The sequence below is a fragment of the Micromonospora sp. CNZ297 genome (assembly GCF_007827625.1).
The window spans coordinates 1-56,911 of sequence record NZ_VISU01000024.1; the positions used below are offsets into that span (position 1 = coordinate 1).

48 protein-coding genes, 5 tRNA genes and 1 pseudogene are annotated in these 56,911 nt (G+C 73.1%); 22 read left to right on the top strand and 32 right to left on the bottom strand.

From position 1 onward, the window contains the following. Positions 1 to 85 (top strand): annotated as a pseudogene (locus FB454_RS29245) (IS5/IS1182 family transposase); the annotation flags it as partial. Between the two features lie 110 nt (positions 86 to 195). On the opposite strand, the gene FB454_RS29250 reads toward FB454_RS29245, so the two are convergent. Next, the gene (locus tag FB454_RS29250; RefSeq protein ID WP_114919781.1) at positions 196 to 762 is read right to left on the bottom strand and encodes a hypothetical protein; all 567 of its coding nucleotides are present in this window, start codon (positions 760 to 762) and stop codon (positions 196 to 198) included. A 145-nt stretch (positions 763 to 907) separates the two neighbouring features. Next, complete coding sequence (locus tag FB454_RS29255; protein WP_145823895.1) at positions 908 to 2,308, bottom strand: cellulase family glycosylhydrolase; 1,401 nt, start codon at positions 2,306 to 2,308, stop codon at positions 908 to 910. Between the two features lie 307 nt (positions 2,309 to 2,615). On the opposite strand from FB454_RS29255, the gene FB454_RS29260 reads away from it, so the two are divergent. Together FB454_RS29260 and FB454_RS29265 are read left to right on the top strand one after the other, a co-directional pair. Then, positions 2,616 to 3,578 (top strand): TIGR03557 family F420-dependent LLM class oxidoreductase, encoded by a 963-nt coding sequence (locus FB454_RS29260; RefSeq protein ID WP_013284900.1) that lies wholly within the window; start codon positions 2,616 to 2,618, stop codon positions 3,576 to 3,578. Between the two features lie 200 nt (positions 3,579 to 3,778). Beyond that, entirely contained in the window at positions 3,779 to 4,432 is a 654-nt protein-coding gene (locus FB454_RS29265) for a GAP family protein (RefSeq protein ID WP_013284898.1), read from the top strand. Here the strand turns inward: FB454_RS29265 and FB454_RS29270 are convergent. From FB454_RS29270 to FB454_RS29295, 6 genes are all read right to left on the bottom strand, one after another. Next, on the bottom strand, positions 4,419 to 5,216 hold the full coding sequence (locus tag FB454_RS29270; protein WP_145823896.1) for an endonuclease/exonuclease/phosphatase family protein: 798 nt from the start codon (positions 5,214 to 5,216) through the stop codon (positions 4,419 to 4,421). The two genes, FB454_RS29265 and FB454_RS29270, sit on opposite strands and share 14 nt — an antisense overlap. Before the next feature lie 4 nt (positions 5,217 to 5,220). Continuing rightward, entirely contained in the window at positions 5,221 to 6,711 is a 1,491-nt protein-coding gene (locus FB454_RS29275) for a phosphatase PAP2 family protein (protein WP_013284896.1), read from the bottom strand. Positions 6,712 to 6,788: 77 nt separating this feature from the next. After that, the gene (locus tag FB454_RS29280; RefSeq protein WP_013284895.1) at positions 6,789 to 7,790 is read right to left on the bottom strand and encodes a YihY/virulence factor BrkB family protein; all 1,002 of its coding nucleotides are present in this window, start codon (positions 7,788 to 7,790) and stop codon (positions 6,789 to 6,791) included. Next, a complete protein-coding gene (locus FB454_RS29285; RefSeq protein WP_145823897.1) occupies positions 7,783 to 8,790 on the bottom strand; it encodes a diacylglycerol kinase family protein in 1,008 nt (335 codons plus the stop codon). The genes FB454_RS29280 and FB454_RS29285 overlap by 8 nt, the downstream gene beginning before the upstream one ends. A gap of 91 nt (positions 8,791 to 8,881) precedes the next feature. Continuing rightward, the gene (locus FB454_RS29290; protein WP_013474570.1) at positions 8,882 to 9,457 is read right to left on the bottom strand and encodes a Clp protease N-terminal domain-containing protein; all 576 of its coding nucleotides are present in this window, start codon (positions 9,455 to 9,457) and stop codon (positions 8,882 to 8,884) included. Then, positions 9,457 to 9,693 (bottom strand): HTH domain-containing protein, encoded by a 237-nt coding sequence (locus FB454_RS29295; protein WP_030275209.1) that lies wholly within the window; start codon positions 9,691 to 9,693, stop codon positions 9,457 to 9,459. Before FB454_RS29295 ends, FB454_RS29290 begins: the two co-directional genes overlap by 1 nt. A gap of 98 nt (positions 9,694 to 9,791) precedes the next feature. Between FB454_RS29295 and FB454_RS29300 the strand changes: the two genes are divergently transcribed. The 4 genes from FB454_RS29300 (at position 9,792) to FB454_RS29315 (ending at position 14,899) form a co-directional block, all read left to right on the top strand. Further along, on the top strand, positions 9,792 to 10,592 hold the full coding sequence (locus FB454_RS29300; protein WP_013284891.1) for a PP2C family protein-serine/threonine phosphatase: 801 nt from the start codon (positions 9,792 to 9,794) through the stop codon (positions 10,590 to 10,592). A gap of 83 nt (positions 10,593 to 10,675) precedes the next feature. Beyond that, entirely contained in the window at positions 10,676 to 11,506 is an 831-nt protein-coding gene (locus FB454_RS29305; RefSeq protein WP_145823898.1) for a universal stress protein, read from the top strand. Positions 11,507 to 11,633: 127 nt separating this feature from the next. Then, positions 11,634 to 14,036 carry a phosphoketolase family protein gene (locus FB454_RS29310; protein ID WP_071096150.1) on the top strand — a complete coding sequence of 801 codons (2,403 nt, stop codon included), beginning with the start codon at positions 11,634 to 11,636 and terminating at the stop codon, positions 14,034 to 14,036. Beyond that, a complete protein-coding gene (locus FB454_RS29315) occupies positions 14,033 to 14,899 on the top strand; it encodes a universal stress protein (RefSeq protein ID WP_036311903.1) in 867 nt (288 codons plus the stop codon). Before FB454_RS29310 ends, FB454_RS29315 begins: the two co-directional genes overlap by 4 nt. A 1-nt stretch (position 14,900) precedes the next feature. Here FB454_RS29315 and FB454_RS29320 read toward each other — a convergent pair whose 3' ends face one another. Beyond that, positions 14,901 to 17,249 carry a heavy metal translocating P-type ATPase gene (locus FB454_RS29320; protein ID WP_013284887.1) on the bottom strand — a complete coding sequence of 783 codons (2,349 nt, stop codon included), beginning with the start codon at positions 17,247 to 17,249 and terminating at the stop codon, positions 14,901 to 14,903. Positions 17,250 to 17,415: 166 nt separating this feature from the next. Here FB454_RS29320 and FB454_RS29325 point away from each other — a divergent pair, with 166 nt between their 5' ends. Next, complete coding sequence (locus FB454_RS29325) at positions 17,416 to 18,426, top strand: Acg family FMN-binding oxidoreductase (protein WP_013284886.1); 1,011 nt, start codon at positions 17,416 to 17,418, stop codon at positions 18,424 to 18,426. A 93-nt stretch (positions 18,427 to 18,519) separates the two neighbouring features. Continuing rightward, positions 18,520 to 20,187: a sensor histidine kinase gene (locus FB454_RS29330; RefSeq protein WP_176921766.1), complete on the top strand. Its 1,668-nt coding sequence runs from the start codon at positions 18,520 to 18,522 to the stop codon at positions 20,185 to 20,187. 6 nt (positions 20,188 to 20,193) lie between these two features. Here the strand turns inward: FB454_RS29330 and FB454_RS29335 are convergent, their stop codons facing one another. Further along, the gene (locus FB454_RS29335; protein ID WP_013284884.1) at positions 20,194 to 20,832 is read right to left on the bottom strand and encodes a response regulator; all 639 of its coding nucleotides are present in this window, start codon (positions 20,830 to 20,832) and stop codon (positions 20,194 to 20,196) included. 187 nt (positions 20,833 to 21,019) lie between these two features. On the opposite strand from FB454_RS29335, the gene FB454_RS29340 reads away from it, so the two are divergent. Next, on the top strand, positions 21,020 to 21,994 hold the full coding sequence (locus FB454_RS29340; RefSeq protein WP_145823899.1) for an Acg family FMN-binding oxidoreductase: 975 nt from the start codon (positions 21,020 to 21,022) through the stop codon (positions 21,992 to 21,994). 49 nt (positions 21,995 to 22,043) lie between these two features. On the opposite strand, the gene FB454_RS29345 is transcribed toward FB454_RS29340, so the two are convergent. Beyond that, a complete protein-coding gene (locus FB454_RS29345) occupies positions 22,044 to 23,045 on the bottom strand; it encodes an NAD-dependent epimerase/dehydratase family protein (RefSeq protein ID WP_071096157.1) in 1,002 nt (333 codons plus the stop codon). A gap of 1,030 nt (positions 23,046 to 24,075) precedes the next feature. Here FB454_RS29345 and FB454_RS29350 point away from each other — a divergent pair. After that, positions 24,076 to 24,651 carry a hypothetical protein gene (locus FB454_RS29350; protein WP_013284248.1) on the top strand — a complete coding sequence of 192 codons (576 nt, stop codon included), beginning with the start codon at positions 24,076 to 24,078 and terminating at the stop codon, positions 24,649 to 24,651. A gap of 76 nt (positions 24,652 to 24,727) precedes the next feature. Here FB454_RS29350 and FB454_RS29355 read toward each other — a convergent pair whose 3' ends face one another. The 3 genes from FB454_RS29355 to FB454_RS29365 form a co-directional block, all read right to left on the bottom strand. Further along, positions 24,728 to 26,374 carry a PKD domain-containing protein gene (locus tag FB454_RS29355; protein ID WP_186461676.1) on the bottom strand — a complete coding sequence of 549 codons (1,647 nt, stop codon included), beginning with the start codon at positions 26,372 to 26,374 and terminating at the stop codon, positions 24,728 to 24,730. Between the two features lie 167 nt (positions 26,375 to 26,541). Then, a tRNA-Val gene (locus FB454_RS29360) sits at positions 26,542 to 26,613 on the bottom strand. An 11-nt stretch (positions 26,614 to 26,624) separates the two neighbouring features. Further along, positions 26,625 to 26,697: transfer RNA gene (locus tag FB454_RS29365), tRNA-Gly, on the bottom strand. 159 nt (positions 26,698 to 26,856) lie between these two features. Between FB454_RS29365 and FB454_RS29370 the strand changes: the two genes are divergently transcribed. Further along, entirely contained in the window at positions 26,857 to 27,102 is a 246-nt protein-coding gene (locus FB454_RS29370) for a DUF6458 family protein (protein ID WP_013284878.1), read from the top strand. A 122-nt stretch (positions 27,103 to 27,224) separates the two neighbouring features. Here FB454_RS29370 and FB454_RS29375 read toward each other — a convergent pair whose 3' ends face one another. From FB454_RS29375 to FB454_RS29390, 4 genes are all read right to left on the bottom strand, one after another. Then, the gene (locus FB454_RS29375) at positions 27,225 to 28,043 is read right to left on the bottom strand and encodes an isocitrate lyase/PEP mutase family protein (RefSeq protein WP_013284877.1); all 819 of its coding nucleotides are present in this window, start codon (positions 28,041 to 28,043) and stop codon (positions 27,225 to 27,227) included. Positions 28,044 to 28,155: 112 nt separating this feature from the next. Continuing rightward, positions 28,156 to 28,230: transfer RNA gene (locus tag FB454_RS29380), tRNA-Val, on the bottom strand. Between the two features lie 12 nt (positions 28,231 to 28,242). After that, a tRNA-Cys gene (locus tag FB454_RS29385) sits at positions 28,243 to 28,313 on the bottom strand. Between the two features lie 34 nt (positions 28,314 to 28,347). Beyond that, a tRNA-Gly gene (locus tag FB454_RS29390) sits at positions 28,348 to 28,420 on the bottom strand. Between the two features lie 274 nt (positions 28,421 to 28,694). Between FB454_RS29390 and FB454_RS29395 the strand changes: the two genes are divergently transcribed. After that, the gene (locus tag FB454_RS29395) at positions 28,695 to 29,297 is read left to right on the top strand and encodes a TetR/AcrR family transcriptional regulator (protein ID WP_030275337.1); all 603 of its coding nucleotides are present in this window, start codon (positions 28,695 to 28,697) and stop codon (positions 29,295 to 29,297) included. Between the two features lie 17 nt (positions 29,298 to 29,314). Here the strand turns inward: FB454_RS29395 and FB454_RS29400 are convergent, their stop codons facing one another. Next, positions 29,315 to 30,148: a hypothetical protein gene (locus FB454_RS29400; RefSeq protein WP_071096165.1), complete on the bottom strand. Its 834-nt coding sequence runs from the start codon at positions 30,146 to 30,148 to the stop codon at positions 29,315 to 29,317. Positions 30,149 to 30,337: 189 nt separating this feature from the next. Between FB454_RS29400 and FB454_RS29405 the strand changes: the two genes are divergently transcribed. Together FB454_RS29405 and FB454_RS29410 are read left to right on the top strand one after the other, a co-directional pair. Then, on the top strand, positions 30,338 to 31,006 hold the full coding sequence (locus FB454_RS29405; RefSeq protein WP_013284874.1) for a class I SAM-dependent methyltransferase: 669 nt from the start codon (positions 30,338 to 30,340) through the stop codon (positions 31,004 to 31,006). A 9-nt stretch (positions 31,007 to 31,015) separates the two neighbouring features. Further along, a complete protein-coding gene (locus FB454_RS29410) occupies positions 31,016 to 32,179 on the top strand; it encodes a cytochrome P450 (RefSeq protein ID WP_145823901.1) in 1,164 nt (387 codons plus the stop codon). 61 nt (positions 32,180 to 32,240) lie between these two features. Here FB454_RS29410 and bioD read toward each other — a convergent pair whose 3' ends face one another. Continuing rightward, entirely contained in the window at positions 32,241 to 32,969 is a 729-nt protein-coding gene (gene bioD, locus FB454_RS29415) for a dethiobiotin synthase (RefSeq protein ID WP_091329470.1), read from the bottom strand. After that, complete coding sequence (locus FB454_RS29420) at positions 32,966 to 34,102, bottom strand: 8-amino-7-oxononanoate synthase (RefSeq protein WP_145823902.1); 1,137 nt, start codon at positions 34,100 to 34,102, stop codon at positions 32,966 to 32,968. The genes bioD and FB454_RS29420 overlap by 4 nt, the downstream gene beginning before the upstream one ends. 161 nt (positions 34,103 to 34,263) lie before the next feature. Between FB454_RS29420 and bioB the strand changes: the two genes are divergently transcribed. Genes bioB through FB454_RS29435 form a run of 3 tightly spaced genes read left to right on the top strand, consistent with a single transcriptional unit; the run spans position 34,264 to position 35,992 of the window. Further along, positions 34,264 to 35,259, top strand: a complete 996-nt coding sequence (gene bioB / locus FB454_RS29425; RefSeq protein ID WP_013284870.1) for a biotin synthase BioB — start codon at positions 34,264 to 34,266, stop codon at positions 35,257 to 35,259. Positions 35,260 to 35,266: 7 nt separating this feature from the next. Then, positions 35,267 to 35,482, top strand: a complete 216-nt coding sequence (gene bsaP / locus FB454_RS29430; protein WP_013284869.1) for a biotin synthase auxiliary protein BsaP — start codon at positions 35,267 to 35,269, stop codon at positions 35,480 to 35,482. A gap of 3 nt (positions 35,483 to 35,485) precedes the next feature. Beyond that, positions 35,486 to 35,992 (top strand): GNAT family N-acetyltransferase, encoded by a 507-nt coding sequence (locus FB454_RS29435; RefSeq protein WP_013284868.1) that lies wholly within the window; start codon positions 35,486 to 35,488, stop codon positions 35,990 to 35,992. A 1-nt stretch (position 35,993) separates the two neighbouring features. On the opposite strand, the gene FB454_RS29440 is transcribed toward FB454_RS29435, so the two are convergent. From FB454_RS29440 to FB454_RS29450, 3 genes are all read right to left on the bottom strand, one after another. Then, positions 35,994 to 36,617, bottom strand: a complete 624-nt coding sequence (locus tag FB454_RS29440; protein ID WP_222433945.1) for a DUF488 domain-containing protein — start codon at positions 36,615 to 36,617, stop codon at positions 35,994 to 35,996. Positions 36,618 to 36,640: 23 nt separating this feature from the next. Beyond that, positions 36,641 to 39,079, bottom strand: coding sequence for a non-reducing end alpha-L-arabinofuranosidase family hydrolase (locus FB454_RS29445; RefSeq protein ID WP_145823903.1), 2,439 nt, complete (start codon positions 39,077 to 39,079; stop codon positions 36,641 to 36,643). Between the two features lie 214 nt (positions 39,080 to 39,293). Next, a complete protein-coding gene (locus tag FB454_RS29450) occupies positions 39,294 to 42,167 on the bottom strand; it encodes a glycoside hydrolase family 9 protein (RefSeq protein ID WP_145823904.1) in 2,874 nt (957 codons plus the stop codon). Between the two features lie 429 nt (positions 42,168 to 42,596). Here FB454_RS29450 and FB454_RS29455 point away from each other — a divergent pair, with 429 nt between their 5' ends. Then, the gene (locus FB454_RS29455) at positions 42,597 to 44,162 is read left to right on the top strand and encodes an aldehyde dehydrogenase family protein (protein ID WP_030274673.1); all 1,566 of its coding nucleotides are present in this window, start codon (positions 42,597 to 42,599) and stop codon (positions 44,160 to 44,162) included. A gap of 175 nt (positions 44,163 to 44,337) precedes the next feature. Here FB454_RS29455 and FB454_RS29460 read toward each other — a convergent pair whose 3' ends face one another. Continuing rightward, positions 44,338 to 45,426: a GNAT family N-acetyltransferase gene (locus tag FB454_RS29460; RefSeq protein WP_013284863.1), complete on the bottom strand. Its 1,089-nt coding sequence runs from the start codon at positions 45,424 to 45,426 to the stop codon at positions 44,338 to 44,340. Between the two features lie 80 nt (positions 45,427 to 45,506). After that, positions 45,507 to 46,211, bottom strand: a complete 705-nt coding sequence (locus tag FB454_RS29465) for an ACT domain-containing protein (protein ID WP_145823905.1) — start codon at positions 46,209 to 46,211, stop codon at positions 45,507 to 45,509. 150 nt (positions 46,212 to 46,361) lie between these two features. On the opposite strand from FB454_RS29465, the gene FB454_RS29470 reads away from it, so the two are divergent. Next, positions 46,362 to 47,435: a phosphotransferase family protein gene (locus FB454_RS29470; protein ID WP_013284861.1), complete on the top strand. Its 1,074-nt coding sequence runs from the start codon at positions 46,362 to 46,364 to the stop codon at positions 47,433 to 47,435. Further along, complete coding sequence (locus FB454_RS29475) at positions 47,436 to 48,647, top strand: acyl-CoA dehydrogenase family protein (RefSeq protein WP_145823906.1); 1,212 nt, start codon at positions 47,436 to 47,438, stop codon at positions 48,645 to 48,647. A gap of 25 nt (positions 48,648 to 48,672) precedes the next feature. Here FB454_RS29475 and FB454_RS29480 read toward each other — a convergent pair whose 3' ends face one another. The 6 genes from FB454_RS29480 to FB454_RS29505 all read right to left on the bottom strand — a co-directional run bounded on the left by FB454_RS29480 (position 48,673) and on the right by FB454_RS29505 (position 55,468). Further along, positions 48,673 to 49,719, bottom strand: a complete 1,047-nt coding sequence (locus FB454_RS29480) for a LacI family DNA-binding transcriptional regulator (RefSeq protein ID WP_013284859.1) — start codon at positions 49,717 to 49,719, stop codon at positions 48,673 to 48,675. Between the two features lie 82 nt (positions 49,720 to 49,801). Then, entirely contained in the window at positions 49,802 to 51,235 is a 1,434-nt protein-coding gene (locus tag FB454_RS29485; protein WP_145823907.1) for a GH1 family beta-glucosidase, read from the bottom strand. Then, positions 51,232 to 52,032 (bottom strand): carbohydrate ABC transporter permease, encoded by an 801-nt coding sequence (locus tag FB454_RS29490; protein WP_030274682.1) that lies wholly within the window; start codon positions 52,030 to 52,032, stop codon positions 51,232 to 51,234. The genes FB454_RS29485 and FB454_RS29490 overlap by 4 nt, the downstream gene beginning before the upstream one ends. Positions 52,033 to 52,137: 105 nt before the next feature. After that, entirely contained in the window at positions 52,138 to 53,118 is a 981-nt protein-coding gene (locus tag FB454_RS29495) for a carbohydrate ABC transporter permease (RefSeq protein WP_013284856.1), read from the bottom strand. 119 nt (positions 53,119 to 53,237) lie between these two features. Then, on the bottom strand, positions 53,238 to 54,557 hold the full coding sequence (locus FB454_RS29500) for an ABC transporter substrate-binding protein (RefSeq protein WP_013284855.1): 1,320 nt from the start codon (positions 54,555 to 54,557) through the stop codon (positions 53,238 to 53,240). A 365-nt stretch (positions 54,558 to 54,922) separates the two neighbouring features. Then, positions 54,923 to 55,468 (bottom strand): plasmid pRiA4b ORF-3 family protein, encoded by a 546-nt coding sequence (locus FB454_RS29505; RefSeq protein ID WP_041784165.1) that lies wholly within the window; start codon positions 55,466 to 55,468, stop codon positions 54,923 to 54,925. A gap of 150 nt (positions 55,469 to 55,618) precedes the next feature. Here FB454_RS29505 and FB454_RS29510 point away from each other — a divergent pair, with 150 nt between their 5' ends. Beyond that, the gene (locus FB454_RS29510) at positions 55,619 to 56,605 is read left to right on the top strand and encodes a pyrimidine reductase family protein (RefSeq protein WP_145823908.1); all 987 of its coding nucleotides are present in this window, start codon (positions 55,619 to 55,621) and stop codon (positions 56,603 to 56,605) included. Positions 56,606 to 56,911 lie beyond the last annotated feature (306 nt).

Sequence of the window (56,911 nt, forward strand, 5' to 3'; positions counted from 1 at the left end):
GCGCTGCTGCCCACGGCGGGCGACCACGATCGTGCAGGCCATCCTCGTTCTGCACCACGTCGAAGCCAACCGCTACGCAGGATGAAAAAGGCTCAAGGAGTACGACCCCCCTCACGCTAAGCGGAGAGCGCAACACCCTGAGTCACCAATTACCGGCCGCGTTCCTCTCGACGGCGATCAGCGGTCCGGCCGTCCTCAGGCGGCGGCGCGACGGACGGTGTCCCGCAGGGCCAGGGCCACTGCGGCGAACAGGGCTGCGCCGCACCCCACACCGGAGATCAGGCCGACGGTGCCGGCGCCCGCGCCGAGCGCGTGGGCGAGGAACCCGGCCAGGCCGAGCGCTGTCATCACGGCGCCCAGCCAGTGGTAGAGCGGCATCCGCCAGACGTGGGCGAGGCCGAAGAAGTGCACGCCGACGACCACCGCCACCCAGGCGACGGCCACGGCGGGGCGGTCCAGCACGTTGTTGATCACGGACAGGCCACCGAGGAGCGCGACCGCCTCCAGAGCCACCACCAGCCAGTAGCGGCGGTCCATGAACCCGGCGGCCTCCCGCTGCGGGGCGGGCGTCTCCCGGCCGGCCACCCGGAACAGCGTGACCAGGAGCAGCGCGGCCACCAGCAGGCCGGCGACGCGCACCACGAGCGGCCAGGGCGCGGGCAGGCCACCGCTGTTGACCAGCACGAACACGGTGCCGAACGAGATGGCCACGAGCGAGCCGATCACCAGCCCCGACGGTCGTCCCCTGGTCCCCGTGCTCATGGCGTCCCCTCCGGTCCCTCGCGCTCGCGCCTCGACCCGCGATCAAGGGCGTGGCGTCTGTACCCGCGCCCGGACGCGGCACAAACCCCTTGATCACTATGTCGGAGAGCGGTGGCCGGGCCCGCGCGGGCCCGGCCACCGGTGATCAGCTCGCGGTGCAGGTTAGGGCGGGGGTGGAGTTCGTGCCCTGCCAGCTGCCGATGAAGCCGAAGCTGGTGCTCGCGCCGGCGCCGAGGCGACCGTTGTAGTCGACGTTGCGGGCGGTGTACGCCGACCCGCTGTTGCTGACGCTGGCGTTCCACGCCTGGGTGACGGACTGGCCGTTGGCGAACGTCCAGCGGACCGTCCAGCCGGTGATCGCGGCGGCTCCGGCGGTCACCTTGACCTCGCCCTGGAAGCCGCCCTGCCACGAGTTCGCGATGGTGTAGGTGGCGGTGCAGCCACCGGACGGCGGGGGCGTGGTGGTGGGCGGCGGGGTCGGGCTGGGGCTGCTCGTCGGCGTCGGGCTGCTGGTCGGGCTGCCGGTGGGGCTGGCGGTGGGGCTGGCGGTCGGGGTGCTGCCGGCGTACACCGACGCCTCGCGGGACGTGGCGGCGATGCCGTTGGCGCCGTTGAAGATCCGCTGACCCCAGCTGGTGAGCTGGGCCGGGTTGAACGCGGTGGTCATGTCCAGGTACTCCACGCCGCCGCCGTTGCCGCTCCACGACCAGCCGAGGTAGCCGATGCCGTTGGCCTGGGCGTACGCCATGATGGCGTCCTCGTCCGGGTTGCCGTCGGAGTGGTTGAAGCCGAACTCGCCGACCACGATGGGCAGCCCGGCGGTCCGGAACCGGCCCAGGTAGTCGCTGATCTCGGCGGCGGTGTCGAACACGCCGTACATGTGGATGGAGAAGACGGTGTTGCGCTGCGGGTCGGCGGCGAACACGGTGCCGGCGTTGTCGCGCATGGTGAACGTCCAGTCCTGGCCCCAGTTCGGCGCGTCCACCATGATCGTGTGGGTCAGGCCGGCGGCGCGCAGCCGCTTGATCGCGTTCGACGTGTCGGTGGTCCAGGCGCTGTAGCCCTGGTTGCCGAACGGCTCGTTGCCGATGTTGACGATGACGTACTTCTCCTGGCCCTTGAGTACGTCGGCGATGCTCAGCCAGTAGTCGGTGGCCTTCGCCAGCGTGGTGGCGGCGCCGTCCTCGCCGTACCCGGTGGTGTCGTGCACCTCCAGCACGCAGATCATCCGGTTGGCCTTGCACAGCGAGATCACGTTCGCCACGTCGGCGGCGCTGTTCTTCGTCCAGCGGTCGCCGCTGGACAGGACGACCCGGACGGTGTTCGCGCCGAGCGCCTTGATGTTGGCGAAGGAGCTGGTCTGCTGCGGGTACCAGGTGTGCGCGTGGTTGACCCCGCGCATCACGAACTCGACGCCGTTGGCGTCGTAGAGCCGCCCGTTGGAGACGGAGAACCCGGTGGCGGCGTGGGCCGGCTGCCCGAGGGCGAAGACGGCGGCGAGGGCCGTCAGCAGGGCGGCGCCCGCGACGGAGAGCAGTTTCTTCATGGCTGTCCTCAGGGGAAGGTCTCCCCCGTGCCCGAGCGGGGGTGCGGTGACGGTGACGAGGTGGTGGCGACTGAGCCCGGTAGCCGCCGCCCGGTTCCCGAACGGACGCAGGCATCAGCGTAGGGCGATGGAAGGCATTAGGCAACCGGTTAAGCGGGGCAAGCCGGGAGGCGGCGAGGTGCGACCGCGGCAATTCGACTGAACCGGTTAAGAAGCCGGGGCACGTCAACCGGGGAAGCGGACAGCAGGGTTGACCCGCGCCGGGCGGGGTATCCGGGGACGATCCGCCCCGGGAAGGAGACGTGCCATGGTCAACGTCGGTTACACCCTCATGTGCGAGCAGGCCGGCCCGAAACAACTGGTCGACCACGCCGTACGCGCCGAGGCCGCCGGCTTCGACCATCTGGTCATGTCCGACCACTACTACCCCTGGCTGGAGTCCCAGGGCCACTCCCCGTACGCCTGGTCGGTGCTCGGCGCGGTCGCCCACGCCACCAGCCGGGCCGAGCTGATGTCGTTCGTGACCTGCCCGATCCGGCGGTACCACCCGGCGGTGGTGGCGCAGAAGGCCAGCACCATCGGGGTGCTCTCGGACGGACGGTTCACGCTCGGTCTCGGCGCCGGGGAGAACCTCAACGAGCACGTGGTGGGCGGGTGGCCGCACGTGCAGCAGCGGCACGAGATGTTCGAGGAGGCGCTGCAGATCATCCGGCCGCTGCTCAACGGCGAGACGCTGACGTTCTCCGGCAACCACTTCGACGTGCCCGACGCGTACGTCTGGGACCGGCCGGAGCGGCCGGTGCCGATGGCGGTGGCCGCGTCCGGGCGGCAGTCGGCCACGCTGGCCGCCGAGTACGCCGACGCCATGATCGCCACCGACCCGCTGTCCCACCTGATCGACATGTACGAGGAGGCGGGCGGCGCGGGCCGCCCCCGCTACGGGCAGGTCGCCATCTGCTACGGCCCGGACGAGGACGAGTGCCGCAAGATCGTGCACGACCAGTTCCGCTGGTTCGGTCTGGGCTGGAAGGTCAACGCCGACCTGCCCGGCCCGGAGTCGTTCGAGGCGGCCACCCGGTTCGTCCGGGAGGAGGACGTGGCCGAGGGCATCTCCTGCGGCCCGGACACCGACCGGCACGTCGAGGCGTTCAAGAAGTTCGTCGATGCCGGCTTCACCCACGTCGCGCTGGTCCAGGTGGGCGGCGACACCCAGCCGATGTTCCTCGACTGGGCCCAGGAGGAACTGCTGCCCCGGCTGCGCGAGCTGTGACCGCCGCACCGCTACCTCCCCCGCTGAGGAGTTGACGCCATGCGTATCGGGAACACCGAGATCCGGCCCGCCGGGGGCGGGCTCGGCTGCCTGCTGATGATCCTCTTCTCGATCGTCGCCTCGGTGGTGCTCACAGTGCTGCTCAACCTGGTCCTGTAGAACCCGGCCCGGCGCGCGCGACGGCGACACCAGAATGGGGCATGCCCCTGCTGACCGCGCTGCCGCTGGCGCTGGAGATGGTCGCCGGGTCGAAGCTCGTCAGCGCCGTCGTCCTCGCCTCCGGCCGCCACCCGCGGCGCAGCTCGGCGGCCTTCCTGGGCGGTGTGGCGGTCGGCGTCCTCGGGCCGCTGACGCTCTGGTACGCGGCGTTCCGGGTGGTGCGGCACACCGCCGTGCACGGCATCGGGGCAGGCGGCAGCCGGCGGCTCATCGACTGGATCGTGCTGGGCCTGCTGGCGGTCCTCATGGTGGTCACGTTCCGCAGGCGGCGGCGCGACCGGCCGTCCGGGTGGCTGCGCCGGTTGCAGGACCCCCGGCCCGCGTACGCCTTCGGTCTGGGGCTGGTGCTCGCCGTCGCCGTACCGAGCGACGAGCTGGTCATGGCGTCGGTCGCGGGAAGCATGGCCGGGCACGGCCGCCCGTGGTGGCATCTGCTGCCGTTCGTCGCGCTCACCGTGCTGCTGCTGGCCCTGCCGCTGCTCACGCTGCTGCTGTCCGGCGAGCGCGCGGAGCGTCTGCTGCCCGCCTTCCGCTCCTGGACCGACAGGCACTCCTGGCTGGTCAGCGAGACGGTCATCCTCATCTTCGCGGCCTTCGTGGTGGCCGACCTGGCGGGGTCGTTCAGCCGGCCGTGAGGTCCACCTCGGCCAGCACCGGATAGTGGTCCGAGGCCGAGTCGGCGTCACCGTCGCGGACCACCCGCACCGCTCGTACCCGGTCGGCCAGCGCCGGGGTGGCGAGCAGGTAGTCCAGCCGCATCCCGGCGAACTCGGCGCCGCCGTGCCGGGTCGGCACGGTCAGGCCGCCGGGTTCGTCGCCGCCGGACCGCGGCCACAGATCGACCAGCCCGGCGTCGAGCAGCCGGGCCACCGCGCGGGTGTCCACGGTACGGCCGTCGCGGCGCAGGTGCCGCCGCCGGTACGGCGTGGCCAGCCCGGCCAGCCGGGCGGTGTGGTCGGCTGTGGGCTCCAGCGTGTTCAGGTCCCCGGCGAGCAGGGCCAGCTCTCCCCCGGTGCGCCGGAGCGCGGCGGCCAGCCAGTCCGCCTCCATCCGTCGCCGCCCGCCCGAGTAGGGGTTCAGGTGCGTGCTGAACACGGTGAGCGGTCCCGCGCCGGTGGCGACCTGCACCCGGGCGGCGGCGTGGTGGAACGGGCGGCGGACCCGGCCGGCGCGCAGCACCCGCAGCGGCGGGCGGACCAGCACCGCCACCGGCTGGCCGAAACAGGACCGGGCCAGGTACGGCGTCATCCCGAGCCGCCCGGCCAGGCCGCCCAGCGTGGCGTCCATGCCGCGCAGTTCCTGCAGGGCCAGCACGTCGGGGCGCTGGGCGGTGACGACCGAGACGATCCGGTCCCGGCGGTCGGTGCCGTCGCCGTCCCGCCCGCCGGTCCGGATGTTCCAGGTCATCACCCGCAGCATCGGCTCAGTCCGGCCGCGCGGCCTTGGCCAGCTCGTCGTCCAGCTCGTCGACCTGTTCGGACTCGATCGCCGGCCGGTTGCCCTCGTACACGTCGGCGTTGGGGCGGATCACCCAGTACAGCAACGACAGCCAGAGCGCGCCGAGCAGGATCGCGCCCATGAAGTCGGTCGGGTGGTGCATACCCCGGTACATCCGGGAGGTGGCCACGCCGACCGGCATCAGCACCGCCAGGCCCACGAACAGCCACCGCCACCACCTGTCGGTACGCGGGAACACGATGACCGCCATGGCCACCCAGAGGCAGATGGTCGCCGCGATGTGCCCGGAGGGGAACGACGAGGTGGGCATCTGCCCGTCCAGGTTCTCCACCGGCGGACGGGGGCGGTCCACCACCCGGGCGCTGGCCAGGAACAGGCTCAGCTCGCCGAACATCGCCAGCACCACGTACAGCACCGGCCGCCACCGCCGCCACACGGCCAGCACGATCGGGCAGAACACCAGCGACACCAGCAGGATCGCGTGGGTGTCGCCGAACTTGCTCCACCACCAGCTCAGCTCCGTGAGCGCGTCGGTGTGCCGCTCGGCGAACCAGCGCGGCACCTCGGTGTCGAGCGTGTCGAAGAACGTGCCCTTGGCGTGGTAGCTGACGAACATGCCGAACGCGTAGAGCACCCCGAAGACGAGCACCCAGCCGACCAGCAGCTCGGCGATCGCCGAGCGCGGGTGCTCCAGCACCTTCTCCTCGTCCGGCGCGAGCGCCAGGTCCTCGCCCGCCTCCGGCTCCAGGCCCTCGCGCAGCGGCGGCACCGGCCGGCCGCGCTCGCGCCGCCACAGCCGGAAGGCATACGCGGTGACGCCCAGCCAGGCCGCGCCGAGCAGCCAGCCGCCGATCACGTCCGACACGAAGTGCACGCCCAGCGCGATCCGGGTCAGTCCGACCAGGAAGATCAGCAGGGCGGCGATGCCGATGGCGGGCTTGCGCCAGCGCGGCGACATGGCCGGCAGGAACACCAGCAGCAGCGCCCCGTACGCGACGAACGAGCCGAGCGCGTGACCACTGGGGAAGCTGTTGCCCGGTGCGCTGGCGATCGGCACGTCCACCACCGGGCGCAGCCGCCCGACCAGCGCCTTGAGCGACGGGTCGAGGATCAGCCCGCCGGCGCCGGTGACGATCAGGTAGACCGCCAGCCGGGACTGGCGGCGGATCAGCAGGCCCACCACCGCGATGGTGACCAGCCAGATCAGCACCGGCCGCCCGCCCAGGTCGGTGATCGCCTGGAGCACTGTGACCAGCGGGCCGTGCGGGGCCACGAGGTTGTTGAACCACTCGGCCGTCTCGTGGTCGGCGTGGTAGAGCGGGCTCCACCGGAACCGGACCAGCATGAGCAGCACGCCGAACCCGACTCCCGCGCCGGCCACGGCGAGCAGGCCCGCGAGGCTCCGCTCCGCGAAATGGCTGAGCGGCCGGCTCCCGGCTTCCTTGACCGCGGTCACACCGCACCTCCCTCGTTCTTCTGCGAGGCGCGCTGTACCCGATCGGCGTGTTCCGTACACGCCGGACCGGCGTGGCGTCAGAGCGAGGTCATCTCACCGGTGTCGAACAGCTCCGCCCGCTGCGCCTCCGGCTCCCACAGGTCCGGCTGGGCGGGCTCCTCCACCCCGATGCGCATCGCTTCGAGCTGCGCGGCGAACGCCAGCCCGCCGAACAGCGCGATCCCGGTGAGGTTGGCCCAGAGCAACAGGGCCATCATGCCGGTCAGCGCGCCGTAGGTCTGGCCGAATCCGCCGCTGTACTTCACGTACGCGGCGAGCAGCAGGCTGGCCAGCCACCAGATCGCGATGGCGATGGACGCGCCGAAGAAGAGCCAGGACAGGCCGGGCTGGCGGCGTCGCGGGGCGTGCCGGAACAGCACCGCGACGGCCAGCACGGTGAGGCCGAGGCTCAGCGGCCAGCGGATCACGTCCCACCCGGCCATGGCGACGTCGCCCCACTCGTAGTGCCGCCGTACCGACTCGCCCATCGCCCGGCCGCCGACCAGGATCAGGAAGCCCGCAAGCGCGGGTACGCCGGCGACCACCGCGAGGACCGCGGCGCGCAGGTACTTCGCCAGCGCCGGGCGGTCCCGCTCGACGCCGTAGATCCGGTTGGCGCCCCGCTCGATTTGCGCCATCGTGGTGGTCAGCGCGACCAGCCCGGTGAGCAGACCGAGGGTCAGCGCCAGCTCACCGGCGTCCTCGGTGCGCTCGCTGTCGGTGAGCAGGTCCTGCACCATCGCTTCGCTCTGGCCGGGCGTGATCGCCAGCACCGTGTCGGCGACGACCTTGCCGCCCTCGTCCACGCCGAGGTCGGTGATCAGACCGGTGAGCGCGATCAGGAACGGCACCACGGCCAGGCAGAGCTGCAACGCCAGCGCCCGGGAGTGGCTGAACCCGTCGCCGTAGCGGAACCGGATGAACGCGTCCCGCAGCAGGCACCAGCCGCCGTGCCGGCGCAGCGTGTGCCAGGCGTCGTCGGCGGACAGTTGGTCCTCGGTCATCAGCCGGGTCTCGGGGACCAGCTTCGTGCTACTCACGGCGGGCCTCCTCGACCAGGTGCTCACCGCGCTCGCCGACCGCGTCGGCGTCCACCGCCAGGTCGGGATGCTCCTGCGGGCGCGGTACGCAGAGCCAGAGCGACTCGGGGCGGATGGTGGCCTTCAGCGACCGGCCCGGCTCGATCAGGTCGCCGTCCAGCTGCCGGGGCTGCGCCCGGGTGCTGGTGATCTCGACCGAGCGGGCCCGGAACACCTCCATCCCCGGCACCCGGTCGCGACGGCGCAGCACCGCCCAGCCCATGGCGAGCCAGTGGCGCAGCGTACGCGGCGTCAGCACCGCCACGTCGAGCCAGCCGTCGTCCGGTTCGGCCTCGGTGAGCAGGCGTACCCCGCCCTGGAGACGCCCGACGTTGGCGACCAGGACCGAGCGGGCCCGGCGGCGCAGCGGCGGCTTGCCGTCGATGCGCACCGAGACCCGCATCGGCCGGTCGCGCAGGTGGCGGGCGGCGCCCACCACGTACGCGGGCCAGCCGATCCGCTTCTTCGTGGTCTCCGAGGTGGAGTCGAGCATCTGGGCGTCGAAGCCCATTCCGGCCATCACCGCGAAGCACTTGTCGCCGACCACGCCGACGTCGAGGCGGCGCATCCCGCGCTCGACGGCGACCTCCAGCCCGGCGGCCAGGTCGCCGGAGAGGCCCAGGTTGGCGGCCAGCAGGTTGCCGGTGCCCTGGGGCAGCACCGCGAGCGCCACGTCGGTGCCGGCCAGCGCGGTCACGCAGGCCATCACCGTGCCGTCGCCGCCGCAGGCGAAGACGACCTCCGCGCCCGCCTTCACGGCCTGTTCCGCCTGCCCGCGGCCCGGGTCCTCGACCGTCGTCTCGTACCAGGTCGGGGCCGGCCACCCGGCGGCGGCGAGCGCGCCGTCCACGGTGCGGCGGAACTCGTCCAGGTCGGCCACCTTCACCGGGTTGACCACCACTGCCGAGCGCGGGGTGCGGTTCTCCGCGTTCACCGGGCACTTGTCGTCTGCACCGTCCACGGCGTCAGTGTGCAGGACACGGGGCGTGACGGCGACCCGGCGGAGCGGGACGTTGCGAGAACCGCAAACAGGTTTGAAAACCGGATGCGGGTCAGGCCGCCTCGCGCAGCGCCGCGTCGACGCGCCGCCGCAGGTCGTCGATGTCCACCCCGGCCTCGGTGAGCACCACGGCGGCCGGGCCGCCGCCCTCGCGCAGCAGGCCGAGCAGGATGTGTTCGGTGCCGATGTGCCGGTGGCGCAGCCGCAGCGCCTCGCGCAGCGACAGCTCCAGCACCTTCTTGGCGCGGGGCGAGAACGTGCCGTGGTGCGACCCGCGACGCCACCATCGGCGCGGGCGCGGGGTCGCCTCGCGCAGCGCGTCGGGGCCGAAGGACTCCTCGATCCGGGCCACTATCGCGGCGAGGTCGATGCCGATCTCGCGCAGCGCCGCGGCGTCCGCGGCGCCGAGACCGTCCACGCCCTGGGCGGTGTGGCGGGCCACCGCGGCGCGCAGAACCTCGGCGTCGACGCCGCCGGCCGCGAGCAGCCGTACCGCCAGGCTGTCGCGGTCGGCGAGCACGCCCAGCAGCAGGTGCTCGGTGCCGACCGGCCGCCGCCCCTCGGCGCGGGCCTCGTCGAGCGCGTGGTGCACCACGGCACGGGCCCGGTCGGTGAATCGTTCGAACATCACGCCTCCCAGCTCTCGCGCACCGCCGGCCGCCCGGCGTGCTTCTTGTGGACCGCCTGCCGGCTGACCTCGAGGGCGTCGGCGATCTCCTGCCACGACCAGCCCTGTCGCCGGGCGTTGTCGACCTGGATCACCTCGAGCCGTTCGAGCAGCCGGCGCAGGGCGAGCACCGCGCGCAGGCCGACCTTGGGGTCGGTGCTGCCGGCCGCCGCCGCGAGTTCCGTCGCTTGACTCATGCTGTCAATGTAGGTTGACAACACCCCTCGCGTCAACCCTGGTTGACAGGCGACCCGGCCTGCCGCTGTCCGGCCCGTCCCGGTGTTACGGTCCGCTGGTGTTCCGCCGCCGCCCGCTGGACCGGCCGGTCGAGTCCGCGCGCCGGCTCACCGCCGGCCGCCTCACCCTGGAGATCGCCGGCGGCAGCGTGGTCGGGCACCGCTACCCGGAGAACTACGACGTGCTGCACGTCGACCCCGAGCTGCCGCTCGCGGTGATCTGCGACGGGATGGGCGACGGCGAGGGCAGCCGGGTGGCGGGCACGACAGCGGCCCGGACGTTCACCGCGCGGGTCCGCGCCGGCTGGCCCGCCGTCGGCGCCGCCGCGCTGCGGGCCGCCGTGGCCGAGACCCAACGGCGGGTACGCCAGGCCGGCGCCGCGCAGTCCGGCCTGACCGGGTGCACGCTCACCGCGCTCGTGGTCGAGCCGGACGGCGAGCAGGGCTGGCTGGTGCAGCTCGGCGACTCGCGGGCGTACCGGCTGCGCGACGGTCTGCTGGAGCTGGTCACCGTCGACCACACCATGGCCTGGCTCGGCCTGCTGCACGGCTGGTGGCCGGCCGACTCGCCGGAGGCGGCGCGGGCGCGCTACCAGCTGCTGCGCTACGTCGGCCACCCGGACCGGCCCGAGCCGGACCTGCTCGCCGTGCCGCTGCGCCGGGGCGACACCTGGCTGCTGTGCACCGACGGGATCAGCGACCAGCTCGGCTACCACCGGCTGCGCGACCTGCTCTCCGCGCGGCGCGACCCGGCGCGCACCGCCGAGGCCCTGCTCGCCGCGAGTTTGGACGAGGGCGGCGAGGACAACGCCACAGCCGTCGTGCTGCGCGTCCACCCGGCACTGCCCGCCCCGCGCTGACCGCCAGTTCCGCCGACCCGCTCCGGCGCACCCGGTCCCACGACTACGGTGGGTGAAAAGCAGGGGTCGGGAGGTGAGCCGGGGTGGCCGCACCCAGCCACGGCGCGGTGGTGGTCGGAGTCAGCCGGTCCGAGGCCGATCTGACGGTGGTCCGCACGGCCGCCGCCGAGGCCGCCGCCCACGACCGGCCGCTGCACCTGCTGCACGCGTTCAACTGGGCCGCGACGCCCGGCCCGGCCCCGGCCGGCGGCACCCGCACGGACGCGGAGAACGTGCTGGAGCACGCCGGACAGGTCGTCGCCGAGTGCGCGCCGGAGGTGCCCGTCAGCGGCCGGATCGTCGAGGGCTCCCCGGTCGAGGCGCTGCTGCGGGTCGCCGACACCGCCTTCATGATCGCGCTCGGTGACGGGGGCATGTCCGCCCACCCGGACCGCGTGCCGGCCGACACGCCGGCAGTGGACGTGGCCGCCCGGGCGGGTTGCCCGGTGCTGGTCGGGCGCACCCAGCCGGCGCCGCCCGGGCCGCTGCTCGTCGGCTTCGACGGATCGCCCAGCTCGCAGGCCGCCCTCGCGTACGCCTTCGACTGCGCGCAGCACCGCGGCGCCCGTCTGCTCGCCGTCCGGGTGATCGAGCCGGAGTCCGGCGACCGCGACGACGGGCGGCTGGAGGAGGCGGTCACCCGGCAGGCCCGGCGGTATCCCCGGGTCACCGCCGACTGCGAGACCGTCCACGGTGAGCCGAGGTCCGTCCTGCTCGACCGGTCCCGCGCCGCGCAGCTCGCGGTGGTGGCCGCCTGGGGAGACGGGCCGGTAGGGTCCACTCTGGGCGCGGTCAGCCAGTCCCTGCTCTACCACTCGCCGGCCCCGCTGATCGTCGTACGGGGCATCCCCGCGGACGCCGGGGACGGGTCATGACGCCCGCGCGAGGCGGGACCTACGGCCCTGACCGGCGACCCCCGATGGGACGAGGCTGGACGCGCCGGGGAAGAAAATGTGGTCCCCGAGTGGCAGCCGACCCCGAGCCACGAGAGGCTAAGGCAGCATGGACACCGCGGTGAACCTGCACAGCCCCCTGACCGAAGACGAGTTGCGCCGGCTGGACGCCTACTGGCGCGCGGCGAACTACCTGACCGTCGGCCAGATCTATCTGCTCGACAATCCGCTGCTGCGCGAACCGCTCAAGCCCGAGCACGTCAAGCCGCGCCTGCTGGGCCACTGGGGCACCAGCCCCGGGCTCAACCTGCTCTACACGCACCTCAACCGGGTCATCGTGAACCGGGACCTGTCCGCCATCTTCGTCACCGGCCCCGGCCACGGCGGCCCGGCGCTGGTGGCGAACACCTGGCTGGAGGGCACCTACAGCGAGCTGTACCACCACATCCCCCGGGACGAGACCGGCATGCAGCGGCTGTTCCGGCAGTTCTCCTTCCCGGGCGGCATCCCGAGCCACGTGGCGCCGGAGGTGCCGGGTTCGATCCACGAGGGCGGCGAGCTGGGGTACGCGCTGAGCCACGCGTACGGCGCCGCGTTCGACAACCCGGACCTGCTCGTGGCCTGCGTGATCGGCGACGGCGAGGCGGAGACCGGCCCGCTGGCCGGAAGCTGGCTGTCGAACGTGTTCCTCAACCCGGCCCGCGACGGCGCGGTGCTGCCGATCCTGCACCTCAACGGCTACAAGATCGCCAACCCGACGGTGCTGGACCGGATCCCCCGCGAGGACCTGCGGGACATGATGCGCGGCTTCGGCTACGAGCCGTACGTGGTCGAGGGCGACGACCCGGCGACGGTGCACCAGCTGCTGGCCGCCACGCTCGACCGGGCGGTCGACGAGATCACCGCGATCCAGCGCCGGGCCCGCTCCGGCGAGCACGTCGAGCGTCCCCGCTGGCCGATGATCGTCCTGCGGACGCCGAAGGGCTGGACCGGGCCGTCCCGGGTCGACGGCAAGCAGGTCGAGGGCACGTTCCGCGCCCACCAGGTGCCGATCTCCGAGGTGCGGGACAACCCGGAGCACCTGGCCGAGCTGGAGCGCTGGCTGCGCAGCTACCGGCCGGAGGAGCTGTTCGACGCCACCGGCGGCCCGGTCGCCGAGGTGGCCGACCTGCCGCCCACAGGTGACCACCGGATGAGCGCCAACCCGGTCGCCAACGGCGGCAGGCTGCTGCGCAACCTGGAGCTGCCGGACTTCCGCGACTACGCGGTCGACGTACCGACGCCGGGTGAGCCGATGGCCGGCGCGACGGGTGTGCTCGGGCCCTGGGTCCGCGACGTGATCGCCCGCAACCCGGAGACGTTCCGCCTGTTCGGCCCGGACGAGGTCGCCTCGAACCGGCTCGGCGCGGCGTTCGAGGTGACCGACCGCGCGTTCGTGGGCGCCGAGGTGCCCGGCGACGACCACCTCTCCCCCGACGGCCGGGTGATGGAGGTGCTCTCCGAGCACCTGTGCCAGGGCTGGCTGGAGGGCTACCTGCTGACCGGCCGGCACGGCATCTTCACCAGCTACGAGGCGTTCATCCACATCGTCGACTCGATGGTCAACCAGCACGCCAAGTGGTTGAAGGTGACCCGGAACATCCCGTGGCGGGAGCCGGTGGCGTCGCTGAACTACCTGCTGTCCAGCCACGTGTGGCGCCAGGACCACAACGGCTTCTCGCACCAGGATCCGGGCTTCATCGACCACGTGGTGAACAAGAAGGCCGAGGTGGTCCGGGTCTACCTGCCGCCGGACGGCAACACGCTGCTGTCCACGATGGATCACTGCCTGCGCAGCCGGCAGTACATCAACGTGGTGGTGGCCGGCAAGCAGCCCGCGCCGAACTGGCTGACCATGGACGAGGCGATCCAGCACTGCCGCCGCGGCCTGGGCATCTGGGACTGGGCCAGCAGCGACGACGGCACCGAGCCGGACGTGGTGCTCGCCTGCGCCGGCGACGTGCCGACGCTGGAGACGCTCGCCGCCGTCGACCTGCTGCGCCGGCACCTGCCGGACCTGAAGGTACGGGTCGTCAACGTGGTCGACCTGATGCGCCTGCAACCGCCGTCGGAGCACCCGCACGGCCTGCCGGACAACGAGTTCGACACCATCTTCACCCGCGACAAGCCGGTGATCTTCGCGTACCACGGCTACCCGTGGCTGATCCACCGGCTCACCTACCGCCGGACCAACCACGAGAACCTGCACGTGCGCGGCTACAAGGAGGAGGGCACCACCACGACGCCGTTCGACATGGTGATGCTCAACGACCTGGACCGCTTCCACCTGGTCATCGACGTGATCGACCGGGTGCCGGGGCTGCGGTCGCGCGCCGCGCACCTGCGCCAGGACATGGTGGACGCCCGCCAGGCCTGCCGCGACTACACCCGCCGCTACGGCGAGGACGACCCCCGGGTCGCCGAGTGGCGCTGGATCCGCGAGAACGACCCGGCCGTGAGGAGTGGGGAATGAGCGGCGAGGAGATCCTGGTCGGCTACGACGGGTCCGCCGACGCGGCGGTCGCCCTGAACTGGGCGCTGGACGAGGCGGGCCGGTCGGGTCGGCCGGTACGCCTGGCGTACGTCTTCGAGTGGCTGACAGTGACCGGCTGGATCGGTCCCGGCGTGGCGCCGGGGGTGTGGCCGGACGAGGCCGCCCGGCAGCAGGTCGACGAACTGGTCCGCAAGGCGGCGGCGGACGCCGCCGCCGAGCGGCCGGGCCTGACCGTGCACGGCGAGGTGTTCGACGGCCCGCCCGCGCTGGTGCTCCAGGAGCGGTCCGCCGACGCCGGGATGCTGGTGCTCGGCAGCCGGGGCCACGGCGGCTTCGGCGGGCTGCTCGCCGGTTCCACGGCGGTCTCGGTCGCCGCGCACGCCCACTGCCCGGTGGTGGTGGTCCGCGACGGCCAGGCCGCCACGTCCGGGCCGGTGGTGGTCGGCTCGGACGGCTCGGAGTCGGCGCTGCGGGCGCTCGGCTTCGCCGTCGAGCGGGCCGCGCAGCGGGACGTGCCGCTGCGGGTGCTACGGGCCTGGGAGCCGCCGGGCGACCGGTGGGTGCCGCCGGACTTCGACCCGGAGCAGGTCGCCGCGAGCGAACGGGCCGCCGCCGAGGCGGAGCTGGCGCCGTGGCAGGAGAGCTTCCCCGACGTGCCGGTCGAGATCGAGGCGGTCCCCGGCAGCGCGTCCGCGCTGCTGGTGGAGGCGAGCCGGTCGGCGCAACTCGTGGTGGTCGGCAGCCGGGGCCGGGGCGGCCTGCGCGGCATGCTGCTCGGCTCGGTCAGCCAGCAACTCATCCAGCACTCGCACTGCCCCGTGGCTGTGGTACGCGAGCGCTGACTCAGCGGCCGGGCGCGGTGGAGCCCTCCTCCGGGTTGAGCGAGAAGTAGTCCTCCTCCTCCTGGGCCAGATGCAGGCGCAGCACCGCGTCCAGGCCGTAGAGCGCGGCCAGCAGATCGGGCACCTCGTCACGGCGCAGCCGGCCGTCCGGCTGCGCCGTGAGGTGCCCGCCGATCCGCTCCACCAGCCGCACGATCTCCACGTGCGCCCGGCTCATCGTGGAGGTCGCCTCGTCGCTGCCGAGCGGCCCGGCCAGCGCCGGGTAGAGCTGCCGGTCCTCGGCCGCCTCGTGCGGCAGCACCTCGTCGACCAGGCGCCGGTGCACCTCGCGCAGCGCCGGCAGGCACGCCGGATCGTCCGGGCGGGTCGCCACCATGTCGGCGGTGTCCCGCAGCCGGGCCAGCACGTCGCGCACGCCGCCGTGCTCGCCCGCGTACCGGTCGAGCAGCTCGCGTGTGTGCGCCGGCAGGTCCCGCCGCCGCAGGCCGCCGCCGAGCGCGCGCAACGCGTTGAGGATCACCAGGACGTCGATGCCCTCCTGGAGGAACGCGCCGGCCACCGGGGGCAGCCGGCCCGCCGCGGCCACCAGCATCGCCAGCACCGCCAGCCCCATCCCGACGGTGGCGCTCTGCACCGCGATGCGGCGGGCGTACCGGGCGATCTCGACGGCGTCGGCGAGCCGGTCCAGCCGGTCCACGGTGAGCACCGCGTCGGCCACGTCCGCCGAGGCGGTCGCCCCGGTCGCGCCCATCGCCACGCCGACGTGCGCCTCGGCCAGCGCGGGCGCGTCGTTCACGCCGTCGCCGACCATCACAGTCACCGCGCGCGCCGACTCCTGGCGTACCCGATCGGCCTTCTCCTGCGGCGAGCACCGCGCGATCACGTCGTCCACGCCCACGATCTGCGCCACCTGCCGGGCCGTGCCCGGGCGGTCGCCGGTCACCATGACCAGGCGCTCCAGGCCCGCCTCGCGCAGCCGCCGCACGGTCCGCCGGGCGTCCGGGCGGACCGGGTCCTCCAGCAGGATCGCACCGAGCGGCCCGTGGTCGTCGCTGACCCAGACCGCGGAACGCCCGGCCCGTTCGGCGCGTTCACCGAGCCGGCCCGCCCACTCCGGCGGTTCCCCGGCGAGCTGACCGACGTGCACCATCCGCCCGTCGACGCGGCCGCTCACCCCGTGCCCCGGCTCCTCGGTGACCTGCGTCGGCTCGGCCAGCGGCAGCCCCCGCTCGCGGGCCTGCCGCACCAGCGCGGCGGCCAGCACGTGCGGGGAGAGCTGCTCGACCGAGGCGGCCAGCCGCAGCACCTCGTCGCGGTCGCCGCCCGGCGCCACCACCACCTCGGCCGCCCGGGGCCGCCCGGCGGTGAGCGTGCCGGTCTTGTCGAGCAGGAGGGTACGGGCGCGGCCGAGCTGTTCCAGCGACCCGCCGTCGCGGACCAGGACGCCGCGCCGGGCCACCCGGGACAGCCCGGACACCACGGCGATCGGGGTCGCCAGCAGCAGCGGGCACGGGGTGGCCACCACCAGCACCGCCACCGCCCTGGTGAACTCGCCGGACAGCAGCCACGCCAGCCCGGCCAGCACCAGCGTGAACGGTACGAACGCGGCGGCGTACCGGTCGGCCAGCCGTACCATCGGGGCCTTGCGGGCGGTGGCCTCGCCGGCCAGGCGGACGATGCCGGCGTAGGTGCTCTCCGCCGCGTTGCGGCGGGCCCGCAGCCCGAAGCCGGCGCCCGCGTTGACGACGCCGCTGGCCACCTCCTCCCCGGCCGCGCGGGTGACCAGCTGCGACTCGCCGGTGACCACCGACTCGTCCAGCGTCGCGGACTCCTCGACCACGCCGTCCACAGGCACCACGTCGCCCGGTCCGACCACCAGCCGGTCCCCCACCGCGACGCGGTCCAGCGGCACCACCTCGATCCCGCCGTCCGGGGTACGCCGGCGCGCCTGCCGGGGCGCGCGTTCCAGCAGCGCCCGCAGGTCACGGGTGGCGCGGCGCTGGGCGTACTCCTCCAGCGCCCGCCCGGTGGCGACCATCACCGCGATCACCGCACCGGCCAGGAACTCCCGCACCAGCAGCGCGCCGAGCAGCGCCAGTACCGCGATGACGTCCACCCCGAACTGCCGCAGCCACAGCTGGCGCAGCGTCGTCCAGGCCGCCGGCACCAGGGCCACCACCGTGACCGCCGCCCAGACCAGCCGGGCGGCGTCGTGCGCGCCGGCGAACCACAGCGCCGCGCCGGCCAGCACGGCCACTGTGAGCAGCACCAGCGGCGCCCACTCGGCCCAGGCCCACCGCCGGGCGCGGGCCGGCTGCTCGGGTACGCACTCGCGTGGTTCGGTTCCCACGTGTGGATCGTCTCAGCCCGGACGTGGGGCGGGCGGGGCGACCCGGGTAATCCGGGGGCGAAGGACCCCTGCGGGGGCGGCCGGGCATGCCCGAGGATGGAGCGGCATCCCCACCCGGGCGTCCCGGGCGTGGGGCACGATGGGGAAAACAGGAAAGGTCGTGACGATGAGCCACGAGACGCCGGCCGGCGATCGCCCGTTGACCACCGCGCTCGCGGAGGCCGCCGGAATGGCCGGCCACGCCCCCTCGGTGCACAACACTCAGCCGTGGCACTGGACGGTCCTGCCCGACGCGCTGGAGCTGCGGGTGGTCCGCGAACGGCACCTCAGCGCCATGGACCCGGAAGGGCACCTGCTGGTGGTGAGCTGCGGCGCCGCGCTGCACCACGCCCGGGTGGCGCTGGCCGCCGAGGGCTGGACCCCGGTGGTGGAACGGCTGCCCGACCCGAAGGAACCCGACCTGCTGGCCCGGCTCACCAGCCTCGAGCACACCGGCGCCGACCCCGACGCCATGCGCGTCGTGCAGTGCATGCAGGTGCGGCACACCGACCGGCGGCCGGTCAGCGACGAGCCGATCCCCACCGCCGCGCTGAACGACATCGACCGGGCCGCCACGCTGGAGGGGGTGAACCTGCAACTGCTCGACGACACCCAGAAGATCCAGCTCGCCAGCGCCGCCCAGCAGGCCGCCGCCGTCGAGGCCGACAGCCCGGACCTGCGCGAGGAACTGGCGTACTGGATCAGCCGGGCCGGCACCGGCACCGGGCTGCCGCCGGAGGTGCTGCCCGACCAGGCCCCGCAGACGACCGTTCCGGCCCGCGACTTCGGCCGCGCCGGCTCGCTGCCGATCGGACCCGGCCACGACAAGGCCGCCGTCTACGGGATCCTGTGGGGCTCCGACGACGAGACGATGAGCTGGCTGCGCGCCGGCGAGGCGCTCTCCGCCGCCTGGCTCACCGCCACCCGGCACGGGGTGTCGCTGGTGCCGCTGTCCGGTGTGGTGGAGGTCGAGAGCACCCGCGAGGTGTTGCGGCAGATGCTCTCCGGCCTGGGGTTCCCGTACATCAGCATGCGGCTCGGCCTGGCCGACCCGACGCACGCCGGCCCCCCGCACACGCCCCGGCTGGACGTCGCGCAGACAGTCGACACCTCGGCGGTCCGCGACCGTCTCGCCTGACCGGTCTCGATCACGGCGGCCACCGGGCGATACCATCGCCGGGTGGCCGCCGCACCCCAGTCCCGGCACGAGCACCTCACACCGTCGCTCGGGCTGACCCCGCTGTCCCGCGTCCGCCTGGACGAACTGCTCCAGGAGATGCTCGACCGCGTCGGCGAGGTGGTGACCAGCCGCGAGCGGCTCCGGGCACTGCTGGACGCGGTCGTCGGCATCGGGTCCGACCTCGACCTGCGCAGCACGCTGCAACGGATCGTGCAGTCGGCGTGCGAGCTGGCCGGTGCCCGCTACGGCGCGCTCGGCGTGATCGGGCCCGACCGGATGCTGCACGACTTCATCGTCCACGGCATCAGCCCCGAGCTGCACGCGAAGATCGGCGAGCTGCCGCACGGGCGGGGCGTGCTCGGCCTGCTCATCGACGACCCGAAGCCGGTCCGCATGCCGGACATCACCAAGCACCCCAACTCGTACGGCTTCCCGCCGAACCACCCGCCGATGCACAGCTTCCTCGGCGTTCCGGTGCGCATCCGCGACCACGTCTGGGGCAACCTCTACCTGGCCGAGAAGCAGGGCGCGGCCGAGTTCACCGAGGACGACGAGGAGATCGTGGTGGCGCTGGCCGCCGCGGCCGGCGTGGCGATCGAGAACGCCCGCCTCTACGCGCTGGCGCACCGGCGGGAACGCTGGCTGGCGGCCGCCGCGGAGATCACCTCGGTGCTGCTCGGTGAGGTACGCCGTACCGACGCGCTGACGCTCGTGGCGCGCCGCGCCCGTGAGGTCGCCGAAGCCGAACTGGCGCTGGTGCTGCTCTACGACGAGGACGAGGCGCAGTTCACCGTCGAGGTGGTCGACGGCGCCGACCCGGTCACCCGGGAACTGGTCGGCGCGGTGCTGCCGGCCGCCGAGACCAGCTTCGCCGCGTCCGTCACGCAGAGCCGCCACGACCAGGTCGAGGACCTCGCCGCCGCGGCGCCCTGGCCCCGGCCGGTGGTCGCCGGGCCGGCCGTGGTGTCCCCGCTCGCCGCCGCGGACACGCTGCACGGTGTCCTGGTGATCGGCTACCGGCCCGACCACGGGCCCGCCGCCGACGACGACCTCGCGCTGCTCGCCAGCTTCGCCGGGCAGGCCGCGCTCGCCATGGAACGCGCCCGCGGCCAGGAGGAGCGGGAACTGCTGGTGGTCCTGGAGGACCGCGAACGCATCGCGCGTGACCTGCACGACGTGGTGATCCAGCGGCTGTTCGCCACCGGCCTGCAACTGCAGAGCGGCGCGATGAACGCCCGCCCCGAGGCCGCCAAGCGGATCAACCAGGCCGTCGACGACCTCGACGCCACCATCCGCGACATCCGCCGCACCATCTTCGAGCTGCGCACCCCGATGAGCGCGGCGCTGCGCACCGAGATCCGCGAGGCGATCGAGGTGGCCGCCGAGTCGCTCGGCTACCGCCCCGAGCTGGAACTGATCGGCCCGATCGACAGCGCCGTCCCGGACGACCTGCGCCCCGAACTCACCGCCGTGCTGCGCGAGGCGCTCTCCAACGCGGTACGCCACGCGCAGGCCGACCGGGTGTCGGTGCGCGTACGCGTCGACTCCGGCCGCGTCGAGATCACCGTCACCGACGACGGCGTCGGCTGCGACCCGGGGGCGGCCCGCAGCGGCCTGGTCAACCTGCGGGAACGGGCCGAGCGGCTGGGCGGCGAGTTCTCACTGCGCCGGGCCGAGCCGCGCGGCACCGAGGTGCGCTGGAGCGTCCCGCTCGACTGACAGCCGTCAGGTGTTCTTGCCGAGCAGGCGGGTGGCCAGCACCGCCGCCTGGGTACGCCGCTCCAGCCCGAGCTTGGCGAGCACGCTGGAGACGTAGTTCTTCACCGTCTTCTCGGCCAGGAACATCTTCCCGGCGATCTCCCGGTTGGTGAGCCCCTCCGCCACGTACTCCAGGATCCGCCGTTCCTGCTCGGTGAGCGACTTCAGCTCCCGCGGCTGCTCCACGCCGCTGCGGATGCGCTCCAGCACACGGGTGGTGATCGCCGGGTCGAGCAGGGACTGCCCGGCCGCCACCCGGCGGACCGCGTCCACCAGGTCGGTGCCGCGGATCTGCTTGAGCACGTACCCGGCGGCGCCCGCCATGATCGCCGCGAACAGCGCCTCGTCGTCCTCGTACGAGGTGAGGATCAGCCCCTTGATCGAGGAGTCCACCGCGCGGACGTCCCGGCACACGTCGATGCCGTTGCCGTCGGGCAGCCGGGCGTCGAGGATCGCCACGTCGGGGCGCAGCGCCGGGATGCGGCGCGCCGCCTCCTGGGCCAGGCCGGACTCGCCGACCACCTCGATGTCGCCGCTGCTCTGGAGCAGGTCGGCAAGGCCACGACGGACGACCTCGTGGTCGTCGAGCAGGAACACCCGGATCATCAGTCCTTTCTACCCGCTTTCCCGCCCCCGTAGCACGGGTCGAAAGTCCCGTCCTGCCCGCGCCGGCCGGGACCGACGGCCGGGCCCAGGTGGGGACCTCCGGCCCTGCTCACCGCGCCGCCCGCTGACGCACCGTAGTGGTGTACCCGGCCGGGGAAGCCGGCGCCGCACGAGAGGGAGCACCACCATGACGACCGAATACACCGCCGAGCAACTGCGGGCCGCGGTCGCCGACGCGGTCCGGGCCCCGTCACTGCACAACACCCAGCCGTGGCGGTTCCGGCTCGTCGACGGCGGCATCGAGGTGTCCGTCGACCCGCTGCGCGGCCTGCCCGCCACCGACCCGTCCGGCTGGGGCGCACGGATCGCCGCCGGGGCGGCCCTGTTCAACCTGCGGCTGGCGCTCGCCGTCGCGGGCACCCCGGCCACTGTGCGGCTGCGCCCGTACCCCGCCGACCCGGACGTCGTGGCCCGGCTGGTGCCGGACGTGCCGCGCCGTCCCACCCCGGTCGAGCAGAGCCTGTACGGGGCGATCGGCCACCGGTTCAGCAACCGCGCGCCGTTCTGGCCCGACCCGGTGCCGGCCGAGGCCCGCTGGCGGCTCGGCGAGGCGGCCCGCGCCGAACAGTGCTGGCTGGAACTCGTGATCGGCACCAGCGCCGTCAACGCGGTCGCCGAGGTCGCCCGCAGCGCCCACCGCGTGCTGGAACGCGACCCCGCGTACGTGGCCGAACGGGCCGAGTGGATCCGCTCCGAGCCGGCCCCGGACGGCGTGCCCTCCGGCGCCGGCGGACCGCAGAGCGAACCGCAGGACCTGCTGCCCCAGCGCGGCTTCGGCGGACGCAACCGCGCCCCCGGCCGCGACTTCGAGCCGGAGCCGCTGGTCGCGGTGCTCGGCTCGGCCGGCAACACCTCGGCCGACCAGATCCTGGCCGGGCAGGCGCTGCAACGCGTACTGCTCACCGCCACCGACGCCGGGCTGAGCGTGTCGATGCTGTCCCAGCCGATCGAGGTGCCCGCCGCACGCGAGGCGCTGCGGATGTCGCTGGGCCGGTTCGGCACCCCGCAGATGGTGATGCGGATCGGGTACGGCCAGCCGGGCCGCGCCACCCCGCGTCGCCCGGTCGAGGAGGTCCTCGACCTGCCGGTCGTGCCGGCCTGACCCGTACCCTCCGCAGGTCAGGCCGGGAGCGCGGCCCTGCCTCTCGGGGTCAGGCCGGGAGCGCGGCCAGCAGGGCGGCCTCCCGCTCCGGCGCCAGGCCGACCGGTGCGCGCGCCGGCCGCCCCGCCCGGTCCGGCACGCGCCCCACCTCGCGCAGCCACCGCCAGGTGTCGGCGACCGTCTCGGTCACCGGCCGGCAGACCAGCCCCGCCGCGTACGCGCGTTCCACGTCCCGCTCCTGCAACCACCGGTACTCGTGCCCGCGCGGAATCCACACCGGCAGGTCGTTCCACGGCTCCACCCCGGCGGCCAGGATCGGCTCCGGCGCCGTCCACCGCAGCGTCGCGTCCGACCCGGTCACCGCCACCGCCGCGTCGAGCAGGTCACCCATCGTCGCGTGCCCGGTGCGACCCACCACGTTGTACGCCCCGCCGACGCCCTCGGCGCCCCGGTCCAGCACCCAGGTCGCCAGGTCCCGGACGTCCACGTACTGGATGGGCAGGTCACGCGGCCCCGGCGCCAGCACGTCCCCGCCCCGGGCGACCCGGTTCAGCCACCACGGCAGCCGCCCGATGTCCTCCCCCGGCCCCAGGATCAGCCCGGCGCGCGCCAGCAGCGCCCGGTCGCCGAACACCCGCGTCGCGGCGAGTTCCCCGCCGGCCTTGTTCGCCGGGTAGTCACCGTCGTCTCCGTCCGCGTCGGCCGGCACTGTGGGCGCCTCCTCGCCGCTGCCGGGCGCGACGGGTGGCGCGTACACCGATCCGCTGGACACGTAGACGTAGTGCGGCACCGCGTCGGCGAGCGCCAGCGCGGCGTCCCGTACCGCGCGGGGCGCGCCGTCCCAGGTGTCCACCACCAGATCCCACTCGCCGCCGGTGAGCGCGGCCAGCCCGTCCGGCGCGGTCCGGTCGCCCCGCAACCGGTGTACGCCGTCCGGCACCCGCCCGTGCACACCCCGGTTGAACACGGTCACCTGCCAGTCGCGGCGTACCGCCTCGGCCACGACCGCACCGCCGACAAAGCCCGTACCGCCAAGCATCAGGAGTCGCATAGGTCCCAGCCTGCCGCCCAGCACGGCCCGGCAGGCACCAAGTTCACAGTCAGCAGATCTGCCAACGGCAGAACCCGACCTCCCGTCCCTCCCCGGGCCCGCCGCCCTCGTCCGCACCGGACATGACCCGCCGATCTTGGAGTTGTGGCACCTCGCGAAATGCGCTTACCGGGCATTAGAGGCGCCACAACTCCAAGATCGACGGTGATGGGCGGGGGGACTCCGGACAGCGCGCGGCACGAACCCCCTCCCGAGCAGCCCGCGATCTTGCACTTTCGTACCCCGCAAACCTCGCAAATAGGGCACCTGAAGGGCTCGAACTGCAAGATCGCGCGGGTGATCACCGGCGCTTCGCTCCCGCCCCCGGCCAGCCCGGCCCGGACGCGTCGATCATGAGGTTGACGGCATTCCGTGTCCGTTTTGTCGCCGCTAACTTCATGATCGACGGGGCAGAGGGCCTGCGGTTGTGGCCGGTGCAGGTAGTGCGGCGGGTGCAGGGGGCGGTACGGCGGGCTGGGTGTGCTGGTGGGAGGTTCCGGGGGTGCATCGCGGGTGCGGGGCGCGGGAGTGTTGTGACCGTGTGGGCCGGGGGTGTCCGGTTTGGGGGTGGTGGGTGGCACTCTGGGGGTGGAATCGCGGGCGGGTGGGTGGCGTTGTAACCGGGTGAACGGCCGAGCGAGGCTCGCCCCGCGAGTGGGGTGGTATCTGCAAGGCCTTGGGAATCACCCCGGGGCGGCTGGTCGTTGAGTACGGTTCCGGCGACGTGAGCTGCGGGGAATGATCCCGGCCGGCTGGTCGTTGAACATGGTTCCGACGACGTGAACCCCCGCGCCGCTTTCTGGTGGCGTGTTGAGCCTCCGGGAATGGTGGCGGGTGGCGGGTCGTTGGACATGCTTCCGGCGCCGCGACGAGGCCCCCCTCTGCCCTCGCGAGCAGCCGGATCCCCCGAAGACTTTCTTGAGCGCCTGACGGTGCCCACGCACCCCGGTCCCCCTGCGGGGTGTGTCGACCCCCGAATGGAGCACTTCTGATGAACACGATTCTGCGTAAGAGCATTCTGGGTGTTGCTGGTCTGGCTTTCACCGGTGGCGTGTTCGCCGGTCCGGTGGCCGCGCACGCGGCGGAGACCACGCACGTGGCGAAGCCGGTCAGTGTGAGCGTGCAGGGTGACAAGCTGATCCCGCACGGTGTGCAGGGTGAGCAGTCGCGTATCGACCTGAACGACGAGCAGACCAAGAATGTGAAGGCGATCATTGCGGCGACGAAGAAGGCCGGTATGGACGAGCGTGCCGCTGTCGTCTCCATCGCGACGGCGTTGCAGGAGTCGAAGCTGGAGAACCTCGGCCACCTCGGTGACCGTAACGACCACGACTCGCAGGGCCTGTTCCAGCAGCGCCCGTCCAGTGGCTGGGGCACGGTCGAGCAGATCACCGACCCGGAGTACTCCACGACGGCGTTCCTGAAGGGTCTGAAGCAGGTCGACGGCTGGCAGGACATGCCGCTGACCAAGGCCGCCCAGACCGTCCAGGTGTCGGCCTACCCGGACCACTACGCCCAGTGGGAGCAGCAGGCCGCCGACCTCGTCGCCCAGCACTGGAACAGCTAAGACCAACAAGTGAGACCAAGCTGAAGGCCGGCACCCCGAACCAACGGGGTGCCGGCCTTCACGCGTACCCGATGGGTCAGGCCGGGGGCAGCACGAACGTCCACGTGGTGGTGGTCGTGCTGGCCGCGGCGCCCGTGGCGGTGAGTCCGCCGTAGCTGCCGGTCGGCACGCTGCTCCCCGAGTCGGCGAGCAGGCCGGTCACCCGGCCGCCGCCGGTCTGCGAGGTGTTGCTGCGCACCGCCACGCCGGACGGCGGGGTGAGCGCGGTGGAGGTGCTGTCGCCGTGCAGCCAGTACGACACGGCCCAGCTCTGCGCGGCGGTCACCGGCGCGTAGGGGGTGATCCGGGTGGCGGTGCTCGCCGGGTCGGTGGCCCTGGTGAAGACCGGCGCGCCCGGTGCCACCCCCCGGTACGCCGCCAGCACCAGGTTGCCCTTCGCCTGGCTGTCCAGTGTCACCCGGACGGCAGTGCCGGCGTCACCCGCGCTCGCGGTCTTCCACCAGGCGGTGGTGGTGGCGAAGCCACCGTCGAGGCGGTCGAGCCTGGCCCAGCCGGTCACCCCGGTCGGCTCACCGGTGCCGGTGTGCGTGTTCTGGCTGAGCACGAGCAGCAGCGTGTCACCGGCCTGCACACCGGCCGGGACGGTGACCGTGTGGCTGGTCCAGTTGGCGTTCGCGGTGGCCTGGCCGACGAACGAGATCCGCTCCGGTACGGGCGCCACTGTCACGTCGACTGTCGCGGTGCCGGTGGCGCCCCGGTCGTCGGTGACGGTGAGCGTGACCGGGTAGGTGCCGGCAGCCGCGTACGTGTGCGACGTGGTCGGTACGGAGGCGGTGCCCGTGGTGTCACCGTCGCCGAAGGCCCAGCTGTGGTCCTGGATCGCGCCGTCGGCGTCGGTGGAGGCCGCGCTGGAGAACGTGCACACCAGCCCGGAGCAGGTGGGTGTCAGCGCTGCCACCGGCGCCTGATTGGCCGGGCCGCCCGATCCCTTCAGGATCTTCACGTAGTCGATGTCGCCGGCGAAGTAGTCGCAGGTGACCTTCGTACCGTCGCACTGGCTCTTGCCACCCACGGACAGCGGCCAGGTGTTGGCGATGGTGCCGGTCGGCCCGTTGAGGCGGCTGGTCCGCACGCCGTCGACGTACATCTCCACGTACGCGGAGGTGCGGTTGCAGGTGACCGTGTGCCACTGGCCGTCGGAGATCGGCACGTCCGTGTAGCCGGTACGGGAGGCGCCGTCCGCGCCCCGGAACAGGCACTTCGGCTTACCGTTCGGGGCCTCGAACTTCCAGTAGCCGCCGGCCGTGTTGCCCTGTCCCTTCTGGAGGATGTTCCCGAAGGAGTACGTGGTCCGGTAGCGGATGGTCACCGAGAAGTCCCCGGCGTCCGGGTTGAAGTCGGTGCTGTGCGGCACCAGGTCGACGTGGCCCGGGACGTACTCCTTGTCGGTGGGCAGGTGGGTGGCGAAGCGGTGGCCGGTCGCCCCGGCGTAGAGCGCGCCGGTGACCACCTCGCCGCCGATCGTGCCGTGGCGGCCGTTGCCGCTGTAGTCGGTCAGCACCGTCGACGATGTCGGCTCGTCCATGCTGAAGAACGCCACCGTCCGTGTCGCGGTGGCCTGCGCGGGCGCGGCCGAGACCGTCACCCCGGCAGCCGCGACGACAGTCGCCACCCCTAACCGGGCGGCCGTCCGCCGCCACCGTCCCCGCTCGATCATGTGCATGTGACCGCCTCCCTGCGTATCGGGCATCACAGTGACACGCGTGGTGGCAACGGCTGAATAACCCGCACGGTGGAGCCGGGTGACCGATGTGGCCGGTACGAACCGTCCAAGGGGATACGTCCGCCGATCGACCGGCGGCACCGGCGGGCGGGGAGGGTGACTCTCGGTGGGCGATACTGGGTTTGAACCAGTGACCTCTTCCGTGTCAAGGAAGCGCGCTCCCACTGCGCCAATCGCCCGGGCAATCGCGAGCGGACGACGGGATTCGAACCCGCGACCCTCACCTTGGCAAGGTGATGCGCTACCAGCTGCGCTACGTCCGCGTGCCGCCGGTTCGCGCCGGCGACGGGGTGAACTCTACCCGATGCCAAGATCGCCGTGCGGCAGACCCCCGCCGCGCCCGGTGGCCGTGTGGTTGCGCTGCTCGCCGCCGGGGTACTGAGGCCGGTGACAGCACAACCATCCCCCCGAAGGAGGCTGTCGTGGGTATCGGTACGAGCATTTTCCTGATCGCGGTCGGCGCGATCCTCACGTTCGCGCTCAACGCCAGCGTCGGCGGGGTCGACCTCGACGTCGTCGGCTGGATCCTGATGGCGGCCGGCGTCCTCGGCCTCATCATGACCACGCTGGTCTGGGGCCGCCGTCGCCAGGTGGTCACGACCACCGCCGAGCAGCCGGTGGAGTACCGCCGGGTCGAGGAGCGCCGGGACGTCGCCCCGCCGATGTGACAGTGACCGGGGCCGACGGAGCTGATCGGTCCCGGATCGGGCCGGCCGGATCACGCGATCCGGCCGGCCCGCTCTGCCAGGGCCGCCCGCGGTCGGTGGCGGCGCGCGGAGTGCCGTCCGGGTCAGCTCCGCATCAGCTCGTTCAACGCGTCGAAGTCGAGCCCGCCGGCGAGCGCGTCGTACGTCCCGGCGCCGAGCACCTCCGCCGCCGCCCGCTGGGCCACCGCGTACGCGGCCTCGGCCACCGCCGGTCCGATGCTCACCCGGGCCACGCCGAGCCGCGCCAGTTCGGCGACCGGCGGCGCGCCCGGCCCGGCCAGCACGTTCAGCGGCGCCGGGATCGCCGCCGCCAGCGCGGCCACCGTCTCCGGTTCCACGGTTCCGGGTACGAAGATCCCGTCCGCGCCGGCCGCCAGGTACGCCTCGGCGCGCGCGACAGTCTCGGGTACGCCACCGGCCCGGCGCAGACAGGTGTCCACCCGCGCGTTGACGTACAGCGGGATGCCGGCGCGGTCGGCGGCGGCCCGGATCGCGGCGAGCCGGGCGACCTGCTCGTCGACCGGGCGCAGCGGGCCTCCGCCGTCGTGCCGGGAGTCCTCCACGTTGACACCGACGGCCCCGGCGGCGAGCACCGCGGTGACCGTCTCGGCGACCTCGGCGGGGCTGTCGCCGTACCCGGATTCGATGTCGGCGGTGACCGGCACGCGGACCGCGTCTGCCACCCGGCGGATCACGTCGACGGCGGTGTCCCGGGCGAGCGCGTCGCCGTCCGGGGCGCCGCGGCTCCACGCGACCCCGGCGCTCGTGGTCGCGACCGCGCGGGCGCCGGCTGCGGCGACGATCCGGGCGCTCAGCGCGTCCCAGGCGTTGACCAGGATCAGTGGCTCACCGGGCAGGTGCAGGGCACGGAACTGCCGGGCTCGGGTCTGCTGATCGTCCACCGGGCCAGTCTGGGCGGGGCGATCCGGCTGCGGCAATGGCCAGCGGCGCGGCACTGGACTGATCGATGACGACGAGAAAGGCCGTGCCGAGTGATCGGCACGGCCTTTCCGCTGGTGGGCGATACTGGGTTTGAACCAGTGACCTCTTCCGTGTCAAGGAAGCGCGCTCCCACTGCGCCAATCGCCCTCGTCTACTGCGAGGTGGAGACGGGATTTGAACCCGTGTACACGGCTTTGCAGGCCGTTGCCTCGCCTCTCGGCCACTCCACCGAGGTTGCCCCCGAACTGCGTGGCGGCATCTCCGAGCGGACGACGGGATTCGAACCCGCGACCCTCACCTTGGCAAGGTGATGCGCTACCAGCTGCGCTACGTCCGCACGCCCCCGGTGTTATCCGGTGACGGATGAGAACTTTAGCCGAGCCCGGGAACGGTTGCCAACTCGGGGGCCCTTCCGGCGCGTCCGGATGTTGCCGGCGCCTCGTGGCGCGGGCTTCCTAGGAGCCTGGGTGGCTGCCGTCGAAGGCCCGTGGGCAGGGCCGCGACCTGCGGAATCCGCTCGGCGAGTCGAGTGTCCGGCATCCGACTGTCCCGCCGCCGACCGGCCGCTTCGGTAACTCCCTGTGGTCAGAAGGATGGGTTACCGTAACGCCGTGACGAGACGAGCCGCCGAGATCCGCCTGGACGCGCTGCTGCGTACGGCCTGCGAGGTGATCGCGGAACGAGGGCTCGCCAATACCCGCACCGCGGACGTGGCCGAGGCCGCCGGGGTCAGCCAGGCGCTCGTCTTCTACCACTTCGCGACCAAGGACCGGCTGCTCGCGCAGGCCTTCGCGTACGCGGTCGAGCAGGACCTGGCCCGTCTCGACGCGGTGCTGCGCTCCTCCGCCCCGCCGCTGGCGAAGCTGCGCCGGATGCTGCGCCTCTACGCGCCGACCGGCCGGGCCACCTCCTGGTCCATGTGGATCGACGGCTGGGCGGAGTCGCTGCGTACGCCGGAGCTGGAGAAGCTCTCCCGCCGCCTCGACCTGCGGTGGCGGCAGGACCTGGCCGCGGTGATCAGCGACGGGGTCGCCGAAGGCACGTTCGACTGCCCCGACCCGGCCGGCGCGGCCTGGCGGATCAGTGCGGTGATGGACGGGCTGGCGGTCCAGCTCGCGGTGCACGAGCGGGTGATCACCCGCCGGCAGATCGCCGAGTGGATCCGCCTGGTGGCCGCCCGGGAGCTGGGCCTGGAGCCCAGCCAGCTCGACTGACCCCTCCCGCCGGCGGGTCAGTGCCAGCGGGGGCGGGGGCGTTCGAAGGGGGGCGGGAGCGTCTCCGGTTCGGTCTGCGCGGACGGGCGCAGCAGGCGGCGCATCCGCAGCAGCAGCCCGGCGCCGAGGAACAGCAGCAACCCGCCGAGCAGGAACGCGGCCTGCACCAGGCCGAATCCGCCGCTGTCCGCCACCGGCCGCCCGGCCACGCCACCGGGCGCCGGCGGCTCCACCACCGCGGCGTCGGTCGGCTCGTCAGTCGGCTCCTCGTCGGGCGCCTCGGAAGAAGGCTCGTCGCTCGGTGTGGGCTCCGCGCTGGTCGGCGAGGGCGTCGGCTCGGCCGCCTCCTCCCCCACCACCTCACGGGAGGCGGTCCGCCGGGCCAGCAGCCGCAACTGCGGGTCGTACGCCTCGGCGGCGAAACTCACCCGGCCACGCCCGACGTCCTCGGCGAACGCCACCCGGTAGCGGGCGGTCACGGTACGGCCGGGACAGAGCACACCCGGGTCCAGCTGCCGGTCGGTGAGCCGGGCGGTGTCTCCCTCGGTGCGGATCTCCAGCGGGAACGATCCGCTGTCCTCCACCCGGTCCACCTTGAGCTGGTCCAGCCGCAGGCCCTGCACCCGCACCAGCATCGACCAGCGCACCTTGACACAGCCGCCCCCGTCGGAGCGGGACACCACGGCGGACAACGTCTCCACCCGGTTCCCGGCGGTGAACTCGTCCGGCAGACCGCTCAACTCGGTGGAGAAGGCCGCCGCCGCCCGCGCCGGCAGGGCTCCGCCGTACCCGGTCCCGGCCACGAAGGTCAGTACCAGTCCGATCCGCAGCGCGTGCCGCCAGCCGCTCACCACGCCTCCTCACCCTCGGTCGTGTCCACAGGCAACGCTAGGAGCGCGCCGGGCACGCCGGTAGACGGGCGTGTTCGCATCCAACGCCACAACACGGGGGTCATTTCACCGAGCGTGGTGAACCGGTCACGACCTCGCCGCGACACGCCCGGGATCGGTTCCGGAACCCGGGTGGGACACAATTCTCCGATGTCCGAGCTGTCCGCCGCGTTCGTCCGGCTGCACGCCCGCCTCGCCCCCGTGGCGTTCGTACCCGAGGTGCTGCTGCACCAGGCCGACGAGCCGATCGGCCTGTGGGAGCTGACCGAGGGCGAGTTCCGCAGCTCCCAGCCGCCGCCGTTCTGGGCGTTCGCCTGGGCCGGCGGGCAGGGCCTGGCCCGTTACGTCACCGACCACCCCGACGTGGTCGCCGGCCGCCGGGTGCTCGACCTGGCCTCCGGCTCCGGCCTGGTCGCCGTCGCCGCCGCCCGCGCCGGCGCCGCCGCCGTCCGGGCGGTCGAGGTGGACGAGCGGGCCGTGGCCGCCGTCGCACTCAATGCCGAGGCCAACGGGGTACGCGTCGACGCCGAACTCGGCGACATCCTCGACTCCGACGCGGGCGACGCCGAGGTGGTGCTGGCCGGGGACGTCTTCTACAGCGAGGCGATGGCCCGCCGGATGCTGCGCTTCCTGCTCCGGGCCGCCCGTTCCGGCGCCCGGGTGCTGGTGGGCGATCCGGGCCGGGCGTTCCTGCCCCGCGAGCGCTTCCACGAGCTGGCCGCGTACGACGTGCCGGTGTCGGAGGCGCTGGAGAGCGTACGGGTGAAGCACACCACCGTCTGGGAGCTGGACCCGAACCCGCCCGGCGCCCGCCGCTAGCGTTACCGCGTGCTGTTCCGGGGCTGGGGGGAGTCCGTCGACGGGCCGTGGCCCGACGCGGCCACCGTTGTCGATCACGTCGGCGTGCCGCACCTGGTGGTGACCCGGCACGCGCTCGTACGCAGGCTGCTCACCGACCCGGTGACGTTCCGGCCGGACAACGCGCTCGACGCGGTCACCCCGATCCCGGTGGCCGCGCTGCGGGTGCTCGCCGGGCGCCGGTTCCGGCTGCCGCCGACGCTGGCGAACAACGGCGGCGCGAGCCACCCGGAGATCCGCGGCATCGTGGCCGACGCGCTGCACCCGCACCGGGTGGACGCCCAGCGCCGGTGGCTGACCGGGCTGGTCCGGGAGCGGGTGGCGGGCCTGGCGGCGGCGCTGGACGCGGGCCGCCCGGTCGACCTGTACGCGGGTCTCGCCGCCGACCTGCCGCTGCTGGTGCTGGCCCGGCTGGTCGAACTGCCGGACGCCCCGGTCGGCGCGGTGAAGGACTTCGCCCGGGCCGCGCTGGAGCTGTTCTGGGCGCCGCTGGACTCCGCCCGGCAGCTCGCGCTCGTCGCCGAGGTGGGCCGGTTCCACACCGTGCTGCGGGAGTTCGCCGCCACCGGGGGCGGGCTCGCCGCGCGGCTCCGCGAGGCGGGGCACTCCCCCGACGTGGTCGTCGGGGCGCTGTTCTTCCTGCTGGTCGCCGGCCAGGAGACCACCTCGCAGTTCCTCACCCTGCTGCTGCACCGGCTGTCCGGCGAACCCGCGGTACGGGCCGGGCTGCGCGCCGGTGAGATCGGCGTGGACGACGTGGTCGAGGAGGGGCTGCGGCTGGAGCCGCCGATCGTCACCTGGCGGCGGGTGGCGGCAGTCGACACCACGCTCGGCGAGGTGCCCGTACCGGCGGGCACCAGCGTGGTGGCGTGGCTGGCCCGCGCCGGCCGCGACCCGGCCGTGGTGGACGCACCGGGCGAGTTCCGCCCCGGGCAGCCCGGCTCGCGGCGGCACCTGGCGTTCGGCGCCGGGCCGCACCGCTGCGCCGGCGCGCAGCTGGCCCGGATGGAGGCCGCGGTGGTGGTCGCCGAGGCCACCGCGCTGCTCGACGACGTGACGGTCGTCCGTCCACCGTGGTGCCCGGACAACCTCACCTTCCGGATGCCGGACGCGTTCGTGGTCCGCCGCGCCTGAGCCCTGCGGGTGTTAATAGGGGGCCCTTCCTCTACCGGAGGCGTTAAGAAGGGGCCCTTCCTTACTCCTCGGCCCAGGCCCGCCAGTCGTCGAGCACGCCGTACAGGGCGGGGGTGAGCCAGCCGGGCGCGGACCGGCGGAACACGCCCGGGTCCATCCCGCCCGCGCCGGCCGGTACCGCGCCGAGCAGGTTCGGCAGCAGCTCGGACAGGTTGAGCCAGTGCACCAGTTCCGGTTCGGTCGGCCAGGCCCCGATCACCACGCCGGCCGGGACGGCCCGCCGCTCCAGCGCCTCCAGCGTCAGCGCGGTGTGGTTGAGCGTGCCGAGCCCGGCCCGCGCCACCACCACCGCGGGCGCGCCCAGCGACACCGCCAGGTCGGCCACCGTCCACGGCTCGCCGGACGGACGCAACCCCATCGGTACGAGCAGCCCGCCCGCGCCCTCGACGAGCACCAGATCGTGCTTGTCCGCCTCCTCGCGGATCGCGTCGACCGCGTTGTACAGCTCCAGCGGCGGCAGCTCCGCCACCCGGGCCGCGGCCAGCGGGGCCAGCGGATCGGGGTAGCTCGCCAGCGTCCGGCCGGTCAGCGGGGCGGCCAGCCGGGTCACCGAGTCGACGTCGCCGGGCTCGCCTGTCGCCGTACCGGTCTGGCCGGGCTTGACCACCGCGACCCGCAGGCCGGCCGCCTGCGCGGCGGCGGCGACGGCGGCGGTCACCACTGTCTTGCCGACCTCGGTGTCGGTGCCGGTCACCAGCACCGGCCCGGTCCAGGCGTCGCCAAAGCTCATGGCGCACACTCCACGATCACGTCCAGGGCCCGGTCGAAGCCGGCCCGGTCCACCCCGGCGCTGACGGTGAGCCGCAGCCGGGAGCGGCTGTCCGGCGTGGACGGGGGACGGAAGCAGCCGACCGCCACACCGTGTTCCCGGCAGGCGGCGGCCCAGGCGGTCGCGTCCTGCGGGCCGGGCGCGGTCACCGAGATCACGGCGCCGTCCGGGGCGGACACGGACAGCCCGGCCGCGCCGAGCCGGCGCACCGCCGCCGCGACCCGGTCGGCCAGCTCGGCGCGCAGCGCGTCACCGGTGCGGGCCAGGCGCACCGCGGCGCGGACCCCGGCCACCACGGCGGGCGGCGGCGCGGTGTCGAAGATGAACGTGCGGCCGGTCTCCACCAGGTGGCGGACGAACTCGGCCGGCCCGGCGACCACGCCGCCGGCCCCGCCGAGCGCCTTGGACAGCGTCGCGGTGACCACCACGTCGGGCGCGCCGGCGAGCCCGGCGGCGGCGACCCCGCCGGCGCCGGCCGGGCCGGTGACGCCGAGCGCGTGCGCGTCGTCGACGAGCAGCAGCGCGCCGTGGCGGCGGGCCACCGCGTGCAGCTCCGCGAGCGGGGCGAGGTCGCCGTCGACGGAGAAGACCGACTCGGTCACCACCACCGCCGGGCGGCCCGGCGCGGCGGCGAGCGCCGCGGCCACCGCTGCGACGTCGGCGTGCGGCGTCACGAGCGTCTCGGCGCCGGAGATCCGGCAGCCGTCGATCAGCGAGGCGTGGTTGTGGGCGTCGGAGACGAGCAGCGTCCGCGGCTGGGTCAGTCCCCGGACGGCGGCGAGGTTGGCCAGGTATCCGGAGGAGAACACCAGCGCCCGGTCGACGCCGAGCCAGCCGGCCAGGTCGTCCTCCAGCGCGTGGTGCGCGTCGGTGGACCCGCGCACCAGACGCGACCCGGTGGCGCCCAGCCCGTACGCGGACAGGGCCTCTGCTGCGGCGGCGGTGACCTCCGGGTGGGTGGCCAGGCCGAGGTAGTCGTTTCCGGCCAGGTCGACCACGGCGTCGTCGGCGGCGCGGGGGCGCAGCGTGCGGGTCAGCCCCGCCCGGGCCCGCAGCTCGGCGCGGCGGTCCAGGGCCGCCAGCCAGTCCGCCACCGTGCCGTCCCCTCCCGCCGACTTCACGCCCCCCGCCGGGCGCTTCCGCGGGGCGAAGTTACCACCCGCCCCGGCGACCCCGGCGTGGCGCGGTCCCGGCTCGCCGGAGGGCCGGCGGCGGTGGTTTCCCGCGTTCACGGTGGCCTGTTAGGTTACGAGCCATGCCAGAGATCCTCGACCAGGCCCGGGAGCGGGTGCTGGGCAACGGCGTCGGCCTCGACGAGGCCGGTGTCCTCGCGGTGCTGAACCTTCCCGACGAGCACCTGCCCGCCGCGCTCCAGCTCGCCCACGAGGTCCGGATGCGCTGGTGCGGTCCGGAGGTCGAGGTCGAGGGCATCGTCTCGCTGAAGACCGGCGGCTGCCCGGAGGACTGCCACTTCTGCTCGCAGTCCGGTCTGTTCACCTCGCCGGTGCGCTCGGTCTGGCTGGACATCCCGGCGCTGGTCGAGGCCGCGAAGCAGACCGCCGCGACCGGGGCGACCGAGTTCTGCATCGTGGCCGCCGTGCGCGGCCCGGACGCCCGGCTGATGAAGCAGATGCGCGAGGGCGTCGCCGCCATCCGCGCCGCTGTCGACATCCAGGTCGCCGCCTCGCTCGGCATGCTCACCAAGGAGCAGGTCGACGAGCTGGTCGAGATGGGCGTGCACCGCTACAACCACAACCTGGAGACCTGCCGCTCCTACTTCCCGAACGTGGTCACCACGCACTCGTGGGAGGAGCGCTGGGAGACGCTGCGGATGGTCCGCGAGTCCGGCATGGAGGTCTGCTGCGGCGGCATCCTCGGCCTCGGCGAGACGGTCGAGCAGCGGGCCGAGTTCGCCGCGCAGCTCGCCGAGCTGGACCCGCACGAGGTGCCGCTGAACTTCCTCAACCCGCGCCCCGGCACGCCGCTGGGTGACCGCCCGGTGGTGGAGGGCAAGGACGCGCTGCGCGCCATCGCCGCGTTCCGGCTGGCCATGCCGCGCACCATCCTGCGGTACGCGGGCGGCCGCGAGCTGACCCTCGGTGACCTCGGCACCCGCGACGGTCTGCTGGGCGGCATCAACGCGGTGATCGTCGGCAACTACCTGACCACGCTGGGGCGGCCCGCCACGGCCGACCTGAAGCTGCTGGAAGACCTGAAGATGCCGGTGAAGGCGCTCTCGGCGACCCTGTGAGGCAGCGGTGACCGAATCCTCCCCCGCCACGGCGGCTCCCGCCGCGCTCTGGTGCGACAGGTGCGGCGAGTCGGTGGCGGCCGGGCCGCACCCGGCGTGCGAGGCGGCCCGCGCGTGGGAGCCGCCGCGCTGGTGCGCGTCCTGCCGGCGGCGGATGAAGGTGCAGGTCGTGCCGTCCGGCTGGTCGGCGGTCTGCGTCGAGCACGGCGAGCGGCGGGGCTGAGGCGTGCTGCGCGGGCGGGCGGTGACGCTGCGGCCGGTGACCGACGCCGACGTGCCCGCCCTGGCCGCGATCCGGGCCACCCCCGAGGTGCGCCGCTGGTGGCGCGGCGGTGACGACCTGGCCGCGTCGGTCCGGGCGGACCTGGCCGACGACTCGGTGACGATCTACGCCGTCGAGCACGACGGCAAGCTGGTCGGCGCGATCCAGTGGTACGCCGAGACCGACCCGGACTACCGCCACGCCAGCCTGGACGTCTTCCTCGACCCGGCGGTACGCGGCTCGGGGCTGGGCGGCGACGCGATCCGCACGCTGGTCCGGCACCTGATCGACGAGTACGGCCACCACCGGTTCACCATCGACCCGGCGGCGGCGAACACGGCGGCGATCCGGGCGTACGCGAAGGTGGGGTTCCGTCCGGTGGGCATCATGCGCCGCTACGAGCGTGGCGCGGACGGGCGCTGGCACGACGCGCTGCTGATGGACCTGCTCGCCGAGGACCTGGCCGGCTGAGTCAGCCGGCCCAGAGCAGGTGCCCGTCGGGCAGCCGGCGGGCGCCCTCGGCGGGCCGGTGCGGGCTGAGCCGGCCGTCCGGCATGAGGTGCGACACCGGCACTCCGCGGCCGAGCACGGCGACGTCGGCGATCAGCCGCCGGTGGCAGCGCCACCAGACGCTCTCGCTGCACATCACCGCTGTGGTCTCCCGGGCGGCGTCGGCCAGCACCTCGTCGAGCGCCTCGTCGAAGTCGGGCGTGCGGGTGTACGCGGCGTACGCCCGGAAGGCCGCGACCGTCCACCACGTGTCCGGTTCCGGCTCGCCGGCGCGGACGTGCCGGCGGCCGCCGAGGCGCGGTTCCCAGCGGTAGCCGATGCCCCGTTCGGGCAGCCAGTGCTCCAGGGCCTCGCGGCGGACGTCCGGGTTGGTCCGGCTGGCCGGGTAGCGGCGCACGTCCACGATCAGGGTGACAGCCGCGCCGGCCAGCAGGTCCCCGAGCTGGTCCCGGTGGGCGGCCCCGTGCCCGACGGTCAGCAGCATGCGCTCCACCGACTCAGCTTGCCCCGGGTCGGCGCCGTCCGCCCGCCGGCCGGGCCGGCCCACCGGAAAGGGCGTGCCCGGCACCGCACGGGTGCCGGGCACGCCTTCCTCTTACGGTGTGGCGCCTAGCGCTGGAGGGTCAGCACACCCGGCCGCCACGGCAGCAGGTTGTAGTCGCCTCCCGCACTGGGGTTCTTGCCCTGGTACAGGAACTGGAGGTTGCAGGCGTCGACGGTCTTGGTCTGGTCGGGGTTGGTGCGGACCAGGTCACCGTGGCTGATGTCGTTCGTCCACGTCGCGCCGCTGTTGGCCTTGCCGGCGAAGGGGTTGCTCTCGCTGGCGGCCTGCGGGGTCCACGAGCCGCTCAGGCTGTTGGACGTGAACGACCGGAAGTAGCGTCCCTGGCTCCCGATCGCCTCGACGATCATGAGGTACTGGTTCTGGCCCGCCACCTTGTAGACCTCGACGCCCTCGAACAGGTTGTTCGTCGAGTCGGTCATGATCGTCGTGTAGTTCGAGCCGAAGCTGCCCGGGAAGTTCCCCAGCGGCATGCTCGACCGGTAGATCTTGCCGTTGTCACCGGCGAAGAACAGGTACATGTTCTGGTCGTCGCCGATGAGCGTCTGGTCGATCACGCCGTACGGGGCGTCGGGCAGGGTGGCGGTGGAGAGCGTCTGCGCCGAGGACCAGCCGTTGGCGTTCGTCGGGTCGCTCGACGTCTTGTAGCTGAACGAGGTCGGTCCCCACTGGTACGCCAGCACCCAGATGTTCTTCGGGGCGAAGTACAGCAGGGTGGGCGCCACGGTGCCCTGGCTCATCCCGGTCTGGCCGGCCGAGGCCATGTCGGACCAGTTCGTGAACAGGCTGAAGTTCATCGAGCTGTACTGGCCGCTGCTGTTGACGTACGACCCGTAGACCAGGTGCTTGCCGTTGTAGACCACGTTGGTGAAGTCCTTGAGCGAGACCCAGCCGTTCTGCGGGTTGGCCAGCGCGCCGGTCGACGACCACCGGTACGTCGACGGGAGCGCGCAGCCGCCCGGCGGCGGCGTCGTGGTCGGCGGCGGCGTGGTCGGGGGCGGCGTGGTGCCACCGAAGTCGGTCCGCCACTGCTGGTTGGTCTGCCCGTGGCAGTCGTACAGCTGGATCTGCTGGCCGTTGCCGGTGCCCCAGACGTCCAGGCAGCGCCCGGACTGCACGCCGCTGATGGTGCCGTTGGAGTTGATGTTCCACTGCTGGTTCGACTGGCCGTTGCAGTCCCAGATGATGATCCCGGTGCCGTTGCCGGTGGCCGCGCCGTTCGCGTCGAGGCACTTGGTGCCGTAGACCATCAGCTGCTTGTTCGAGGTGTACGTCCACTGCTGGTTCGACTGACCGTTGCAGTCCCAGAGCTGGACCCGGGTGCCGTTGGTCTGGGTGGCGTTCGGTACGTCGACGCACCGGCCCGACTGCGCTCCGACGATCCGGCCGGCGCCACCGCTGGGCGGCGGTGCCGTGGTCGGGGTCGTGGTCGGCCCCGAGGTCGGGGCGGCCGCGTTGAGGGCGTTGAGGACCGAGGTGTACGCGGCCTTCTTGTTGCCGCCGCCGTCGAACAGCAACGGGTTCTCGCCTGAGCGCCACGAGTCGCTGTCGCGGACGCCCCACACCGTGATGCCGATGCAGCGCGGCACGTTCATGCACGCCTGGGTCAGCCCGGCGTACTGGCTGGTCGAGGCGTTCGTGACGTCCGCTTCGGTCAGCGCCACGTCGACACCGAGCGCGGCGAAACTCGACAGCGTGGTCTGGAAGTTGCCCGGCAGCGAGCTGCCACCGGTGAAGTGCGTCTGCAACCCCACGCAGTCGATCGGCACACCACGAGACTTGAAGTCCCGGATCATGTTGTAGACGCCCTGCGTCTTGCCGTACGACCAGTTCTCGATGTTGTAGTCGTTGTAGCAGAGCTTCACCGACGGATCCGCCGCCCGCGCGGTACGGAACGCCACCTCGATCCAGTCGTTGCCGGTGCCCTGCAGGTTCGACTGGCGGCGGCTGCCGTCCTCGTTGAACGCCTCGTTCACCACGTCCCACGCGGCGAGCTTGCCCCGGTAGTGGCCCATCACCCCGTTGATGTGGTCGATCATCGCCTGACGCAGGTTGCTGCCGCTCAGGCTCTGCATCCAGCCCGGCTGCTGCGCGTGCCACGCCAGCGTGTGGCCACGGACCTTCAAGCCGCGCTGGGTCGCCCAGTTGTAGATCTGGTCACCGGAGTTGAAGTTGAACTGGCCCCGCTGGGGCTGGGTCGCGTCCGGCTTCATCTCGTTCTCGGCCGTGATCATGTTGAATTCGCGTCCGGCGATCGTGCTGTACGTCGAGTCGCCGAGCCGGCCCGCCGCGATGGCGGTGCCGAAGTACCGGCCCGACTGCGCGGCGGCGGCGCCCAGCGTGGACGCGGCGGCGTTCGCCGACGGCATCATCACCGCGACGGCTGCCACCGTCACGGCGCTGACCGCGCCGGCGAGCAGCGCCCGGACGGCCGGTGATCGCCGTCGCCGACTCCCGCCGCGATGAACGGATGGGCTCATTGCCATCTTGGCCTCCTTACTGGCCAACACCCAGGCCGTCGGGGCGGAACGACTGGACGTCTCGATTGGGGTATCTAGCTCCGTCGATGCTTCCATCGCGCATCGGCGGGGACAATGGTGTTTCGGAAAAGTTTCGGAACGTTTTTGGTCGCGCGAGGCGTGACGTGGCGTGGCCGGTCACCCGCGGTGCGGTACCGGCCACGCCACGCCGCCTCGGCGGTCAGGAGACGGTGCAGGCGGAGCCGTTCAGCGTGAACGCGGTGGGCCTCGGGTTGGCGCCGGTGTGGGTGCCGTTGAAGCCGAAGCTCGTCGACGCGCCCGGCGCCAGCGTCCCGTTGTAGGACAGGTTCGACGCGGTCACCGCCGTGCCGGTCTGCGTCACGTTCGCCGACCATGCCTGCCCGACCTTCTGGCCGCTGTTGCCGAACGTGAACGCCAGCGTCCAGCCGTTGATCGCCGTGGTGCCGGTGTTGGCGACAGTGATGTTCGCGGTGAACCCGGTGTCCCAGGTGTTCGCCGTCCAGGTCACCGCGCAGGAGCCGCCGGCGGGCGGGGCCGTGGTGGTCACCGTGACGCCGGGCGACGCGGGCGAGACGTTGCCGGCCGCGTCCACCGCCACCACTGTGAACGTGTACGTGGTGGAGGCGGTCAGCCCGGTCACCGCCAGGGTGGTGCCGGTGGCGGAGCCGACCAGGACGTTCCCGCCGCGGTAGACGCGGTACCCGGTGACGCCCACCGCGTCGGTGGACGGGCCCCAGGTCAGCGTCAGGCCGGTCGGGCCGACCGCGGAGGCGGTGGGCGTGCCGGGCGCGGTCGGTGGTGTGGTGTCCGGCGCCGGGCCGGCCGGCGTGGTGACGCTGACCGCCGCCGACGACGCGGACCGGTTGCCGGCGCCGTCGAGCGCCCGCACTGTGAACTGGTACGTCCGCTCCGGCAGCAGCCCGGTCACCGCGAGCGTGTTTGTGGTGGCGGTGCGCAGCACCAGCGCGTCGCTGCCGGTCTGCGACTGGGTGATCTCGTACCCGGCCAGGCCGCTGCCGCCGGTGTCGGTGGACGCGGCCCAGGTCAGCGTGAGCCCGCTCGACGTGACGGCGGACGCGACGGGCGTGCCGGGCACTGTGGGCGCGGTGGTGTCAGGGGTGACCGGGCCGGGCTCCTCGCCCCAGACGCGGACGCCGCCGGAGTAGAGCGGCACCTTCCGGTTCGGCCCGGCGGTGGCCTGGTAGGACGGGTCGTTCGCCGGATCCCAGGTGCCGCCCTCCGGCACCCCGATCTTGAACTGGACCTCCATCCGGTGCTGCGACTGCCCGGCCGGCGCGATGGTGTAGCCGGTGCAGTCGATCTCGACGTACCAGATGTCACCGGAGAACTGCTTCGCCGTCGACGGCGACGGGCAGCCCTGGGTGTAGCCGGGCGTGACGGTGACCGGTCCGGTGCCGTCGGGCCGGAAGAAGTACCGGAACTTTCCGGTCGTCAGCGCCCGGGCCGGGAACGCCGACTTGTTGTAGATGATCGCCTTGAGCCCGGTGGCGCGCGGCTCGGCCTGCATCACAGTGGTCTCCACAGTCAGCTCGTCCAGGTCGGGCGTCTCGGCGGACGGGAAACCGGCGCGCGGGCTGCCGCCGTACTCGTTCGTGAGCCGGGCCAGCGCGGAGGTGAAGCCGGCGTTGTAGTCGGTGGCGACCTCGTTCATCACGTAGTCCGACCGGCTGTCGGTGTACGCGTCGTTGGCCGAGGACGGGCCGCCGACCAGCGCGCCGTAGAGCACGTGCCGGGTCTCGGTGGGCACGGTCTGGCTGTCCCACCAGGAGCCGTGCGCGGTGCGGTGGTGCGGGTTGCGCGGCGAGTTGGTGCCGAAGCCGATCTGGTAGCTGGAGTTGCGCGGGTTGTCGCCGAGCGCGTAGTTGATCTGCCGGACCGCGAAGTCGTGGTAGCGCGCCTTACGGGTGGTGTCCGTGGTCCTGTCGCTGTAGACGAGCGCGGCGAACGCGGTGTTGGAGGCGTACCGCAGCGCGCCCCACGAGTCGAGCACCGCCATCCCGCCGGGCGAGTACGGCACCCGCTGACCGTTGACGCCCACCGTCCAGTAGTCCAGCCACCGGTTGGCGTCGTCGACGTACTTCTGCTTGCCGGTGAGGTTCGCCAGCAGCACGTACGCGCCGAACTGCTTGTTGTCCCAGGCGATGGTCCATTTGTAGGAGCGGGTGGTGGACTGCGGCTCGGTGCCGAGCTTGTCGTACTCGCTCTCGGCCTTGGTCAGGTAGGTGGCGTCGCCGGTGGCCCGGTACAGCCAGATCGCGCCCCAGACCAGCTCGTCCTGGTAGCCGCTCCACGACTTGTAGAAGCTCGTCGCGTCGGTGATGCACTCGTGGTAGTTCTTCCGCACGGTGTCGGCGAACGTGTAGAGCTGCTTGGCGTGGCCGAGCAGCTTGTCCGCGTAGGCCGCGTCGGTGGACCGGAACACCATGGACGAGGCGGCCATCGCGGCCGCCGTCTCCCCCGCCAGGTCCGCGCCGCCACAGCTCGCGTCGATCTTGTACGCGGGCCGCGCCATCGGCATCACCTCGGCCGGACCCCACCACTTGTGGTCGTCGTCGCCCTTGCCGACCTGTCCGTAGAGGACGTTCGGGGCGGGGTGCGCCTTGACGAAGTAGTCGTTGACGAAGCGCAGGTTGTTCAGCAGGTGGGTGAGCTGGCCGGAGGCGGCGTACCCGTCGCGGTACTCGACCGCGCCCCACGCCAGCATGGTGGCGCTGAACGCCATCGGGAAGCCGAACTTCACGTGGTCGCCGGCGTCGTACCAGCCGCCGGTGAGGTCGACGCCGACGTCGGCGCCGTCGGTGAGCGCCGAGTCGCCGCGCCAGGAGACCCGGTTCCAGGAGGGCTTGCGGCCCGACTGCTGCGCCTCGTAGAAGAACAGCGACTTCTGCAACGCCTCGGCGTAGTTGAACGCGGGCGCGGCCTGTGCGGCGGAGGCGGACGCGGGTGGCGGGGCGGCGACGGCCGTGGCCAGGCCGACGGCCAGCGCGGCGCCGGCGGCGAACAGCCGGCGGAGCCGGGACCGGCCTCCCGGCGGCGGAATCGGACGGGGCATGGCGAGCTCCTGTGGCTGGCGCCGGGCGGCAGCCGGAGCGGGGACGGTATCGCAGGGCTCCGGCTGCCGCGTGGCGGTGGTGGTGGGGTGTCCCTGAGAGGTTCGGGAGCGCTCCCATGGACAATCGACAATGTAATGCGCCGTCCATCACAGGGGAAGAGCGCGCCGATCCGGGCCACCCGGGCGTACTCACGGGTAACCATCGGGAGCTGGATCACACCATCGATACTTGTCAATATAGAGCGTGTTCGGTCCCAGCTCAGCGGCATCGTCACGGTGGTGAATGCAGCCGCCGGGGCGTCGTCGGCGGCGCGGCCGTCCTGGCATACGAGCGTACGGTTGCCCGGCCGCTCCGGCCCGCGGGACAGTACGCCTCACCTGCGGTGCCATCGACGCCGCCGCTCCCCGGACGACACTGAGGAGATCGCGATGGCTCTACGACTCGCCGAGGGCACCTCCTGGTCCGACACCCTCGCCCGGGCGGTGGCCGCCACGCCCGAGGCGTTCGGCACCGGCCCCGACGGCACCACGACGCTGCACAACCTCGTCCAGGGCGACTGGCGCGCGCTCGGCACGCCCACCGCCGTACGGACCCCGGTGGACAACACGGTGCTGGTGAACCTCGCCCGGCTCGACGCCGAGACGGCCCGCGCCGCCGTCGCCCACGCCGCCGACGCGCACCGGGAGTGGGCACAGACCCCGCTGGCCGAGCGCGTCGCCCGGGTCACCGACGCCCTCGACGCGCTCACGGCACACCGCGACCTGCTCGCCCTGCTGCTGGTCTGGGAGATCGGCAAGCCGTGGCGCCTGGCCTGCGCCGACGTGGACCGCGCGCTGGACGGCGTGCGCTGGTACGCGCAGGAGATCGAGCGGATGCTCGCCGACGGGCGGGAGCCGCTGCCCGGCCCGGTCAGCAACATCGCCTCCTGGAACTACCCGATGAGCGTGCTCGTGCACGCCGAGCTGGTGCAGCTGCTCGCCGGCAACGCGGTGATCGCCAAGACCCCGTCGCAGGGCGGCGCGGTCTGCCTCACCGTCGCGCACGCGCTGATGCGCCGCGCCGGGCTGCCCGCCACGCTGCTGTCCGGCAGCGGCGAGGAACTGTCCGAGGTGCTCGTCCGCGCACCGGAGATCGGCGCGGTGGCGTTCGTCGGCGGGCGCTCCAACGGCGGCAAGGTCGCCGCCGCGCTGCTCGACTGCGACAAGCGGCACTTCATCGAGCAGGAGGGCCTCAACGCCTGGGGCATCTGGAACTTCTCCCAGTGGGACTCGCTCGCCGCCCACCTGCGCAAGGGCTTCGAGTACGGCAAGCAGCGCTGCACCGCGTACCCCCGGTTCGTGGTCCAGCGCGACCTGGTCGACGAGTTCCTCGACATGTACCTGCCTGTGGTCCGCTCGATCCGGTTCGGGCACCCGCTCGCCGTCGGCGACGACTGGTCGGCCGGCGACCCGCTGCCCGAGCTGGACTTCGGGCCGCTGATCAGCGGGGCGAAGGCCGACGAGCTGCGGCGCAAGGTCGACGAGGCGGTACGCGGCGGCGCCGTGCCGCTGCACCGCGGCAAGCTCGACGGCGCGCCGTTCCTGGACGGGCAGGACACGTCCGCGTACGTCGCACCGGCCGTGCTGCTGGCCCCGCCCGGCCGATCCCGCCTCATGCACGCCGAGCCGTTCGGCCCGGTCGACACCATCGTCGTGGTGGACACCACCGACGAGCTGCTGGCCCAGATGAACGCCTCCAACGGCGCGCTCGTCGCGTCGCTCGCCTGCGACGACGAGGAGCTCGCCGGCAAGCTGGCGGTGGACCTCCAGGCGTTCAAGGTGGGCATCAACAAGCCGCGGTCCCGGGGCGACCGGGACGAGCCGTTCGGCGGCCGGGGCGCGTCCTGGAAGGGCGCGTTCGTCGGCGGCGACCTGCTCGTGCAGGCGGTCACAGTCGGTGGTGACGGCCGGCTCTACGGCAACTTCCCCGACTACAACAGCTACCCGGCCACCTGATCGCACACAGACGGGCGGGGCCCCCGCATCGGGAGCCCCGCCGTGTCACCGTCCCCCGTATCGGAGGCCGGCCCGGGTGGCGCGTGACCGCGCCGGTTCCGGCCGTCGGGCCGTACCCCTCGGGTGTGCCGCGCCGTTGCGGCGCACCTCCGGGATCCGGCCGGCGGCCGTCAGCTCAACTCGACCGCTGTGCCGGCACCGTCACCCCGGCCCGCGCGGCCGGCTCGGCCGGCGGCCGTGCGGCCAGCGGCAGCGTCGCGGTCAGCACGCCGCCGTCGCGTTCCATCGCCACCGGCCGGTCCAGCCGGCGCAGCGTCCGCAGCATCGGCGTGTTCTCGGACTGCACGTGCAGCAGCACGGCGGCGTATCCGGCCCGGTCGGCGTGGCCCACCAGGCGGCGCAGCAGCGCCGAGCCGAGGCCCCGGCGCTGCCAGTCGTCGCGGACCAGCAGCGCCGCCTCGGCCTCGTCGCCCTCGCCGAGCAGGTTCGCCATCGCCACGACCGGCTCCGCCGCCCCGCCGGAGCCCGCCGTGGCGAGCAGTGTCACGCCCCGCGCCGGTTCCAGCAGCCGGCGCAGCCGGGCCGGCGACGGGTCCGCCGCCCCGCTCAGGTAGCGCCGCTGCCGGCTGCGCGCCGAGCAGGCGGCGTGCAGGTCACGTACGCCGGGGACGTCCTCGGCGGTCGCGGCCCGCACCGACACCTCACCGCCGTCCGGCAGCACCAGCGTGATCCGGTCAGCGTCCCGCCGGGCCAGTGTCGCCGCCAGCTCGACCAGGGCCTGTGCGCGGGCGTACTCGGCCGGGGTGAAGCTGGGCTCCCGGCGATGCAGTTCGTGGGCGCCGCCGGCCGGGTCGGCGAGCACCATCGTGGTGCCGCCCACCCCGCCCGGCGCGGTGGCGGGCGTCGGACGCCAGGTCACCGAGTCGGCGCCGAGCAGCGTGCGCAGCACCTCGCCGGTCGCCTCCGGGTCTCGCACCAGCCGCCCGGCGAGCCCGAGCAGCCGGGTCGGCTCGTCGGCCAGCCCGCGCGCCCCGCTGCGCGCGATCCAGCAGTCCCGGCCCCGGCCCCGCTCCACGGCGGCCCGCAGCTCCGCCTCGGTCACCTGCTCGGGCGCGTCGACCAGGAAGTCGTCGACCGCGCCGGCCTCGGTGGTGTGCACCTGCACGCTGAGGATGTTGACCCCGCGCAACGCGAGGCTCGCCGTGAGCACCGACAGGTAACCCGGCCGGTCGTCCACCGTGGCTCGGATCCGCCAGAGCGCCATGGTTGTCTCCCTTCCTCGGCACCGACCATGCCGTGCGCCTGTTGCGGGCCCGTTGCCCCCGGGTGACGTGGGCCGTCCGGTCAGGTGACGGTGGTCACGGGCGGCGTGCCGACCAGGTCCAGCCGGTCGCCGAGGATCACCGCGCCGGCGCGGACGAGCTGGGCGAGCCGGTCCACCTCGGTGGAGTGGAACCCGGCGGCGGCGAGCGGTTCGCTGTGGTCACGGGCGACCACGAGCACCAGCCCGGCCCGGCCGAACGGCGCCACCGCGTAGTGGTGCCCGTCCGGGTTGGTCATGGCGCGCGCCCGCAGCGGGGTCACCTCCGGCAGCCGCGGCGGCACCGGCGCCCGCCAGCTCGCGTGCCCGATCGCGGCGACGCCGGCCTCGCCGCTGCGCGAGGCCCAGTCCAGGGGTACGACGGCGACCACCGCCCAGTCCGCGGCGAGCAGCCCCGGCACCGCGTCGACGAGCGTGGCCACCCCGTCGACCGGGTTCGCCGCCACCTGGGCGAGCAGTTCGGCGTCCTGCCCGGTGGTGGTGGGCGCGCCGATCGCCCGCCACACGCCGTCCACCCGGACGCCGGGGATCGCTGCGAGCCCGGCGAGCATCCGCTCCACCCGCGCCGCACCCGGCCAGACCACCGTGAAGTCGTCCACCGCCCGGCCGCCGAGCCGTTCCAGTACCACCACCTGCACGATGTCCGCGCCGGAGACGCCGAGTGTCCGGGCCACCTGGCCGAGCGTGCCCGGACGGTCCGGCAGGGTCACCCGAACTCTCAGCAGCATGTCTGATCCCCTCCGCTCGGCGGGCCGGCCGAGCGGCCGGCAGGCTGGGGCCCAGCCTGCCGGTTGACCATTTCGCCCCTGTTGCAAGGGCATGTCCCGCCGGGAAAACCCGACCTTGACAACAAAGCTGAGCTGCCATCAACTAATCGGATGACCGATCCGGCCGCCGATGTCGCCGCGCCCTCGACCGGTCCGGCCCCACGCGGGCTCGACCTCGACCGGCTCGCCGCCCACCTGGCCGTCCACCGGCCGGACCTGAGCGGGCCGCTGTCGGCGCGGCTGATCGCCGGCGGCAAGTCCAACCTCACCTACCTGCTGCGCGCCGGCGACCGCGAGGTGGTGCTGCGCCGGCCGCCCCTCGGGCACGTGCTGGCCACCGCGCACGACATGGCCCGGGAGCACCGGGTGATCTCGGCGCTCGCGCCGACCGGCGTACCGGTGCCGGAGGCGCTGCTGCTGTGCGCCGACGAGAGCGTCATCGGCGCGCCGTTCTACCTGATGGCGAAGGTCGACGGCGAGGTCTACCGGCGGCGGGAGCAGACCGACGCGCTCACCGCCGCCCAGCGGCGTGACCTCGCCATGGCGATGATGGACACGCTCGCCACGCTGCACCGGGTCGAGCCGGCCGAGGTGGGGCTGGCCGACTTCGGCCGCCCGGAGGGCTACCTGGCCCGGCAGGTGCGCCGCTGGGCCGGCCAGCTCGACCGGTCCCGCAGCCGGCCGCTGCCCGGCATCGACGAGCTGCGCGACGCGCTGGCCGCCAGCGTGCCCGAGGGCGCGAACGCGGGCCGGATCGTGCACGGCGACTACCGGCTGGACAACCTGCTCGCCACCGTCGACCCGGTGGCGGTGCGGGCGGTGCTCGACTGGGAGATGGCCACGCTCGGCGACCCGCTGGCCGACCTCGGGCTGCTGCTGACGTACTGGGACGTGCTCGGCGACAGCGACCACGGCGAGGGCAACCCGGTCGCCGACGGCATCGGGCCGCGCGCCGGCTTCCCGACCGGCGCCGAGCTGATCGAGCGGTACGCCGGGCGCAGCGACGTCGACGTCGGCCCGCTGCACTGGCACGTGGCACTCGGCTGTTTCAAGCTCGCGGTGATCTGCGAGGGCATCCACTACCGGCACACGCTCGGCCAGACGCTGGGCGAGGGCTTCGACCGGATCGGCGACATGGTGGCGCCGCTCGTGGCACACGGACTGCACGCGGTGAGGGAGAGCTAGATGGAGTTCGCGTACGACGACCGGACGGTCGAGCTGCGGCAGCGGCTGGAGGCGTTCCTCACCGAGTGCGTGTACCCGGCCGAGCCGGTGCACCACGAGCAGGTGGCCGCGGCCGGCGACCCGTGGGCCCGCCCGCCGGTGATGGAGGAACTCAAAGCCGAGGCGCGGGCGCGCGGGCTGTGGAACCTGTTCCTGCCCGACGCCCGCTACGGCGCCGGGCTGACCAACCTCCAGTACGCGCCGCTGGCCGAGCTGACCGGCCGCAGCCCGCACCTGGCCCCGGAGGCGCTCAACTGCGCCGCGCCGGACACCGGCAACATGGAACTGCTCGCCGAGTTCGGCTCCGAGGAGCAGCGCAAGCAGTGGCTCATGCCGCTGCTCGCCGGTGAGATCCGGTCCGCGTTCTGCATGACCGAGCCGGAGGTGGCGTCCTCCGACGCGACGAACATCGCCACCCGGATCACCCGCGACGGCGACCACTACGTGATCAACGGCCGCAAGTGGTGGTCGTCCGGGGCGATGGACCCGCGCTGCGAGATCTTCATCGTGATGGGCAAGACCGACCCGGACGCCGACCGGCACCGCCAGCAGAGCATGATCCTGGTCCCCCGGAACACCCCCGGCGTGACCGTACGGCGCGGGATGCGGGTCTTCGGCTACAGCGACGCCCCGCACGGCGGGCACGCCGAGATCGACTTCACCGACGTCCGGGTGCCGGTGGACAACCTGGTCGGCGAGGAGGGCACCGGGTTCGCCATCGCCCAGGCCCGGCTCGGCCCCGGCCGGATCCACCACTGCATGCGCCTGGTCGGCATGGCCGAGCGGGCCCTGGAGCTGCTCTGCCGGCGCGTGCTCGACCGGATCGCGTTCGGCCGCCCGCTCGCCGAGCAGGGCGTGGTCCGCGAGTGGATCGCCGAGTCGCGGGTCCGGATCGAGCAGGCCCGCCTGCTGGTGCTCAAGACCGCGTGGCTGATGGACACCGTCGGCAACAAGGGCGCGCACAGCGAGATCCAGGCCATCAAGATCGCCACGCCGCTGATGGCCGAGTGGGTGATCGACAAGGCCATCCAGGCGTACGGCGGGGCCGGGGTCAGCCAGGACACCCCGCTGGCCGAGCTGTGGGCGCAGGCCCGCACGTTGCGCCTGGCCGACGGCCCGGACGAGGTCCACCGCGCGTCGCTGGCCCGCCGCGAACTGCGCCGCTGGTCCTGACCGCTCCCCCGTCGCCGGGGGTGGGTCAGCCGGAGGCCCGGTGGATCAGCTCGGTGTCCAGCAGCACGTGCGGGGAGGGGACCTCCTCGCCCCGGATGCGGGACACCAGCAGCCGGGCCATCTGCCGGCCCATCTCCTCCACCGGCTGGAACACGGTGGTCAGCGGCGGCTCGGCCTGACGCGCGATCGGGGCGTCGTCGAAGCCGATCACCGCCACGTCCTCGGGCACCCGGCGGCCGGCCTCGCGCAACGCGCGCAGCGCGCCGAAGGCCATCAGGTCGGAGGCCACGAACACGGCGTCCAGCTCCGGGCAGACGTCGAGCAGCCGGCGCATGGCAGCGGTGCCGCTGCCCTCGCTGAAGTCCCCGTACGCGATCAGGCCCGGGTCGACCCGGCCGCCGGCCGCGCGCACGGCCTCCTGGTAGCCGGAGAGCCGGGCCAGGCCGGCGCCCATGTCCTGCGGGCCCGCGATGGTCGCGACCCGCCGGCGGCCCTGGCGGAACAGGTGCTCCACCGCCTGCCGCGCGCCGCCGACGTTGTCCATGTCGACGAACCACGCCGGCTGCGCGTTCGGGTGCAGCATCCGCGCCGGACGGCCGCCGAGCACCGTCGGCAGGCCGCGCTCCTCCAGCAGCGTGGGCAGCGGGTCGGCGTCGTGCAGGGACAGCAGGAGTACGCCGTCCACGTGCTGGTTGGTCAGGTGGTGCTCGACCCGTTCCCGCTCGATCGGCGACTGCACCATGGCCAGCCAGAGCTGCATCGGCGTCTCCACCAGCCCGGAGCTGACGCCCCGGACGATGGCCGCGAAGAACGGCTCGGTGAAGACCCGCTCCCCCGACTCGGACACGACCAGTGCGACCGAGTCGGTCCGCTGGGTGACCAGCGCACGGGCGGCACGGTTCGGCACGTACCCCAGTTCGGCGATGGCCTGCTGGACGGCGGCCCGGGCCTCCGGACTGACCTGCGGCGAGCCGTTGACCACGCGGGAGACCGTGCCGCGCCCGACGCCGGCGCGGGCCGCGACCGCGTCGAGGGTCGGACGCCCGAGCGAGCGGGTGCGCTGCGTTGTCATCGTTGTGCTCCTCCGACGGTCGGGCGGACCCGGCACCGATTGAGGCGTCGGCGCCGGGCCGCCCGTTACTGGCTGGCCCAGCTTATTGTGCGGGCAGTCCGTTGCGTCGGATCACGTCGGCGTACCACCTGGCGCTGGACTTCGCGATCCGGGCCTGGCTGTCGTAGTCGACATAGACCATGCCGAACCGCTTCGTGTAACCCCAGGCCCACTCGAAGTTGTCCAGGAGCGACCAGGCGAAGTAGCCCTTGAGCGGCACGCCGGCCTCGATCGCGGCGTGCGCCGCGCGCAGGTGAGCGGCGAAGTAGGCCAGCCGGTCCGGGTCGTCCACCCGGCCGTCGACCAGCTCGTCGACGAACGCCGAGCCGTTCTCGGTGACGTAGAGCGGCAGGTCGGTGTACTCCCGGTGGACCCGCTCCAGCGTCTCCACCAGGCCCGGGGCGTCGATCTCCCAGTCCATGTCCGTCACCGGGACACCGCGGGTGACGAACCGGACGTCCTCGCTGCCCGGCCAGCAGGACGGCGCCCGCCAGTAGGGCTCCGGCTCCGCGCCCTCGACCGGCGCGGCCACCACGTGCCGGCTGTAGTAGTTGACCCCGACCATGTCCAGCGGCGTGGAGATGGTCGCCAGGTCACCGTCGCGCACATGCCCCATGTCGGTGACCTGACGCAGGTCCGCGACGAGGTCCGCCGGGTACGACCCGCGCAGCACCGGGTCCAGGAAGAACCGGTTCGCCAGCGCGTCGATCCGGCGGGCCGCGTCGGCGTCCGCCGCCGACCCGCTCGCCGGGGTCACCGGGTACAGGTTGACGGTGATGCCGAGCTGCGCCTCCGGGCGGGCCGCGCGTACCGCCTGCACGGCCAGGCCGTGACCGAGCATCAGGTGGTGCCCGGCCCGGACCGCGTCCGCGCCGTCCCTGCGGCCCGGCGCGTGCACGCCGGAGCCGTAGCCGAGGAACGCCGAGCACCACGGCTCGTTCAGCGTGGTGAAGTACTTCACCCGGTCACCGAGCGCCTCGGCGACCAGGTGGGCGTACTCGGCGAAGCGGGCCGCGGTGTCCCGGGCCGGCCAGCCGCCCGCGTCCTCCAGCGGCTGCGGCATGTCCCAGTGGTAGAGCGTCAGCCACGGCTCGATGCCGTGGCCGAGCAGCTCGTCGACCAGCCGGCGGTAGAAGTCCATGCCCTCCTGGTTGACCCCGCCGGTGCCGCCCGGCTGCACCCGCGGCCAGCTCACCGAGAAGCGGTACGACCGCAGGCCCAGGTCGGCCATCAGCCGCACGTCGTCAGGCATCCGGTGGTAGTGGTCGCACGCCACGTCGCCGGTGTGCCCGGCCACCGTCCGGCCCTCGGTGTGGCTGAAGGTGTCCCAGATCGACGGGGCACGGCCGCCCTCCGTCGCCCCGCCCTCGATCTGGTACGCGGCGGTGGCCGCGCCCCAGAGGAAGTCGGATGGGAAGGTGAGGGCCGGACCGGCGTCGAGGACGCCGACAGCGGGCGGGCTTGCTGGGTTGCTCACGACTTGACGGCGCCTTCCATGATGCCGCCGATGATCTGGCGGCCGAACAGAACGAACACGACGAACAGGGGCAGGGTCGCGATCAACGTACCGGCGAAGATCTGCGAGTTGTCGGCGAAGTAGGCGGTGTTGAGGCTGCGCAGCGAGATCTGGACGGTCGGGTTGGACGGGTCCGCCAGCACCACGAACGGCCAGAAGAACTGGTTCCACTGCTCCATGAAGGTCAGCAGGCCCAGCACCGCGGCGGCCGGACGCAGCGCGGGTGCCACCACGTGCCAGTACACCCGCCAGGTCGAGCAGCCGTCCACCCGGGCGGCCTCGATCAACTCGTTCGGTACCGCCTGCTCGGCGTACTGGCGCATCATGAAGATGCCGAAGCCGCCGATCAGGAACGGGACGGTCACCGACGGCATGGTGTTCAGCCAGTCGAGCTTGGCCATCAGGATGTAGAGCGGCAGCACGCCGAGCTGGATCGGCACCATCATCGAGGTGAGGATGATCAGCAGCAGCGCGTTCTTGCCCCGGAAGCGGAGCTTGGCGAACGCGAAGCCGGCCAGCGAGCCGAAGAACACGGTCGCGACGGTGATCGTCCCGGAGACCAGGAACGAGTTCATCAGGCCCTTGACGATGTTGGCGTCGCTGTTGGCGAGCACCCGCTCGATGTTCTCGCCGAGCTTGCCGCCGGGCAGGAACGGCGGCGGCCAGGAGTTGGCCGCGTCGTTCGTCCGGCTGGCGATCACGATCATCCAGTAGAACGGGAACAGGGACAGCAGCACGCCGAAGATCAGGCCGATCATGGTGAGCGGGCTGGCCTTCCAGAGCCGCTCGGCCCGGTGGGCGGTCTTGACCGGCGGACTCTGCCGGGTGGGCGGGCGGACGGCGGTGGTCGTCATCTCGTCACCTCACTTGTCGGAGCTGATGCGGCGGGCGAGCAGGTAGTTGATCGCCGACATCAACGCGATGAGCACGAAGAGCACGAGCGCGACCGCCCCGGCGTAGCCCCACCGGAAGCGCTGGTTCATCACGTCGAGCAGGTACATCGTGATGGTCTGGAACTGGCCCTCCGAACCACCGGAGAGACCGCCCGAGCCGCTGGTGAACAGCAGGGGCTCGGTGAACAGCTGGAGGCCGCCGATGGTGGAGATGATCAGCGTGAAGATGATCGTGGGGCGCAGCTGCGGGACCGTGATGGACCAGAACTGGCGCCGCCGGGAGGCGCCGTCCAGCGCCGCGGCCTCGTACATGTCCTTGCTGATCGACTGCATGGCGGCCAGGTAGATCAGCGCGTTGTAGCCGACCCAGCGCCAGTCGACCATGGTGGAGATGGCGAACCAGGAGGCGAAGCGGTTCGCCCGCCAGTCGATCGGGTCCAGGCCGACGCTGTCGAGCAGCCAGTTGACCAGGCCGAAGTCCTTGGCGTAGATCATCGAGAAGATCAGCGCGACCACAGCGGTCGAGGTGATGATCGGCATCGCGATGGCCATCCGGAAGAACGTCTGCGCGCGCAGCTTCCGGTTCAGCGCGTTGGCGAGCATCAGCGCCAGCAGCAGCTGGGGCACTGTGGAGAGCAGGAACATGCCGAACGTGTTGACCACCGCGTTCCAGAACTGCGGATCCTCGGTGATCAGTTCGACGAAGTTGTCCATCCCGACGAAGGAGATCGTCGAGTTCAGCGGCGACCGGTCGGTCAGCGCGATCCAGACCGTGTACGCGATCGGGTACACGCCGAACACGGCGAAGATCACGAAGAACGGCAGGACGTACAGGTACGGCGAGTACTTCAGGTCCAGCCGGGTCATCGAGGCGGCGCGGCGGCGTGTGTGCCGTGCGGCGCGGGGCGCGCCGGGCTCGGGCGGCGCCGCGGCGTGCAGGTCGAGGCTCATGGGGAGTCCTTCTCCTCGGCCGGCGTCACCCGCCACACGGGCGACGCCGGACTCTGCGGGCACCGCGGGTGGCGCCGGCAGCCAGGGCTGCCGACGCCACCCGCGGGCGGCTCAACCGGTCACTTACCGGCGGCCGCACCGTTCTTCAGGGCCGCCTGCCACTGCTCGTCGGCCGACTTGCCCTGCTCCACGGCGCGCAGCGTGTTCTCCACGGCGGTGCGGACCGCGTTGTTCTTCGGGCCGAGGTAGACCGGCTTCAGGTCGGTGGCGCCGGCGGCGAAGATCTTGCCGACCGGGGCCTTGCTGAAGTAGTCGTTGGTCGAGTCGGCCACGGCCGGGTCGGTGAGCGCCTGCGGGTTCGAGGGCAGGTTGCCGACCGCCTTGTACGCGCCGATCTGGCCCTTGGCGCTGGTCAGGAACTTGGCCAGCTCCGCGGCCTCCTTCTGGTGCTTGCTCGACTTCGGCACGCCGAGGAAGGAGCCGCCCCAGTTGCCACCGGCGCCCGGCGCCTTGGCGATGTCCCACTTGCCGGCCGCCGCGTCACCGGCCTGGCCCTTGATGACACCGGTCATCCAGGCGGGGCAGGCGATGGTGGCGAAGGTGCCGTTCTTGAAGCCGGCGTTCCACTCGTTGGAGAACGACTGGAGGTTGTTGGACAGCCCGGCGGCGATCATCTTGGTGGTGAGCTGGTACGCGGCCTGCACGTCCGGGTTCTGGTCGATGACCAGCTTGTTGCTCTTGTCGTAGTAGGTGTAGCCGGTGCCCTGGCCCGCGATCTGCATCAGCACGACGTTGTAGAAGTTGGTCGCCGAGTCGACGAACTTGTGCTTCTTGTCGGCGGCGGCGAACTTCTGGCCGGTGGCGATGAACTCGTCCCAGGTCGGCCAGAGCGCGCCGACCTGCTCGCGGTCGGTGGGCAGCCCGGCGGCCTTGAACAGGTCGCTGCGGTAGCACAGCGCCATCGAGCCGACGTCGGTGCCGAGGCCCAGCACCTTGCCGTCGGGGGTGGTGCCCTGCTCCCACTTCCACGGCAGGAAGTTGCCCTTGAGGTCGTTCGCGCCGTGGTCGGCGAGGTTCACGAACTTGTCGGCCTGGGCGTAGAACTGGACGATGGTGCCCTCTTCCAGGGCCACCACGTCGCCGGCACCCGAGCCCGCGGTGATCTGCTGGGTCAGACGGGTGTTGTAGTCACCGAGACCGAGGCCCTTGCCCCGCTCCTGGATCTTGACGTTCGGGTGCTCCGCTTCGTACTGCTTGTACAGCTCTTCGTAGCCGAAGCCCTGGTCGCCGAAGACGTCGACGACCAGGGTGACCGGGCCGCCGCCGCTGCCGCTGTCGCCGCTGTCCGAGTCGTCGCCGCAGGCGGCGGTGGTGCCGAGCACGACGACGGACGCGAGCGCGATGGCCGCGAACCGCCGACGACGGATTGGGACGCTCATCCGAGACCCCTCTTTCGGTGGTGAGGCGATATCTGCTGTGTGGTGGGGGGTGCGTTTCGCGCGGGCCGGAGCGGGCAGGAGGGAGATCCGCACCACTCTCGGGAGCGCTCCCATGAGGTTGCCGGGAGGTGACAGGGGTGTCAATAGACCGTTGGGAGCGTTCCCATTTCGTTACCGCGTCGGCGTGCGGCCCCTGCGCGGGGACCGCGCGGTCAGCGGTGCGGCGGTGGTGCCGCGGGTCGCGCGGTCGGTGACGCGGCAGGTGCGCGCGGTCGGTGGCCCGGCTGGTCGTGCGGTCGGCGGTGCAGTGGTCGCGCGGTTCGGCGGTGCAGTTGGCCGCGCGGTCGGCGGCGCGAGGGATCGGGTCAGCAGCAGCGGCGCAGCAGGACGGTGGCGCGGTCCGGGTCGAACACGCCCGGATCGAACGCCGGGCCGGCCCACTCCCGCATGGTCGGATGCTCCGGATGCGCGGGATCGGCGAGCGCGGCCAGCAGGACCGCGTACCCGCCCGGACCGCCCACGTCCTCCGGCGGGCAGGCCCGCTCCCCGTCCAGGCACAGCGGGTAGCGCTCGTCCGGGTCGGCGGCGCAGCAGTCCTCCACCACCAGGTCGTGCTCCCACCAGTCACCGAAGTCGTACGTGTAGCGGAACCGGTCGCCCTTGCCCACGAGCGCATCCAGCCGGACGTCCAGCTCGTCGCGCAGCGCCAGCTCGCCGTCCGGGTCGGGCTCGCCGTACTGCCGGCCGTCCACGTCGAACGAGTGCAGGTGGCAGTCGCGCCAGCCCATCGCGTGCTGGATCACCCGGTGCAGCCGGTCCAGCGTGTAGCCGCCGGGCACCAGCACCCGCCGCCACACCGGCGGCCGGACGCCGGCCAGCGACACCATGAGCTGGAAGATCTGACGCGACACGACGTCCCATCCTTCCTGGGCATAGGCTGCCTGCATGATCTGCCGAGCCTGCCGGGAACGGCGGCACGACGACTGTCCTGGCCGGAAGTGGTGCGACTGCCAGCACCGTACCCCCGAACCCACCCCTCCGGTCACCGGTCCGGCCGGCGAATGACCGCCGGAACCCCGATCGAACGGATCTGGCCCGCACCCGTCACCGGTGCGCTCACCGATCCGCAGCTCACCGCGCTCTACGGCCGGACGGCCGGCCCGCACCTGCGGGTCAACTTCGTCGCCAGCGCCGACGGCGCGGTCACTCTGGACGGATACTCGGCCGGGCTCTCCGGCGAGCCGGACAAGCGGGTCTTCGGCCTGCTGCGGATGCTCTGCGACGGTCTCGTGGTGGCCGCCGGCACACTGCGGCACGAGGGCTACCGGGCGGTCCGGCTGAGCCCGGAACGCCGGGCCTGGCGCCGCGAGCAGGGGCTGGCCGAGTTCCCCACGCTGGTGGTCGTCTCCGGTTCGCTCGACCTCGACCCGGCGCAGGCCGCGTTCGCAGACGCCCCGGTCCGGCCGATCGTGCTCACCCACGCCGACGCCGTACCGCCGCCCGGGCTGGCCGACGTCGCCGACGTGATCCGCTGCGGCACCGACACGGCCGACGACGCTGGGCAGGCCGACGGCACCGGGCAGCCTGGTGGCGCCGGGCAGCCCGACGACGGTGCCGGACGGGTCGACGGCAGCGGCCCGACCGACGGGACCGGGCGGATCGGCGGCGCCGGTCAGTCCGACGGCAGCGGCCGGGCCGACGGCTCCGGGCGGACCGGTGGTGCCGGGCGGATTCGCGGCGCCGGGCGGGTCGATCTCGTCGCCGGCTTGGCCGAGTTGCGTCGGCGCGGGCTCGGCCAACTGCTCTGCGAGGGCGGCCCGCACCTGTTCGGCGCGCTCACCGCCGCCGACCTGGTCGACGAACTGTGCCTGACCGTGGCGCCGCTGCTCGCCGGCGCCGGGCCGGGCCGGATCACCGCCGGAGACGCCAGCGTCCCGCGTCACCTGCCGCTGCGGCACGTGCTGGCCGCCGGCGACGGCGTGCTGATGCTGCGCTACGCCCGCGACCCCGCCGAGACCCCGCCCGCCGGTGCCGCCCCCGCCGCCTGACCCGCTCGCGGCACGCGGCACGCCCCACAACCCCCGACGCGCACCACGCGTTGGCGCCACCCTTGCCGCCTGACGCGGCACGCGGCACGCGGCACGCGGCACGCGGCACGCGGCACGCGGCACGCGGCACGCGGCACGCGGCACGCGGCACGCGGCACGCGGCACGCGAGATCTTGGTATCAAACGGCCCCTAGAGGGGCCCTTTCGTACCAATATCTCCGCGTCGTCCTGACACGTGGGACACGACTCCCGCGGCTCGGGACGCGCAAACCGGAAACGGCGAGTTCGGGGTGGGCAGGCGACGGG

What these genes read in the sequence shown, in the direction of transcription:
- FB454_RS29250 (WP_114919781.1), bottom strand. Translation starts at nt 762, where the DNA reads ATGAGCACGGGGACCAGGGGACGACCGTCGGGGCTGGTGATCGGCTCG.
- FB454_RS29255 (WP_145823895.1), bottom strand. Translation starts at nt 2,308, where the DNA reads ATGAAGAAACTGCTCTCCGTCGCGGGCGCCGCCCTGCTGACGGCCCTC.
- FB454_RS29260 (WP_013284900.1), top strand. Translation starts at nt 2,616, where the DNA reads ATGGTCAACGTCGGTTACACCCTCATGTGCGAGCAGGCCGGCCCGAAA.
- FB454_RS29265 (WP_013284898.1), top strand. Translation starts at nt 3,779, where the DNA reads ATGCCCCTGCTGACCGCGCTGCCGCTGGCGCTGGAGATGGTCGCCGGG.
- FB454_RS29270 (WP_145823896.1), bottom strand. Translation starts at nt 5,216, where the DNA reads ATGCTGCGGGTGATGACCTGGAACATCCGGACCGGCGGGCGGGACGGC.
- FB454_RS29290 (WP_013474570.1), bottom strand. Translation starts at nt 9,457, where the DNA reads ATGTTCGAACGATTCACCGACCGGGCCCGTGCCGTGGTGCACCACGCG.
- FB454_RS29295 (WP_030275209.1), bottom strand. Translation starts at nt 9,693, where the DNA reads ATGAGTCAAGCGACGGAACTCGCGGCGGCGGCCGGCAGCACCGACCCC.
- FB454_RS29310 (WP_071096150.1), top strand. Translation starts at nt 11,634, where the DNA reads ATGGACACCGCGGTGAACCTGCACAGCCCCCTGACCGAAGACGAGTTG.
- FB454_RS29315 (WP_036311903.1), top strand. Translation starts at nt 14,033, where the DNA reads ATGAGCGGCGAGGAGATCCTGGTCGGCTACGACGGGTCCGCCGACGCG.
- FB454_RS29325 (WP_013284886.1), top strand. Translation starts at nt 17,416, where the DNA reads ATGAGCCACGAGACGCCGGCCGGCGATCGCCCGTTGACCACCGCGCTC.
- FB454_RS29335 (WP_013284884.1), bottom strand. Translation starts at nt 20,832, where the DNA reads ATGATCCGGGTGTTCCTGCTCGACGACCACGAGGTCGTCCGTCGTGGC.
- FB454_RS29340 (WP_145823899.1), top strand. Translation starts at nt 21,020, where the DNA reads ATGACGACCGAATACACCGCCGAGCAACTGCGGGCCGCGGTCGCCGAC.
- FB454_RS29345 (WP_071096157.1), bottom strand. Translation starts at nt 23,045, where the DNA reads ATGCGACTCCTGATGCTTGGCGGTACGGGCTTTGTCGGCGGTGCGGTC.
- FB454_RS29350 (WP_013284248.1), top strand. Translation starts at nt 24,076, where the DNA reads ATGAACACGATTCTGCGTAAGAGCATTCTGGGTGTTGCTGGTCTGGCT.
- FB454_RS29355 (WP_186461676.1), bottom strand. Translation starts at nt 26,374, where the DNA reads ATGCACATGATCGAGCGGGGACGGTGGCGGCGGACGGCCGCCCGGTTA.
- FB454_RS29405 (WP_013284874.1), top strand. Translation starts at nt 30,338, where the DNA reads ATGTCCGAGCTGTCCGCCGCGTTCGTCCGGCTGCACGCCCGCCTCGCC.
- bioD (WP_091329470.1), bottom strand. Translation starts at nt 32,969, where the DNA reads ATGAGCTTTGGCGACGCCTGGACCGGGCCGGTGCTGGTGACCGGCACC.
- bioB (WP_013284870.1), top strand. Translation starts at nt 34,264, where the DNA reads ATGCCAGAGATCCTCGACCAGGCCCGGGAGCGGGTGCTGGGCAACGGC.
- FB454_RS29445 (WP_145823903.1), bottom strand. Translation starts at nt 39,079, where the DNA reads ATGGCAATGAGCCCATCCGTTCATCGCGGCGGGAGTCGGCGACGGCGA.
- FB454_RS29450 (WP_145823904.1), bottom strand. Translation starts at nt 42,167, where the DNA reads ATGCCCCGTCCGATTCCGCCGCCGGGAGGCCGGTCCCGGCTCCGCCGG.
- FB454_RS29455 (WP_030274673.1), top strand. Translation starts at nt 42,597, where the DNA reads ATGGCTCTACGACTCGCCGAGGGCACCTCCTGGTCCGACACCCTCGCC.
- FB454_RS29460 (WP_013284863.1), bottom strand. Translation starts at nt 45,426, where the DNA reads ATGGCGCTCTGGCGGATCCGAGCCACGGTGGACGACCGGCCGGGTTAC.
- FB454_RS29465 (WP_145823905.1), bottom strand. Translation starts at nt 46,211, where the DNA reads ATGCTGCTGAGAGTTCGGGTGACCCTGCCGGACCGTCCGGGCACGCTC.
- FB454_RS29470 (WP_013284861.1), top strand. Translation starts at nt 46,362, where the DNA reads ATGACCGATCCGGCCGCCGATGTCGCCGCGCCCTCGACCGGTCCGGCC.
- FB454_RS29475 (WP_145823906.1), top strand. Translation starts at nt 47,436, where the DNA reads ATGGAGTTCGCGTACGACGACCGGACGGTCGAGCTGCGGCAGCGGCTG.
- FB454_RS29480 (WP_013284859.1), bottom strand. Translation starts at nt 49,719, where the DNA reads ATGACAACGCAGCGCACCCGCTCGCTCGGGCGTCCGACCCTCGACGCG.
- FB454_RS29490 (WP_030274682.1), bottom strand. Translation starts at nt 52,032, where the DNA reads ATGATCGGCCTGATCTTCGGCGTGCTGCTGTCCCTGTTCCCGTTCTAC.
- FB454_RS29495 (WP_013284856.1), bottom strand. Translation starts at nt 53,118, where the DNA reads ATGAGCCTCGACCTGCACGCCGCGGCGCCGCCCGAGCCCGGCGCGCCC.
- FB454_RS29500 (WP_013284855.1), bottom strand. Translation starts at nt 54,557, where the DNA reads ATGAGCGTCCCAATCCGTCGTCGGCGGTTCGCGGCCATCGCGCTCGCG.
- FB454_RS29510 (WP_145823908.1), top strand. Translation starts at nt 55,619, where the DNA reads ATGACCGCCGGAACCCCGATCGAACGGATCTGGCCCGCACCCGTCACC.